General features: G+C 55.3%; 49 protein-coding genes and 2 pseudogenes (2 of these 51 running past the window's edge). 29 read left to right on the top strand and 22 right to left on the bottom strand.

The window, feature by feature from the left end; translation table 11 throughout:
* The 4 genes in view from ACR0MI_RS10320 to ACR0MI_RS10305 are tightly spaced (each overlapping or abutting the next) and all read right to left on the bottom strand, a layout consistent with a single transcriptional unit that may run on beyond the window.
* Window positions 1–313, bottom strand: partial view of a cysteine hydrolase family protein gene (locus ACR0MI_RS10320; protein WP_170676243.1) — the 5' portion only. 308 nt of this gene lie to the left of the window's left edge; only the first 313 of its 621 coding nucleotides appear in the window; its start codon is at window positions 311–313; its stop codon lies off the left edge, out of view.
* Complete coding sequence (locus tag ACR0MI_RS10315; protein WP_170676245.1) at window positions 314–2,374, bottom strand: hydantoinase/oxoprolinase family protein; 2,061 nt, start codon at window positions 2,372–2,374, stop codon at window positions 314–316.
* The gene (locus tag ACR0MI_RS10310; RefSeq protein ID WP_170676247.1) at window positions 2,371–4,065 is read right to left on the bottom strand and encodes a hydantoinase B/oxoprolinase family protein; all 1,695 of its coding nucleotides are present in this window, start codon (window positions 4,063–4,065) and stop codon (window positions 2,371–2,373) included. The genes ACR0MI_RS10315 and ACR0MI_RS10310 overlap by 4 nt, the downstream gene beginning before the upstream one ends.
* Window positions 4,052–4,627: a tautomerase family protein gene (locus ACR0MI_RS10305; protein ID WP_170816679.1), complete on the bottom strand. Its 576-nt coding sequence runs from the start codon at window positions 4,625–4,627 to the stop codon at window positions 4,052–4,054. The genes ACR0MI_RS10310 and ACR0MI_RS10305 overlap by 14 nt, the downstream gene beginning before the upstream one ends.
* Window positions 4,628–4,773: 146 nt before the next feature.
* Here ACR0MI_RS10305 and ACR0MI_RS10300 point away from each other — a divergent pair, with 146 nt between their 5' ends.
* The 6 genes from ACR0MI_RS10300 to ACR0MI_RS10275 all read left to right on the top strand — a co-directional run bounded on the left by ACR0MI_RS10300 (window position 4,774) and on the right by ACR0MI_RS10275 (window position 10,568).
* Window positions 4,774–5,577: a GntR family transcriptional regulator gene (locus ACR0MI_RS10300; protein ID WP_170676250.1), complete on the top strand. Its 804-nt coding sequence runs from the start codon at window positions 4,774–4,776 to the stop codon at window positions 5,575–5,577.
* Entirely contained in the window at window positions 5,574–6,980 is a 1,407-nt protein-coding gene (gene leuC, locus ACR0MI_RS10295) for a 3-isopropylmalate dehydratase large subunit (protein ID WP_170816680.1), read from the top strand. The genes ACR0MI_RS10300 and leuC overlap by 4 nt, the downstream gene beginning before the upstream one ends.
* Window positions 6,980–7,591, top strand: a complete 612-nt coding sequence (gene leuD / locus ACR0MI_RS10290; protein WP_170816681.1) for a 3-isopropylmalate dehydratase small subunit — start codon at window positions 6,980–6,982, stop codon at window positions 7,589–7,591. The genes leuC and leuD overlap by 1 nt, the downstream gene beginning before the upstream one ends.
* A 93-nt stretch (window positions 7,592–7,684) precedes the next feature.
* Complete coding sequence (gene dctP, locus ACR0MI_RS10285) at window positions 7,685–8,698, top strand: TRAP transporter substrate-binding protein DctP (RefSeq protein WP_170676256.1); 1,014 nt, start codon at window positions 7,685–7,687, stop codon at window positions 8,696–8,698.
* A 65-nt stretch (window positions 8,699–8,763) separates the two neighbouring features.
* A complete protein-coding gene (locus ACR0MI_RS10280) occupies window positions 8,764–9,261 on the top strand; it encodes a TRAP transporter small permease (RefSeq protein WP_171238378.1) in 498 nt (165 codons plus the stop codon).
* Entirely contained in the window at window positions 9,261–10,568 is a 1,308-nt protein-coding gene (locus ACR0MI_RS10275) for a TRAP transporter large permease (protein WP_170422451.1), read from the top strand. Before ACR0MI_RS10280 ends, ACR0MI_RS10275 begins: the two co-directional genes overlap by 1 nt.
* A 212-nt stretch (window positions 10,569–10,780) precedes the next feature.
* Here the strand turns inward: ACR0MI_RS10275 and ACR0MI_RS10270 are convergent, their stop codons facing one another.
* Together ACR0MI_RS10270 and ACR0MI_RS10265 are read right to left on the bottom strand one after the other, a co-directional pair.
* Window positions 10,781–11,350: a peroxidase-related enzyme gene (locus ACR0MI_RS10270; RefSeq protein WP_170681967.1), complete on the bottom strand. Its 570-nt coding sequence runs from the start codon at window positions 11,348–11,350 to the stop codon at window positions 10,781–10,783.
* A 448-nt stretch (window positions 11,351–11,798) separates the two neighbouring features.
* Window positions 11,799–12,461 (bottom strand): hypothetical protein, encoded by a 663-nt coding sequence (locus tag ACR0MI_RS10265; protein WP_480441301.1) that lies wholly within the window; start codon window positions 12,459–12,461, stop codon window positions 11,799–11,801.
* Between the two features lie 83 nt (window positions 12,462–12,544).
* On the opposite strand from ACR0MI_RS10265, the gene ACR0MI_RS10260 reads away from it, so the two are divergent.
* Window positions 12,545–12,778 carry a hypothetical protein gene (locus tag ACR0MI_RS10260; protein ID WP_170477481.1) on the top strand — a complete coding sequence of 78 codons (234 nt, stop codon included), beginning with the start codon at window positions 12,545–12,547 and terminating at the stop codon, window positions 12,776–12,778.
* A gap of 1,065 nt (window positions 12,779–13,843) precedes the next feature.
* Here ACR0MI_RS10260 and ACR0MI_RS10255 read toward each other — a convergent pair.
* The 8 genes from ACR0MI_RS10255 to ACR0MI_RS10220 form a co-directional block, all read right to left on the bottom strand.
* The gene (locus ACR0MI_RS10255; RefSeq protein WP_170816682.1) at window positions 13,844–14,269 is read right to left on the bottom strand and encodes a hypothetical protein; all 426 of its coding nucleotides are present in this window, start codon (window positions 14,267–14,269) and stop codon (window positions 13,844–13,846) included.
* A gap of 220 nt (window positions 14,270–14,489) precedes the next feature.
* Window positions 14,490–18,311, bottom strand: a complete 3,822-nt coding sequence (locus ACR0MI_RS10250) for a non-ribosomal peptide synthetase (RefSeq protein ID WP_480441299.1) — start codon at window positions 18,309–18,311, stop codon at window positions 14,490–14,492.
* Window position 18,312: 1 nt separating this feature from the next.
* On the bottom strand, window positions 18,313–22,524 hold the full coding sequence (locus ACR0MI_RS10245; protein WP_480441298.1) for an amino acid adenylation domain-containing protein: 4,212 nt from the start codon (window positions 22,522–22,524) through the stop codon (window positions 18,313–18,315).
* A complete protein-coding gene (locus ACR0MI_RS10240) occupies window positions 22,430–22,684 on the bottom strand; it encodes an acyl carrier protein (RefSeq protein WP_170816685.1) in 255 nt (84 codons plus the stop codon). The genes ACR0MI_RS10245 and ACR0MI_RS10240 overlap by 95 nt, the downstream gene beginning before the upstream one ends.
* A complete protein-coding gene (locus tag ACR0MI_RS10235; RefSeq protein ID WP_480854280.1) occupies window positions 22,674–24,176 on the bottom strand; it encodes an amino acid adenylation domain-containing protein in 1,503 nt (500 codons plus the stop codon). The genes ACR0MI_RS10240 and ACR0MI_RS10235 overlap by 11 nt, the downstream gene beginning before the upstream one ends.
* 11 nt (window positions 24,177–24,187) lie before the next feature.
* Entirely contained in the window at window positions 24,188–25,483 is a 1,296-nt protein-coding gene (locus ACR0MI_RS10230; protein WP_170816687.1) for a HupE/UreJ family protein, read from the bottom strand.
* The gene (locus ACR0MI_RS10225) at window positions 25,446–26,600 is read right to left on the bottom strand and encodes an acyl-CoA dehydrogenase family protein (protein WP_170816688.1); all 1,155 of its coding nucleotides are present in this window, start codon (window positions 26,598–26,600) and stop codon (window positions 25,446–25,448) included. Before ACR0MI_RS10225 ends, ACR0MI_RS10230 begins: the two co-directional genes overlap by 38 nt.
* Before the next feature lie 214 nt (window positions 26,601–26,814).
* The gene (locus ACR0MI_RS10220; RefSeq protein ID WP_170816689.1) at window positions 26,815–28,125 is read right to left on the bottom strand and encodes a glycosyltransferase; all 1,311 of its coding nucleotides are present in this window, start codon (window positions 28,123–28,125) and stop codon (window positions 26,815–26,817) included.
* A gap of 374 nt (window positions 28,126–28,499) precedes the next feature.
* Between ACR0MI_RS10220 and ACR0MI_RS10215 the strand changes: the two genes are divergently transcribed.
* Window positions 28,500–29,300 (top strand): hypothetical protein, encoded by an 801-nt coding sequence (locus tag ACR0MI_RS10215; protein WP_170816690.1) that lies wholly within the window; start codon window positions 28,500–28,502, stop codon window positions 29,298–29,300.
* A 31-nt stretch (window positions 29,301–29,331) separates the two neighbouring features.
* A pseudogene (locus ACR0MI_RS10210) lies at window positions 29,332–30,037 on the top strand (IS6 family transposase).
* A 63-nt stretch (window positions 30,038–30,100) separates the two neighbouring features.
* Here ACR0MI_RS10210 and ACR0MI_RS10205 read toward each other — a convergent pair.
* Window positions 30,101–30,820: a glutathione S-transferase N-terminal domain-containing protein gene (locus ACR0MI_RS10205; protein WP_170680619.1), complete on the bottom strand. Its 720-nt coding sequence runs from the start codon at window positions 30,818–30,820 to the stop codon at window positions 30,101–30,103.
* Window positions 30,807–31,415, bottom strand: a complete 609-nt coding sequence (locus ACR0MI_RS10200) for an NAD(P)H-dependent oxidoreductase (protein ID WP_170816691.1) — start codon at window positions 31,413–31,415, stop codon at window positions 30,807–30,809. Before ACR0MI_RS10200 ends, ACR0MI_RS10205 begins: the two co-directional genes overlap by 14 nt.
* A gap of 130 nt (window positions 31,416–31,545) precedes the next feature.
* On the opposite strand from ACR0MI_RS10200, the gene ACR0MI_RS10195 reads away from it, so the two are divergent.
* From ACR0MI_RS10195 to ACR0MI_RS10110, 18 genes and pseudogenes are all read left to right on the top strand, one after another.
* Window positions 31,546–31,920 carry a winged helix-turn-helix transcriptional regulator gene (locus ACR0MI_RS10195; protein ID WP_170816692.1) on the top strand — a complete coding sequence of 125 codons (375 nt, stop codon included), beginning with the start codon at window positions 31,546–31,548 and terminating at the stop codon, window positions 31,918–31,920.
* Between the two features lie 20 nt (window positions 31,921–31,940).
* A complete protein-coding gene (gene gloA2 / locus ACR0MI_RS10190) occupies window positions 31,941–32,348 on the top strand; it encodes an SMU1112c/YaeR family gloxylase I-like metalloprotein (RefSeq protein WP_480441292.1) in 408 nt (135 codons plus the stop codon).
* A 43-nt stretch (window positions 32,349–32,391) separates the two neighbouring features.
* On the top strand, window positions 32,392–33,216 hold the full coding sequence (locus tag ACR0MI_RS10185) for a TauD/TfdA family dioxygenase (RefSeq protein ID WP_170816693.1): 825 nt from the start codon (window positions 32,392–32,394) through the stop codon (window positions 33,214–33,216).
* A gap of 218 nt (window positions 33,217–33,434) precedes the next feature.
* On the top strand, window positions 33,435–34,436 hold the full coding sequence (locus ACR0MI_RS10180; RefSeq protein ID WP_170816694.1) for a Gfo/Idh/MocA family protein: 1,002 nt from the start codon (window positions 33,435–33,437) through the stop codon (window positions 34,434–34,436).
* Window positions 34,436–36,007 (top strand): CoA-transferase, encoded by a 1,572-nt coding sequence (locus ACR0MI_RS10175; RefSeq protein ID WP_170680592.1) that lies wholly within the window; start codon window positions 34,436–34,438, stop codon window positions 36,005–36,007. The genes ACR0MI_RS10180 and ACR0MI_RS10175 overlap by 1 nt, the downstream gene beginning before the upstream one ends.
* Window positions 36,004–36,771 carry an enoyl-CoA hydratase/isomerase family protein gene (locus tag ACR0MI_RS10170; protein WP_170680589.1) on the top strand — a complete coding sequence of 256 codons (768 nt, stop codon included), beginning with the start codon at window positions 36,004–36,006 and terminating at the stop codon, window positions 36,769–36,771. The genes ACR0MI_RS10175 and ACR0MI_RS10170 overlap by 4 nt, the downstream gene beginning before the upstream one ends.
* Before the next feature lie 4 nt (window positions 36,772–36,775).
* Window positions 36,776–38,299 (top strand): aldehyde dehydrogenase family protein, encoded by a 1,524-nt coding sequence (locus ACR0MI_RS10165; protein WP_170680586.1) that lies wholly within the window; start codon window positions 36,776–36,778, stop codon window positions 38,297–38,299.
* 56 nt (window positions 38,300–38,355) lie between these two features.
* The gene (locus ACR0MI_RS10160; RefSeq protein WP_170614504.1) at window positions 38,356–39,606 is read left to right on the top strand and encodes an ABC transporter substrate-binding protein; all 1,251 of its coding nucleotides are present in this window, start codon (window positions 38,356–38,358) and stop codon (window positions 39,604–39,606) included.
* 101 nt (window positions 39,607–39,707) lie between these two features.
* Complete coding sequence (locus ACR0MI_RS10155) at window positions 39,708–40,601, top strand: carbohydrate ABC transporter permease (RefSeq protein ID WP_170496900.1); 894 nt, start codon at window positions 39,708–39,710, stop codon at window positions 40,599–40,601.
* Window positions 40,601–41,482: a carbohydrate ABC transporter permease gene (locus ACR0MI_RS10150; protein ID WP_068340098.1), complete on the top strand. Its 882-nt coding sequence runs from the start codon at window positions 40,601–40,603 to the stop codon at window positions 41,480–41,482. Before ACR0MI_RS10155 ends, ACR0MI_RS10150 begins: the two co-directional genes overlap by 1 nt.
* A gap of 6 nt (window positions 41,483–41,488) precedes the next feature.
* On the top strand, window positions 41,489–42,601 hold the full coding sequence (locus tag ACR0MI_RS10145; protein ID WP_170816696.1) for a sn-glycerol-3-phosphate ABC transporter ATP-binding protein UgpC: 1,113 nt from the start codon (window positions 41,489–41,491) through the stop codon (window positions 42,599–42,601).
* Window positions 42,598–44,088, top strand: coding sequence for a GMC family oxidoreductase (locus ACR0MI_RS10140; protein WP_170614508.1), 1,491 nt, complete (start codon window positions 42,598–42,600; stop codon window positions 44,086–44,088). Before ACR0MI_RS10145 ends, ACR0MI_RS10140 begins: the two co-directional genes overlap by 4 nt.
* Window positions 44,085–44,843, top strand: coding sequence for a 3-ketoacyl-ACP reductase (locus ACR0MI_RS10135; protein WP_170614509.1), 759 nt, complete (start codon window positions 44,085–44,087; stop codon window positions 44,841–44,843). The genes ACR0MI_RS10140 and ACR0MI_RS10135 overlap by 4 nt, the downstream gene beginning before the upstream one ends.
* A gap of 16 nt (window positions 44,844–44,859) precedes the next feature.
* The gene (locus tag ACR0MI_RS10130; protein WP_170614510.1) at window positions 44,860–46,446 is read left to right on the top strand and encodes a GMC family oxidoreductase N-terminal domain-containing protein; all 1,587 of its coding nucleotides are present in this window, start codon (window positions 44,860–44,862) and stop codon (window positions 46,444–46,446) included.
* A gap of 2 nt (window positions 46,447–46,448) precedes the next feature.
* Window positions 46,449–46,757: a Dabb family protein gene (locus tag ACR0MI_RS10125; protein ID WP_170614511.1), complete on the top strand. Its 309-nt coding sequence runs from the start codon at window positions 46,449–46,451 to the stop codon at window positions 46,755–46,757.
* Window positions 46,758–46,761: 4 nt separating this feature from the next.
* On the top strand, window positions 46,762–47,931 hold the full coding sequence (locus tag ACR0MI_RS10120; RefSeq protein ID WP_170614512.1) for a dihydrodipicolinate synthase family protein: 1,170 nt from the start codon (window positions 46,762–46,764) through the stop codon (window positions 47,929–47,931).
* A 5-nt stretch (window positions 47,932–47,936) separates the two neighbouring features.
* A complete protein-coding gene (locus tag ACR0MI_RS10115) occupies window positions 47,937–48,944 on the top strand; it encodes a LacI family DNA-binding transcriptional regulator (protein ID WP_480854272.1) in 1,008 nt (335 codons plus the stop codon).
* Between the two features lie 94 nt (window positions 48,945–49,038).
* Window positions 49,039–49,744: pseudogene (locus tag ACR0MI_RS10110) on the top strand (IS6 family transposase).
* Window positions 49,745–50,037: 293 nt separating this feature from the next.
* Here the strand turns inward: ACR0MI_RS10110 and ACR0MI_RS10105 are convergent.
* Genes ACR0MI_RS10105 through ACR0MI_RS10085 form a run of 5 tightly spaced genes read right to left on the bottom strand, consistent with a single transcriptional unit; the run spans window position 50,038 to window position 54,837 of the window.
* Entirely contained in the window at window positions 50,038–51,516 is a 1,479-nt protein-coding gene (locus tag ACR0MI_RS10105) for an aldehyde dehydrogenase (RefSeq protein WP_170614514.1), read from the bottom strand.
* A 9-nt stretch (window positions 51,517–51,525) separates the two neighbouring features.
* Window positions 51,526–52,560, bottom strand: coding sequence for an LLM class flavin-dependent oxidoreductase (locus tag ACR0MI_RS10100; protein WP_170614671.1), 1,035 nt, complete (start codon window positions 52,558–52,560; stop codon window positions 51,526–51,528).
* A 3-nt stretch (window positions 52,561–52,563) separates the two neighbouring features.
* Window positions 52,564–53,481: a flavin reductase family protein gene (locus ACR0MI_RS10095; RefSeq protein WP_170614515.1), complete on the bottom strand. Its 918-nt coding sequence runs from the start codon at window positions 53,479–53,481 to the stop codon at window positions 52,564–52,566.
* Window positions 53,478–54,266: an alpha/beta fold hydrolase gene (locus ACR0MI_RS10090; protein WP_170816698.1), complete on the bottom strand. Its 789-nt coding sequence runs from the start codon at window positions 54,264–54,266 to the stop codon at window positions 53,478–53,480. The genes ACR0MI_RS10095 and ACR0MI_RS10090 overlap by 4 nt, the downstream gene beginning before the upstream one ends.
* The gene (locus ACR0MI_RS10085) at window positions 54,238–54,837 is read right to left on the bottom strand and encodes an amino acid synthesis family protein (protein WP_170816699.1); all 600 of its coding nucleotides are present in this window, start codon (window positions 54,835–54,837) and stop codon (window positions 54,238–54,240) included. Before ACR0MI_RS10085 ends, ACR0MI_RS10090 begins: the two co-directional genes overlap by 29 nt.
* Before the next feature lie 106 nt (window positions 54,838–54,943).
* Here ACR0MI_RS10085 and ACR0MI_RS10080 point away from each other — a divergent pair, with 106 nt between their 5' ends.
* The gene (locus ACR0MI_RS10080; protein ID WP_170614518.1) at window positions 54,944–55,786 is read left to right on the top strand and encodes a LysR family transcriptional regulator; all 843 of its coding nucleotides are present in this window, start codon (window positions 54,944–54,946) and stop codon (window positions 55,784–55,786) included.
* A 33-nt stretch (window positions 55,787–55,819) separates the two neighbouring features.
* On the opposite strand, the gene ACR0MI_RS10075 is transcribed toward ACR0MI_RS10080, so the two are convergent.
* Entirely contained in the window at window positions 55,820–57,004 is a 1,185-nt protein-coding gene (locus tag ACR0MI_RS10075; protein ID WP_170614519.1) for a M24 family metallopeptidase, read from the bottom strand.
* 192 nt (window positions 57,005–57,196) lie between these two features.
* Between ACR0MI_RS10075 and ACR0MI_RS10070 the strand changes: the two genes are divergently transcribed.
* A protein-coding gene (locus ACR0MI_RS10070) for a M24 family metallopeptidase (protein WP_170614520.1) crosses the window boundary here: on the top strand, window positions 57,197–57,671 show its start. 671 nt of this gene lie beyond the right edge of the window; only the first 475 of its 1,146 coding nucleotides appear in the window; it begins with the start codon at window positions 57,197–57,199; the stop codon falls past the right edge of the window.

The raw sequence follows: 57,671 nt of genomic DNA, 5'->3' as shown, positions 1-57,671 counted from the left end.
CGACCAAACTGTGACCAAACCCGCCCGGCGCAAAGTCGCCCTTGGTCAGGAACGGGCGCAATTTCTTCAGGTGTGGCGCAATCAATGGCTCGCCGTTGCGGTCGGGTACAAGTGTGAACTGCGCCGAAAAATAGCGTCCGCCCGCGGCTTGCAACATTCGCGCCAAGGGCGCGATGCGTTCGGGAAGAGCCGCGATTTCTTGCGCCGACTGGCCAGCCCGGCCATAGGCTCCCTCAGGATGAATAAAGTCGTTCTGAAGATCGATAGTCAGCAGCGCCGTCTTGCGCGGGTCCCAGGTTTCTGGTTCGCTCATTCAGTCCTCCTCCCGTGGTTCGATAATCGTGTTGCCAAAGGAGTCCACGCGCCCTTGAAAATCCGGTTCGATCAGGACGGTCGTGTCCGGTTGCGTCAGAATGGCTGGACCTTTGACTAACGTGCCAACCGGAAGCGACAAGCGATCATAGATGGTTGTGTCATGCCAAGCATCTCCGAAGTGAACTTTCCGTGTCGACGAGGGCGTAGCACTGCCTTCTCTTGTGGGCGCAAGGGAAGAAAGATCGAATTTCGGTCGCTTGCCCGTTACAGAGCTACGTAGATTCAATATGCGCCGCACGCCGTTTTTCAGCAGTCTTCCATAGGTGGCTTGATAGGCCGTGTCGAAGGCCTCTTCGATGTCGGCTTTGCTTGGTGTTGTAACCTTGCCATCTGTCATCGTAACAGTCAGCGGCACCGGAACGGTATGCGTTTGACCCACATAGGCCATGTCCAGCTCGAATGAGATCTCACGCTTGTCGAATGTGGTCCGCGATGCGTCAAGAAGCGCCATACCTTGGTCCGCGTGCTCTTGCATGAATGTGCCTAAAGCAGCCTTGTCCAACTGCGTGACCAGAGTGTTGACCGTCTGTACAAAATCTTGCCGCATGTCGGCGATCACACAGCCTAGTGCCGAGGTGACACCGGGATAACGCGGAACGATTGCGCGGGCGATCCCCACTTCGGCCAGCATTGCCCCTGCGTGCAAAGCTCCGCCACCGCCGAACGGCATAAAGGCAAATCGTTTGGGGTCGAAGCCGCGCTCGATACTTACAAGACGGATGGCTCCGGCCATACGGGAATTGGCGACGCGCAGGATAGCCTCGGCGGCTTCAAGCCTGGACAAACCTAGCGGTTCGCCGACGTGGATATCGATCGCTTTACCAGCGGCCTCCACATCCAGCCTTTCCAGTTTGCCTCCGATTGGGTTGTCCGGATCGATGCGACCCAACACGACATTGGCATCCGTAACCGTGGGGCGATCATTTCCCGAACCGTAGGCAACAGGACCGGGATTTGATCCTGCGCTTTCAGGGCCGATATTTAACAATCCGCCCTTATCGACCCAGGCGATTGACCCTCCGCCTGCTCCGATGGTTGTTATTTCGATCATTGGACTGCGCACAACCATCCCAAAATCGATGGAGGTCTGGGCCGACAACATCGTCTGCCCCTGTGATATCAGCGAAACATCAAAACTGGTGCCGCCCATATCCCCCGTGATCACATTGTCGAATCCAGCAGATTGCGCAATGTAACCTGCAGCAATCACCCCCGCCGCCGGACCAGACAGGGCCGTACGCACCGGAAGGCGGGACGCGGTGTTGACCCCCATTACCCCGCCATTGGACTGCACGATCATGAACTCGCCATCAAACCCGCCGGATTGCAAAGCGTTTTCCAGGCGGGTCAGATAGCCTGAGACTTCGGGTTGCAGATAGGCATTCAGCGCCGTGGTAGAGAACCGTTCGAATTCACGGATTTCCGGTAGGATTTCTGACGAGGCTGACACATGCGGGTTCGGCCAAATCTCGCGTACGGCGGCGACAGCGGCGGCTTCGTTTTCAGGGTTGGCATAGGCATTGGCGAACAGGATTGCGATGGCTTCGCATCCTTGCTCTCGCAAGTGCTCGGCTGCTTTGCGCACGGCAATCAGATCGACAGGTGTGCGAATGGTGCCATCCGCCAGTGTACGTTCCGGCACCTCCAGACGGTCGCGGCGATCCACAACGGGTTCGAAATCCCCGCGCAATCCCCAGGTGCGCGGTCGGTCTCTTCGGCGCATCTCCAAGACGTCCCGCAGACCTGCAGTACAGATCACTCCTGTCTTGGCCCCTTTGCGTTCCAGCAGAGCATTTGTGCCCGCCGTGGTGCCGTGTACCACTACTGAGATCTCGGACGGATCATCGACCTCGCGCCCGATCCCGTCCAGGAATCCACCTGATTGATCCGGGCGTGTGGTTGGAACCTTTGCGACGGTTGCGCTCCCGTCTGCTTCGTTCAGAACAAAAACATCCGTGAACGTGCCCCCCACATCCACGCCGATCATACGTCCGGTCATGGCGCAACCTCCCGCCATGTGGTGCCGTAGACCTGATCCGCTTGTTCGGCACTCACAAGACCCCGAGCCACATCTTTGGCGATCGCTGCAGGAGCGCGGTGGCCCGCAGCGCCATAGCCGCCACCGCCGGGTGTTTCAAGGCGAACCGCTTGTCCTTGTTTCAATTCGATCCCTCTCATTTTTGAAACCAGTGGCGGTGCCTTCCACCCATCGTCTTGTTCATACGTGAAGACATTCATGGCCCCGTCGCCACCGTCGGCGATACCCTTCGGTGCGAACTTGCCGCGTTCGCCGAACAGAAACGCCTGAGCGCCGTTTTCCTCCAGAACTTCAATTTCATAGACAGCCCCAAGCCCCCCGCGATGCGCACCCGTACCTGCGCTGTCGGGGCGCAGAGCCCACTGGCGGAACATGACCGGATAGGCGGCTTCAAGAATTTCCATCGGCGGGATCGTCGCCGTCGAGATCGGAGCGTTACCGTGGTTCAGCCCGTCGCTCTCGACCGAGCCGCCGTGCCCCCCACCATAAAAGCTGAACATTACCCATGGCTGTCCGTTTGAGCGTTTTCCGGCGATAGAAAGCGCATTGATTGTCCCATAAGCGTTGGCGACAACCCGATCCGGTGCGGCGTTTGCGAAGGCAGAGAATACAACATCGATCATTCGCAGAATGGTTTCTGTGTATCCACCTGTCGGGGCGGGGAACTCAGCCGCCAATAGACTGTCTTCGGGCACGATAACTTCGATGGGACGCATCACGCCGGCGTTGGCAGGCAGCGCCGGAAAAACGTGTTTAACAGCCACATAGGCGGTTGCAACGGTCGTGGGGAGGGCGATGTTCACAGGCCCGGCGCATTGCGGAGACGAACCCGTGAAATCAAGCACCATTTGATCGCGTTTGATCTCAAGAGCCAGTTTGATGCGAAGCGGATCGTCTGTGATACCGTCATTGTCCAGGAAGTCTTCGGCCTCCCACCGACCGTCCGGCAAGTCCTGCAACTCAGATCGCATAAGCACCTCGGCCCGATCGCTGAGCGCCTCAAGAGCGGCTGAGACTGTTTCGGCATCATATTCGTCCAGCAGCTCGTCCATCCTACGGACCCCAAGATCCAGTGCACCAAGTTGTCCGTTCAAATCCCCCATCGCTGATTGAGGTAGGCGGGTGTTACGCAGCAGAATGTCAATAATGTCCTGGCTAACCTCTCCTTTGCGCGCCAGTTTTACCGGCGGCAGAACAAAGGCTTCCTGGAAAACTTCGGTCGCAGCGGGGTTGTAGTTTCCCGGCACCGCACCGCCTACGTCATGCCAGTGCCCAACCGACGCGAGATAGCAGAACAACTTGCCATCACGGAAATAGGGACGCACCAAACGCATATCAGACAAATGTGTTCCGCCGATATGTGCATCGTTGAAGATATAGATGTCGCCGTCTTCCAGATCCCCGTCAGCCGCGGCCTTTTCAATCACCGCTTTCACGGCAAAAGACATCACACCCACGAAGATCGGCAGCCCGGACTTACCCTGAACAAGAGTGTCGCCCGTTGTTGCAGAATACAGACCATGGCTGGCGTCATGCGCCTCGGCAATGATCGGATTAAAGGCCGCTCGAAATAGGGTTGCGTCCATTTCGTCAGCGATCTGTTCCATGCGGCCTGCAAGTACAGAAAGGGTAATTGGGTCAATCTCGCTCATGCCTGCGCCTTGTTTCTGCAATGTCATTCCAGACATCCTGACGTGTGATCAGATCGTTCTGAAACTCGAACCGGTCGATGAAGCGAATGCCTTCGAATGCTGAACCATCGGTCCATTCACCGGACAACGTTCCCCGGCAGTAATCGATCGCAGCGTCGCCATCGCTTTGCATTGCGTCGAACCCCTCGTAGGTTTTCGCGATACGGCGATACCGGTTTGCCGCCCAACTCCTGAGGTCCTCAAGATCTCGCATGGGCGCGGCTCCGGGAAACTGCATCACGAAGTCCGAGCTGAGCCTTTTCCGGGCGCTTTCAAACGCGCGATCACTCGTTTCGTCCAGGAAGACGCGCACGATGTGCTCGGGGTCTTGTTTGGCCCGAGCAGGATGTCTGCTCTTGCCGCCGCGATAGTAGTTCTGGTCTGAAATGTCGTGGATCACGACGGTCACAAGCTCTGTCGCAGCAGGCACTACGAATCGCACAGCATTGGTCAGCGCCACGCCAAGTCGTTGTTTTTCTTGCGCGCTATAGCCCTCGATCACATGCAATTCGACGATCGGCATGCAAAAGCTCCTCCGATTATTGTATTATCTGTAATACAGGTTGTTAAATTATTGTAAGACTATTTTGGGAGAAGCAATAATACTAAAGCTTGATTTTCCAAGTTCCGGTTTTACGATTGAGGGTGCTGTGAAGGGGGAATCAACGGGTGAACAGGATCAACGCGGCCAATCTACCGGACGGGACCAAGGCGCAACGCGTCTACCTGCATCTGCACGATCAAATCACCGAAGGACAGCTTTCGGCGGGGGAAACCCTGCCCGGTGAGCAGCGGCTGGCCAAGAAATTCAGTGTATCTCGAGTGACAATACGACGGGCGCTGGACGCGCTTTCACGCAATGGCCTGATCGAGCGTCAGGCGGGTAGTGGTACCCGGGTTTCAGGCCAGTCCACCCTCGGTGCACCCGCAGCGATGGATTTCAATACGCTCATGCCGCAGCTGGTCGAAATGGGGCAGAGCACAACCGCGCGGCTATTGTCCTTTTCTTACGGCAAAGCTCCAGAGGTGGTGGCGAAGGCCATGGGGCTTCCGAGCGACCATCAGGTGCAGATCGCAACGCGGGTGCGTCTGACTGATGACGTCCCGTTTTCGCATCTGACGACCTATGTGCCGGCTGTGATTGCGCAGAACTACTCGGAAAGCGACCTCGCCACGACACCGCTGTTCAAACTTCTGGAACGCAGTGGCGTGCAGATTGAGCAGGCGCATCAGACCGTTTCCGCAACGTTGGCGGGGCCCGACGTGGCTGAGGCATTGGGCGTTGCTGTCGGCTCAGCTCTGCTATCGCTTAAGCGCATCGTTCGCGATGTCGACGGAAATGGGGTCGAGTATCTTTCTGGCCTCTATCGTTCTGACATGTTTCGGCTCGAGATGCCTTTGGCGCGTGTGGGAACCGGTTCATCCCGGCATTGGGAGCCCGCGATCGGACGCAGCGAGGAGACCGGGAAATGAGCGCACCGCGCACCATGCTCGACAAACTCTGGGCCTCGCACGAGGTTCTGAGGCGCGAGGATGGTGTGTCGCTGCTTTGGGTTGACCGCCACTTAGTGCATGAAGGGTCGCATCATGCCTTTGCCAAGCTGGCAGAGCGCGGCTTATCCGTGGCTGAACCTGCTCTCACCTTTGCGGTTGCAGATCATTACGCGCCCACGAGAAACCGAGACCGGATTGCCGATCCAAAGATCGCCCGGATGATCGAAACCTTGCGGAACAACGCGTCGGACCACAACATCAGACTTTTCGATCTCAGCGACCCGTCGCAAGGCATCGTTCACGTAATCGGGCCCGAGTTGGGTCTGACATTGCCCGGGCTGCTTATCAATTGCGGGGACAGCCACACATCCACTCACGGGGCATTTGGCGCATTGGCTTTCGGGATCGGGGCTACAGAGGTTGCGCATGTGTTGGCGACGCAGACGGTCTGGCAGCGAAAACCCAAGGCCATGCGAATAAGCGTCGAAGGTCGCTTGGGATTCGGCGTCACTGCCAAGGACATCGCCCTGAACTGGATAGCGCAATTGGGCAGCGGCGGTGCGCAGGGCCACGCGATTGAGTATGCAGGACAGACAATTCGGGATCTGTCGATGGAGGGGCGCATGACACTGTGCAACCTCTCAATCGAAGGCGGGGCGCGGTTTGGCATGGTTGCGCCGGATGAGGTCACGTTTGCCTATCTTGAAGGACGCGAATACGCGCCTTCGGGCGCAGATCTGCAAAGAGCGCAACAGGCGTGGCGCGGCCTGATCACGGACGAGGGGGCCGTTTTCGAACGCGAGGTTAAGCTGAGCGCAGCTGACATCGCACCAACCGTGACGTGGGGCACCAGCCCGGAACAGGCCCTGCCCATAACAGCCAACATCCCCAGTCCAGACGCCACTGATCCAGCAAAGTCAAATTCAGCACAAGAAGCTTTGGAGTACATGGCGTTGAGGCCGGGGCAGCCTTTGGACGGTATCACGGTGGATCAGGTGTTTATCGGCTCCTGCACGAATGGGCGGATTGAAGATCTTCGCGAGGCCGCTTTGGTGTTGTCTGGGCGCCAGGCGCGTGTGCCGGGGCTTGTCGCGCCCGGTTCAGCGCGGGTAAAGGCGCAGGCCGAAGCCGAAGGGTTGGACAGGATATTCCAAGATGCCGGGTTGGAGTGGGCCGCGTCAGGTTGCTCTATGTGCGTTGGCATGAATGGCGACGTTGTGGCCGAGGGCAAGCGCTGCGCATCCTCAACCAACCGCAATTTCCGCGGACGTCAGGGGCGCGGCGCGCGAACGCATTTGATGTCCCCGGCGATGGTCGCCGCAGCGGCCGTAACGGGTACAATTACGGATGTAAGGCCGCTTTTGCAGGGCAGGGCGGCGTGATGGCGGGGTGGAGCACTCAACAGGGGCAGGCCCTGGCACTGGCGTTCGATAACATCGACACGGACCAGCTGATCCCGGCGCGTTTCATGTCAGTCCCGCGCAGTGAGGGGTATGGCCGCTATCTGCTGCACGACATGCGGCGCGACGACAATGAACAGCTTTCTGCGGATTTTCCGCTGAACCGCCACGAGGGGATCAGCATTCTGGTCGCCGGGCATAACTTTGGCAGCGGCTCGTCGCGCGAGGCAGCAGTTTATGCGCTGGTCGACGCAGGCATTCGCGCGGTCATCGCACCCAGTTTCGGCGACATCTTCGCCAACAACGCCATCAACAACGGCCTGCTGCCTGCTCGTGTCGACGCTGAGAAGGTGGCGCAACTGCAGCAGGCGCTGAAAGATGCCCCATACCTTGCGTCGATTGATCTGACCGAGAACCGCCTGACCCTCGGGGACATAACAGCGACCTTTGAGCTGGACGAAGGATGGCGTGTGAAGCTGATCAACGGCTGGGACGACATCAATCTGACCCAGCAACATACGCAGGCGATCAATGCTCATAGGGATAACCGCAACAAGACCGCCCCTTGGGCCTGGCCGAACAAACCGGATTAGGACAAGTCGCGCAAAGACGACGCAATACGGGTCAAGAGACCTGAAATTAGGGGAAACCAGGAAAATGCCCCTGAAACACGTGGAGGAATAACTATGAAGATGAACGCATTGGCTGGCCTTTTGGCAGGGGCCGTGATCGTCGCCGGAACGGCCAAAGCCGAAGAAACGATCTCGGCGGTTCACGCCTTTCCCGAAACGCTGATCTATACCCAAAGCTTTCTGGACTTTGTCGACAAGGTAAACGAAGCGGGCAAAGGGGTCATTCAGATCGACGTACGGGGCGGGCCGGAAGCAATTGGCATGTTCCAACAGCCCGATGCGGTGCGCGACGGGATCGTTGACATGGTTTACACGCCGGGCTCGTTCTACGGTGGCGCCCTGCCCGAGAAAGATGCGATGGTCGCGTCGAACCTGACCGCGATCGAAACCCGCGAAAATGGCGGAACGGAACTGATCGACCAGATCCATCAGGACAAAATGGGCCTGAAATACCTCGGCTGGTTCGACAGCGGCGTCTGCTACAACCTTTGGACCCGTAACGAGCCCAGTTTCGATGCTGACGGCAATCTTGAAGTCGAAGGGTTGAAGCTGCGCGGCAACAACGTCTACAACGCTTTCTTCACCAATTACCTTGGTGCGCAAGTAATCGACCTGCCCACGGGCGAGGTCTACTCGGCCCTGCAGCGTGGCGTCGTTGATGCGACAGGCTGGACCCAGATCGGCTTGATCGACCTGAAGTGGAACGAATTCCTGAACTATCGCATCGAACCGTGCTTCTTCTCGACTGATCTCGGCGTCATCGTGAATCTCGACCGCTGGAACTCGCTGTCTGACGAGGCGCGCACGATCCTGCAAGACGTTGCGATCCAACACGAAAAGGACAGTGTTGAAGCCCTGCGCAGCAAACGCGACGAAGACTTTGCGGCCCTGGACGCTGCAGGCATGACGGTTGTCACGCTGGAAGGGGAGGCAAAGGCAAACTACCTTGCCGCGGCCCGCGAAAAGACATGGGAGCGTATGAAGGGCCTGATGGCCGAGCAGCCCGGCGGCACCGATAACTATGATCGCCTGATCGAGCTGTTCTACGATCTCGACGCTGCGAACTAAGACCACCGACAGGCCCGTTCCAGACGGACGGGCCTTTCACTACCAGGGGCAGAGCAGGCGGGATGATGAAAAGGATCTATGACGCAGTCCTGTTTGGCATGGCCATTATCGCTGGTCTATTGCTGGTTTGGCTGATGCTATCCGTCATCACGTCAGTTCTGATGCGCAATGCCGGGCTGCAACCCTTTGCGTGGCTGTTTACTTCTGCAGAATACGGGCTTTTGTACATGACCATGCTGGGCGCGCCTTGGCTGGTACGGGAAAAGGGCCATGTCCACATCGAACTGGTGACGGCCGCGCTGCCTGTTGGTTTGCGCCGGATTGTCAGCCGTACGGTGGCAGCCGCTTGCGTGCTGGTCTGCCTGATCCTCGGCTGGCAAGGGGCTGATCTGGTCCTAACGAATATCGAGCGCGGGGACTACGACACTCGCGCTTACTATTTCCCCCGATGGATGCTGACTATCGCCTTTCCACTATCGTTTGGAATGATGGCGATAGAATTTTCGCGCTTTGTCTTCGGGCCCGAGCTGATGCACAGCGGAGAAGCAGGGATACACGAGTAATGGAGTGGTACGAAGCGCTTGCCCTGCTGCTTGGGTCGATAGTGTTCCTGATGGCCATCGGAATGCCTGTAGCACTGGCTTTTCTTGCAGCCAACATTCTGGGCGCCTGGGTCTTTATGGGGGGGGAGCGCGGCGTCACGCAACTCCTCAACAATGGGCTGGGTGCATTGACCAAATACGCGTTGATGCCAATCCCGCTGTTCTTGTTGATGGGTGAGATATTCTTCCACACCGGGTTGGGTGGGCGTATGTTCAGCGCGATAGATAAGCTGCTTGGCCGACTGCCGGGACGGCTGAGTTATGTGACGGTTCTTGGCGGTACCGCGTTTTCAACGTTGTCGGGGTCGTCGATGGGCTCAACCGCGCTTTTGGGATCGCTCATGGTACCCGAAATGAACCGCCGCGGGTACAAATCATACATGAGCATTGGACCAATTTTGGGTACCGGTGGCTTAGCGATCATCATCCCGCCCTCGGCGCTTGCCGTTCTATTGGCCACGCTCGCGCAGATAGACGTCGCAGCCTTGTTGATAGCCGGAGTCATTCCCGGTCTGATACTCGCCTTGTTCTACATCGGTACGATCTGGCTCCAAACTCGGTTGGATCCCGAGGCGGCTCCTGCGTACGACGTCGAGCCTATGTCGTTGGCGTACCGCCTGAAACTGCTCATGACTGAGGTCGTGCCGATGGTTGGTGTCATGGTCGTGATTATTGTCTTGATGATCCGCGGCTTTGTCACCCCATCCGAGGCAGCAGCGTTTGGCGCATTGGGCGTATTGATCCTGGCCGCGATTTTTCGCTGCCTTTCGTGGGAGGCGATCAAAAAGTCGGTCATCGGTGCACTCAAGGTTACGCTGATGGCTTATTTGATCGTCTTCGGCTCGGCCACGTTCAGCCAGCTTTTGGCATTTTCCGGAGCATCGCGGGGACTGGTGAACTGGGCCATCGCGTTTGAACTTGCTCCATTGGCCATGCTGACGGTGATGTTCGCTGTTTTGTTGTTACTTGGCATGTTCATGGAGCAGATTTCGATCATGTTGCTGACCGTGCCAATCTTCTTTCCACTGGCGCAGACACTTGGGTTTGACCCGATCTGGTTCGGTCTGATAATGTTGCTCTCGCTCGAGATCAGCTTCACCACACCACCATTTGGGTTGCTGCTGTTTGTGATGAAAGGTGTCGCACCGCCTGGCACAACGATGCGCGAAATCTATACGTCCGCCTTCCCGTTTATTTTCTGCTCGATCCTGCTGGTTGTTCTATTGATCGTTTTCCCAAACCTGGCTTTGTTCCTGCCGTCCTTGTAAGGCTGTTCTTTTGTGGAAGATGGATGAATGCCCTTGCGAAGGCCACTGATCGACAGTGCGGACGTTTTTTGCGACGGCGCACAGGCAAGTCTCAGTAAGCAATCCGCGCTGAACTCGCTTTGAATAAATTCAAACGGCACCTTTGTCCGCAGAGCAGTCGTTCAATGAATTGGCCTAACGACCGCACTGAGCCAGCGGTCGCCAAACGATGATCACTCAAATAGGCCGCTAGATTTCCCCAAATCAACATAACACGTTTTGCTGCGAAGATTATCCAGAACGTCTTCTTCGACCATTTGGGGATCGGAATGATAATCAGTGATGCCGGTCCCTTCCAGCATGCGGTTCATTAAATTGAAAAGCCCGCAGACCTGTATCGCATCAAAAAGTGCCTTCTCAGTCCAGCCAGCTTCAAAAACAGCTTTTGCGTCGGCTTCGGTCATGCGCGATGGGGTGGTCGTAAGCTTGCCAGTATAGGACAGCACTGGCTTTAGCCGGTCGCCAATGTCGGCATTTTCAAGGTCATTCATCATCGCCTCGATGGTGCTGATTTCAACGCCAAAAGCCTTGGCGTGTACCTTATGCGCCCCAAAACAAAACGCGCATGCATTCAAACCCGAAACATACGCAGCAATGATCTCGCGTTCAGCAATGCTGAGTTCGCTCTCACCTCTCATGACCCTGTTTTGGTACTCGGACAGTGGCCCAAGTTTTTCGGGAAAAGCGCTGTAAATATGGCTAAGACTCGCACCGTCGGGCAGGGATGGAAACAGGCGTTTCATATCAAATCCTCACAAAATCATCTGATTGTACCGTAGTGGAAATCTGCGTTTTGGCGAACAAGCGATCCTCCAAAGGGTTGCTCTGATGTGTGTGGGCGTGAAACCTGATATTGGTGCAAGCACATCGAACGGCCGTTTCGTCCGCATTGCAGTCGTTCAATGAATTTGGCTGAGCGGCCGCATCGAGCCCATACCGGAAGTGCTCAGGTCTGAACCCTCGCAGGTGCAGCAATATCACCGATCTCAGACATCATCTGCGTCGCAGAGAGAAAAGCGGCCATTCGTTCACTGAACGAAGAAATTTGGGATTTTGATATCTGAGTCGCGGACTTTGCCCTCATCTAACGCTCCAAAACCGATGACTGTTGTTCTGAAAGCTCTTAGATCGAATAAAATTCAAGCATGATGGTTGAGCGCTTCGATTCCACTATTGATGTTCCCTGACAGGCTAACGCAATGCCCGTCGGCTCTTCAGCGGTTCCTTGGCCACTGCAGCGCGTTGCAGAAAGAGCAGCTCGCCCAACATATCGCGGACCGCTGCTTTTGAAGGGGTAGGTTCCAGAAAGTCAAATAGACGCAACAAATTTGCCGGGTGTTTTACGACCAATGCTGCCAAAAGCTCTTTCGCGGCATCGACCTCATAGGCCGCAATCATTTGCGCCGCGGCTTGCGTTGGGGTCAGCAGAGCATAATCTTGTGGCCGCATAGATGTTTCTCGCAGCGCGTCAAACGGCGATGCACCAAGCGCACGGAATTTCGGCATATGAACGCGTATGTCAGCAGCGCGGTTCTCAATCACCGAACCGGATCGCTGAAAATATTCGAAAGGAGCGAGTTTTTTCAATGCGCGCCTTCGCATCGGGGCGGACAACATATCAAGATCTGCACGATCGTAGTGCAAATCGTCAAAGACGGAGATCAGCCGCAGTCCCGCATCGGCTACCATCAAGTAGGGATCGGCGTTCAGTGCCGCGACCATGTCGGCAGAGTTTGCATGCTGCTGCGCGGCTTCATAAGGTACAAACGCGTAAGTCTTCCGGTCAAAAAGACGTTTAAGTTGATCTATCATCAAGTCGAATCCTTCATTCGCTTCGACGCGACGATCCTCCACTAGTAGTCGCAGGCAAACAGATAGGCTTTACGAGGCGCAAAAGAACCCTAATTCCTTGGTAGGAGTTCTCAGGTAAAACGATAATGCTGCAAGACAAGAAATCAGAAACCGATGCCGAGCGGCGAAAGGCGCTGCTGCGGCGCTTGTTATCTGACCTGAGCCGGTCCAATCCCGAACTCTACTATCAGTCGACGAGCCAGATTTCTCGGTTGCTGAAAGATCATATTTCTGATGGCAAATCGCTAAACGGAGAAGATCGCAAACTTATGGAACCGCTCACCTGCCGCGACCTCGAAGTCCTCCTTAGTCTACACTAGCGACAGAAGTCCCAGTCTTTCATTTTGATGCGCAAATAATCACAAACGCGGAAAAGGTATTTAAAGAGCGGTTTCATCTAATTTTGTTTCCATTTGAGAAGCTACTTAAAATGATTGTTTGCGGAACGTGGGCCTTTTGTTTTCACGGGAAGATTTAGGAAGTTCCACTTCCGATGCCCCCATCGGTAGCGCGTTTTCTTCTGTTTCAGTGGATCTAAGTTTTGGCTTACTAACGCAGACATCCCGTGTTGCCTCGTCCCCTCCAGAACTGGCAGCGCATGTTTTTTGGTCCAGCGGAGCGATGTGTACGTACTTTAATTACTACCAAACACGGACGACCGGCGTTTCGCCTTTTAGTTTTGCCAAATGGCGGAGCGATTAGTCAGTTTATTTTGTCGGGTCCGGGGGTTTGGGTTCAGTTAGATCTGGGAGAAAAACCATGGATAGTAGTTTCAACATAAAAACGGCATGGGCTTCGGTAATGGATGAAACCAAAAACCCACTTAGGAACCAATCTCTGTCCACTGCCCATTTGTTGATGCAAATGTTGGCGTGGATGTGGAGTGCGATTTTCTCGCTTATAGTTGGAAGCTACTTCGTATTCGGCGTTACCGCGGCGGCTCACATGTTGCTAATTGGTGGGCTATTTGTGACGTTGATAATATTCCGAAAGGCCGAAGCGTCAGACTTAGACGACTAGAAGGTTCGTGGCTACTAAAGGCGACCGTTTGCACCTCCGAGTTCCGTTCGGCGTTTTTGATAAGAATATAACTGCGACGGAACTAACCCAACGCCTTGCGTCACAGCCAGTGTTTGGGATCGGAAAACCAAAATTTGGCGCTCGTCTTCAAGCGACTGGTAGTGCATTTTTCTCGCGCGAGCCAGTCAGCACTTTATCTAGCCTGCGGCCTCAATATTGTTGCTACGATTGTATCTGCTAGGTCCGCAGAACCGACGGTCACGCCGAGTGCGAAGAATGTACGCTGCGAACCCAGAGCAGCCGGTTGCGCAAGTCTAAGATACCGCAATCATTGCGTCACCTAAACTTCAAATGGTTGGCTTCGATCAATTCCGCTTACCTTTGTACGCGCCGTCCTGTGGCTTCCAAAGAGCCGCCTTCTCTTTGGCCTTTTTGAGCTGAGCTTCCGTCAATTTGTGTCTGGACTTGATTTCTGGCGACATGCGGTAGATTGGCGTATCGTCCTCTAAGATGTAGCTTGGTCGTCTTTGCTTCTTAGGCTTGCCCGCAGTTTTGGACTTAACGGTGTGGTTCGAACTAGCTTTAACTTTTTGTCTCAGTTCACCGGCCATCTTTTCGACGGCTTCTAGGACGTCTTCAGCCACATCATGGAACTTTGCATTCTGTGCTTTTTCAACGAACTCTTCGAACCTAGGCTTGATATCATTCATCAAGGCGTCAACCTCTCCTTTCGCTTTAGTCCGCGCCTCTTCGAAAATCTCTGACCAGTCTCGTTCATCACTCTGTGCCATCAGTTCCTCCAAATAGTCAGTTAAGGAATGTTAAGATGCGAGCTCTCTTCGATCAACGGCAACTAGGCCGCAAAGTACCCGAGCAATACAGAAGAAAAATGACGCCAAGCAGCGTTACGGCGTTTTGGGTTAACGCTGTTTTGCGTCAGAAGCCATCATCCGTTTGAATAGAAGGTCAATGATGCAGCAACAATCAAGTGGACTCTTCGGATGAGGTTATTCAAGTACCGCGGCATGCGCATTCTGAAATCACTGAAGCGATAGTTGAAAAAACGTCTGGCCGACTCATGAGCTCCACATGTTTCAAATCTAGTCGGTAAAGGTGTTTGTCGCGCAAGTGCGTATCCAACACATCGCCACTAGTCAGTGAGGGATTGCCACGCGACAAAAACACATGTGCAGGCGGGTCAAAGCGGGGCACGCGAAAACTGCTTATTGCCAATGCGTGGGCAATTTTGACTCCCCGGATCCTTGCTTCTTCGGCTTCAGGCTGCTCAGCTAGAATGCGTTTGATTTCAGGAACAACTCGCCTTGCTTTGAACTGACGCTTCCACCCTCTGATAATGTAGCGCAGCCTTTTGTAGGTTCGAAAGTACAAGGGTTGCAGACCAGGTTCCGCGCCAACCATTTTGAATGGAGGGTCCAAAAGGATCATGCCAAGAGTATTTTCCTGCCCCAATTGCCTCGCCATTTCCATGGCAATCGGACATCCGGCAGAGTACCCGCACAGTACAAATGGACCGCTACTATTACTTTTTTTCAAATGTAAAATGGCCTCGGATGCAAGTTCACTAATAGACCGGTCTAACGGGACAGCAGCGCCTTTTGTCCGATGGCTTGGGATATGCACAACGGAATGATCCGAGCCCAGGCTTCGAGCTATATACTGGCTGAATTGTACAGAGCAGTGTACAATTAGGACTGTCGATTTGGTTTGCCCAAGGCTGGAAATTTGAATGACGCTTTCGTTCTCGGAAAAGACTTCGCCCGCACGCCTTTCGGCTACTCTTTTGGCCAGTTTGGCAACGGTGGGACAGCTAAAAACATCGGTCGGTTCGAAGTGAATTCCCCTTTCGCAACCGAGTGCAAAGGCAGAAAGCGTGGCTAAGCTGTCACCGCCCAAATCAAAGAAATTGCCGTTTCTCGTCCGACATGGCGTATTCAGCGTTTCGGAAAAAATTGCGGCTATTTGCTCCTCAAGCTCTGTCTTCGGGGGGGCGCCAACGTTGGATTGCAGGTGCTCGGTGACTATGGCCTTAAGTGCGTTTTGATCCAGCTTTCCGTTCGGAAGGATAGGAAACACTTCAACACCAACAACCGAACTTGGATGGAACGGTTCTGGAAGACTGGCCTCAATGTGACGTGCGGTGGCCTCACAAATCGGGTCGCTGGGATCGCATTCTATCACCATGAAAATGCTATTTGAGCCCGCAAGCGCCAATGAAACGGCAGCAATACGGCGTTGATCCGTAACAACTTGAGCAGCACCCTCAATTTCCGAAAGCTCGACGCGATGTCCGCGTATTTTGACTTGTTTGTCCCGACGGCCCAAAAAAGTGATGCATCCCGTGGCGTCAGCAACCCCAAGATCGCCTGTTCTATACGCCCGGATGCCTTCACCGCCAAATTCAAAGAACCGATTTTTTGTTTTTTCTGTATCGTTTAGATAGCCATTAGCGACTGTGTGGCCAGCAACAATGATTTCACCGGTCATCCCCGGTTCAGCGGGGCAATCATCGTTGTCGAAGACGCCCACCCAGGTTCCGGGAATTGCCTTCCCAATTGGAACAATCGGGCCCTCTTCAAAAGCGGTAGCATCAAACGAAGTGCACCAAACTGTACCCTCCGTCGGCCCATACTCATTCATCAATACGCAATTGGGCAGCAACTCTTTTAATTCTTGAGGCAGGCTGTCGTAGAGTGCCTCTCCTGCAGCGATTAGAACCTGTAGGCTTTGCAAATCACTTTGCGGTACAGACATCAGAAGCGCGCGAGCCAGACTCGGCAGGCACAGAGTATGGGTCACCTTGTGTCGGGAGATCAACTCTCCTAACTGGTTCGGATTTTGCTCGGCGCGTTTCTCGGCGACGACCAAATGCCCACCATTGCAAAGGGTCCAGTAAATTCCGGCAACAGAGCTGTCAAACGCCAAAGAGGACAACAGTAAGTAGACTTCGGGCGCAGCACCGTAAACCTCATCTCGCGCGGCCGTTGATACGGTCAGCGCTGAGTGAGAGATCTCAACACCTTTGGGTTTGTTTTCTGACCCGGACGTGAACATGACATAGGCACGCGCACCGAGCTTAACTTCGTCCGGGTGGATCGCTTGATCGAGCACGTCAATTAGAACCGGATGAGCAGATTTGGTGGGCAGGTCATTTTTTGAGGCTCGTGACGTCACAATGAACCGTGGCTTGACCGTTTCCATCATCTGCGAGAGACGAATTTCCGGATAACTCAGATCCAGCGGAACATATGCTGCACCTGACATCATCACGCCCAAAAAGGCTGCAATTGCATCCACGCCGCGCGGCAAAGCTACAGGAACTATATCGTCTTCAGTCACGCCTGCTTTTCGTAATGAAAATGCAAGTTGCCGGGCGCGTTTCGACAGTTCGGAATAAGTTACCGTTTGGTGGTTGTCAGATATTGCGACTGCATTTGGCGAAGCGTCAGCGTGTTGCAGGAAGCGTTGAATGACAGTTTCAGCTTTTGGCGCGGGTGAGATGTAAATCGGGTTGGCACCGTCTTTCATCAAATTGCATATTGGCGTTCTAGGATCATTAGCAATTGCAAACAGGACGCGTTTGTAGCTTTCAATGCACGACTGAATGGCTTCGGCGGAAATACGTTCTGGGTCGAAATAGACTTCAACATCCAAATCTTTCTGCGGCGTCACAAGAAGCGCTAAGGGATAATTGCTGAACTGCGCTGTCTTAAGACCAGTGATCTCAATGTCGTCAAAGACGAAATCTTGTTTCTGAACGCCTTCATTCACAAACAGCGTATCGAACACGGGGGTTCCACTGGCGAACGGGGCGCAGCTTTGAACGTCTGCGAGCGAGGCGTGCTCATGTTTAAGTCGTTTCAACTCGTTGCTAGCGTGGTCTTGTAGGAGCTCGCCCACTGATTGGGACGGATCGATTTTGAAACGTACTGGAAGTGTGCTTATGAATGCACCAACGGCTTGAGAAATATTGGGGATTTCAGGTGGACGTCCTGCAGTCGTGGTACCAAACACGATGTCGTTTTGCCCGAGATACCTGCGCAAGACCGATGCCCAAGCCACAGACAAAACCGTATTTGGTGTTACCTTCAATTCTGCCGAAGCCCGATTTACGCTCTCCATCAAGTCGCTGCCTAATCGCTCGGCGTACGAGACCTGGGTCGGAGACTGATTTCGGCTGTCCAGTTCAGGAAGCAAGCAGGGCGCTTCCAAGCCCACAAAGTAATCGGTCCAAAACGCAGTGTCCGTCAGTGGACCCTGTTTTTTGAGCCAGGTCAGATAGGTTTTGAAACTTGGCGCAATCGAACCGGCAGGGCTTTTTCCATGGTAAAGGTCGAAGAGATCTCTGATCGAAACGCCGGTCGACCACCCATCACTGATAAGATGATGAATTGTCCACACAAACCGGTAGCAGTCTTGCGCTTCCTTGATCAGTGTAACAGCCATCAAGGGGGGGCTCTTCAAATCAAACTGCCGTAGCTGCTCAAGTTTCAGAAGGTCGTTGAACCGCCGTTCAAAATCTGAATGCTCAGTCCAATCCAATTCGGTCCACGGCAGGCTAACCTGTTCCTGGATGACCTGAACGGGTTGCTTCACACCCTTCCAAATGAAACCGGTTCGGAATACGTCGCGCGCTTTTACAAGAGACTCCATCGCAACTTTAAGCTGCATTGGGTCCAGAGGGCCCCGCAATGTGCAACTGACTACAGCTACATATTGTCCGTGTAGCTGCGCCTCGCCATTGACATGAAACAATATCCCGCGTTGGGCGGAAGACAGCGGAAGAATGTCGGCTACACCTTGCGGATATCCCATGTCAGCCCAGCGCCTCCGAGATGCTTGAAAGATCATCATCGTCCAGATCGAGCAGAGTTTCTTCCGGGCCTTCCCTAAAGCTGACTGACGACAAACTGTCTGCATGTGCAGCCAGAGCTCGAACGGTTCGGTATTCAAACAGCGAGGTCGCAGGCAGGGAAAAACCCTGTTCATTGGCCTTCATAGCAATCTCTATCGCGGCAAGGCTGTCGACGCCGAGATCGAAAAAGTCATCGGTCGCACCGATCTGGAGTTCACTCATCACCGCTGACAGTATGTCGACCAACTTTTGTTCTGTTTCTGTCTCAGGTGGAACCAAACCCGAGCGCTGCACGCCCCGCCTGCTTCCATTGGGCAGACGGGATGCATCAACCTTTCCATTGGGGCTAAGCGGCATATCCTTCAGTAAAACCACTTCGTCAGGCAACAAGCCTCTTGGAAAATGGGCCTCTAGTGTCTGCCAAACATCTTGTTCCGCGATATCGCGACCGGCCACGTAAACGGATAGCTTTTGTTGGTTGACGGGCTCGTCAAATCCGATCTCTTCCAGGATCGCCTCGACGCGCTGCGTATCGATGTCGTCATTAAGCTCTTCTAATGCCTGTTCGCGGGTTTTGTGGCCTAAGCGCACATCCCAGGAATAGGGCAGTGCGTAGTTGTGGTACCCCTCGCGTGACTTATGCAAGTGGATCCCGGTGTCATTGATCAGGCAATTGGTCGACCTACCAGTGTCCGATGGGCGTTGCCATGCAGTTTCCTTATCAAGAAACTCGTAAATCTCAGCTACGGGCACGTCGATGTAGCGGTAAATGTCGAGCACCTTGATCTGATCCAGAAAGCGTCCATCTTTCAGGTCATCCGTTTCCAAAAGTTTAGAAAGCGCGTCGTCTTTTGCGTGATAGGCTTTACGCGCTTTGGTAACCATATCGTCCAGCTGAGAGCACGAAGGGGCTGCGTTGCGGAACAGGTCAGGGGTCAACCGTGTTTCAAAGAACTGCCCTCTGGACAATCCTGTCACCACCATAGGCGCGCCTTCGGCCAAAGCCGTGCGGAACGCCAAAGTGTATAGCGCCTTGAAACAACCCTGACACACGTTGGAGTGTGTTTTAAGGCTGTCGACGAATATCTGGTTCATCCTGTCAGTGCTGAGATAGCGATGATCCCAACCAAGATCGTCTGCTACCCTTTGAATATTCGTCTTCGACTTTTCAGAGATATAGCCATTGTCCAAAGTCACGGCGAGCACCCGCGACGTGTAATCAGCAAGCCGGTAGGCGGCGTACGTGCTGTCCTTGCCACCGCTCAGCATCATGACCGCGTCGTATTTCCCGGTGCTCGCTTCGGCTGCACGCGCTATTTCGCGTTGTAGCGCGGGTTCATCCTTAAAGTAGGCCTGCGCCCTGGCTTTATAGTTGTCGAATTCTGCGCAAATTTGGCACAGATCGTTTTCAACAAAATCTACCCCGGGCACGGAATCCGTGAGGCCACATGTTTTACACTGCTTGTTTCTGCCAGTAGACGGCACTGATCCGAACGAGACATGAACGGCATTCACATTCGGCAATTGTCGCAAAACGCGGTCAATCTCTGCGACTTCGAAACGCACACCGCCGATTTTTATTTGTTGATCCGCCCGGCCAAGGTAATCAAATCGTCCGTTTCGATTGATACGACCCAAATCACCAGTTCGGTAAACCTTGCCCTGAATTGCCTTTGGATCCTCCAAGAATTTCCCTTGAGTTTCGGAGGGTGCGCCAAGATATCCCTCGGCCAAGCGGCCGCCGATAACGATTTCTCCGGTTACACCAATAGGGCACAGGTTCATGCCTTTATCCCTGACACTGACCGAAACACCGGCTGCGGGAGACCCTATTTGGATCGAGAGCTCGGTATCAGTTTCGGGGTCATATGTGTGGTGCATGGCGCCGACGACGGCTTCGGTTGGGCCGTATTCATTTATCAGTGTCAAAGATGGTGATAGATCTTGGGTCGCTTTACGGCAGAGTTGGGATGTCAGGTTCTCACCACCCAGAACAAGCGTCTGAATACGCTCGACAACATGACCCTGTTTGCAAGCCAAAGCGAGGTGAGAGGGGGTCAACTTCACGACATCCACCGCGTCTTCGGTAAACACGTCCAGCACTGCAAGGTCAGGGTCGGAGTGCTCCGGGTAGATACGGATCGACCCACCGGTAGCCAAAGGCGCGAACAAGGATGTCAGCGTCAGATCGAATGATATTGAAGAAAAGAATGCGTAGTGCGCAGGGCGGTTGCCTGTGAAAGTCATTGCAGCCCAGTGAATGTAGCGTGACAGGTTTGTGTGATTAACCTCAACGCCTTTTGGTACACCTGTCGAACCAGATGTAAACAGAACATAGGCAAGGTCACCGCCAGATGGCCTCTCGAAAGTACGTGGTGTATCTGCATTGACCAGTGTGATGTTCAAGCTGCGACAAGAAAAAGCGCGGTTATCGTCAGAAGGCACGAATACTGCCGCGGCACCTGATATTTTGACAATCTGTTCTGCACGCGCGCTTGGTGTATTTGAAGCTATGGGCACAAAGCTGCAACTGGCTTTCAACACACCCAACATGACCAAAATGAAATCCATGGATCGCGGCAGATTGATCGCTACGGGAGACCCACGCGGGATTCCGAGGCCAATGAGGTAAGCCGCGATCTGATCGCTGCGCCGGTCAAGTTGTCGGAAAGTTATCTGATCGTCGGTACACGACAGTGCAATTGAATCCGGGGATTTGATAACTTGTGCCGAGAACGCGTCCAAAACTGTTTCGGGCGCACCCGCAAAGTTTTGTCTTCCCAATACAATCGCCCGATCTTTTTCATCTGCAGCTATGTCCAGTTCTGCTATACGCGTATCCGGAACCTCGACCGTAGCTTTCAGAACACGCAGGAAATGGTTCTGCACGGCCCCAGCCAGTACGTTATTTAAGATTTCCTCATGTACATCCAGGAACAGCTCTGGCTTGCCGTTCCCGTGAAAGTCCATGATATGGAGACGAATGGCATGGCCCGCGTCATGCGCACCGCTATGGAGCCATTTCACCGTTGCCGGCTTCCCGGCGAAGCTTCCAAACTCGGCTTGAATGTAGTTGCAAACGGCGCTTATGCCCGACGTGTCGATGTTCGCAACCGCGCCGGGTTTCGCCCGCCTCAAAAACGTGCCCAGCCCGGTTTTGACCTTTACATGTACATCCAACAGCGTGTCTTCAGCGTCTAATTCCACAGTTAACGGCAAAACTTCGACAAATGGACCCAGCGTTCTTTTGTCTTGGCCCGACAAGCGGTTATGGGATGGCAATCCAAGGGTGATCTGGTCGTCGCCTGTGACCCGATGCAAATACCCAAAATAGGCCGTCAGGTAGATTGCAAGCTTCGACAAGTCTGGCGTGAACAGGCGGAATTCCGATTGGGTTACAGCGTGCTCAAGCGTGTGCTGTATATCCTGCGAAATCTCCACAGCAATACGTTTGGAAAAACCTGCTCGCTTGGCGTTACTACCGTATGGTGGGGACGATGGGTGGAAAGGCGAAGGCGCCGAAAGTACGTCGGCGATGTTGAGAAGTGGCGGGCTTTCAAAAAAGCTTGGCAGCGGCTCGGCAGTGAAAACACCGTCGTGTTCGATAGCCGAATAGCGTTGCGACACTTGATCAAACAATAGAGCACCGGACTGTGCATCACACACGATGTGATGTTGACATACGGCCCAAACCCAATGGTCGTCCGCCAACTTGATCAGTTGGCTGCGCAGTGTTTCACGCCTTAGATCAAACGGAATTTGAACCCACGCATTGAGCTCACGCTCCAATTCAGTTGCCGCACCAGGCGACTGACTGGCGTCCTTACACTCCAGAAGCCCTTCAACTGCATCTTTGACAACTTGAATGAGCGCATCAGTCCCTTCTCGAAAAACCGTGCGCAGAATTTCATTGTCCTGAACCGTTTCGAAAAGCGCCCGTCGAAACACCTCTGGGTCTACCTCGAAATTCAGGTCAAATCGCCAAGCCATATTGTAAGCTGGCAGATCCGGTTGCAGGAGATGGCCTTTCCAGAACCTCAGTTGGCTTTCAGACAATGGATGCGACATGTTGGCCACCTCAGGAAACTGCGAAGCGCCGATTTTCGGCATAAACGGAAATTGCAGTGATAGAACTGAGGTTTTCCAGCGTGACGTCCTCCAAAGGGATTTCAATGCTGTAGGTCTGTTCGACGAACGAAACCAAAGACATGACGCCCAACGAGTCGATCATTCCGCTTAGCAACAGTTCTTCGTCGTCTGTCACTCTTAGGCCGCCCAACAGCGTGACGCGAACGTAATCGCGCAAAGCCTGTATTTGTTCTTCAGGCTGCATGCTGTGTATCTTTCTGCCCGGCGAGCTTGGCACGGTCTATCTTGCCCGTCGAAGTGCGGGGCATTTCTTCAAGCCATTCGATGTGATGAGGCACGGCATAGCGCGGCAAAACAGCTTCTACTTTGGACCGAACGTTTGACAGATCTTCTTTTGAACCGCCGGTGACATACGCATGGATTTCATCGCCGCATACTGTCGCGACCGCCTCGGTAACCAGTGGCGTGTTGACCAAAGCAAGTTCGACTTCATCCAGTTCGATGCGAAAACCCCTGAGTTTTACTTGGCGGTCTTTGCGTCCGATCAAGAAAATATCGTCGCTTTCCGCTCTTCGAACGATGTCGCCGGTACGGTAGAATCTACGCACACTTCCGTCGGTGTCTGGAAGATCGCAAAACGCGGCTTCAGTCAGCCCGGAATCGCGCCAGTACTCCAACATGACCTGTTCAGAAGCGATCAGGAGTTCTCCGGTTTCCTCATCTTCAGGTCCGATCCCGATACGAGCGGTCACTCCAATATCCGGACGTCCAATAGGCAACGAGCTGGTTCCGTCCAACTCTGCATGCGTCATCACGGCTGTCGTGCAATGGTTCGTTTCGGTCGGACCGTAGGCATTCAGGAATTTTGCGTTTGGGGTATGTTTGGACAGCGCCTTCAAAGCAGCCGGAGGCATTTTTTCTCCGGCAAACATGACGATCCGCAGCGCTTCCAGGTTTCGATCCTCCAGCACGCCGCGTTCTACCATTTGGATCAGGGCATATGGGACAGAGTACCAAACAGTGATCCTCTCCTTCTCCGTCAACTCCGAAAGGCTTGCAGGTAGTTTTGCATGCATTTCGGGAACAACTACGGTGCAAGCTCCGGCCTGGGCGGTGCTGAAGATATCAAAAATCGACATGTCGAAATGAATAGGGGTGTGGTGGCTCACTCGATCTGACGCGCGTAACGCGCACAGTTTCGCCGCCATCTTTGCGTAGGCCAACCCGCTTTTATGGGTATGGACTATGCCCTTTGGTGCGCCGGTGGTCCCGGATGTCATGAGGATGTAAGCAGGATCCTCGGCACGCCTATCCGGACCACAAACGACTTTTGGACTGCCCGAAATTTCATCCAGCGGTTGCGAAATGTCAAACAGCTGGCTTTCGGAAAAAGCGCTCGAAAACTTAGTTTTGCGCGCTGTGTCGGCGATGACCATTCTGGCCGAAACGATCGATACTTGCGCCTCAATGCGCTCGGCCGGTGCTGCGGGATCAATCGGTACATAAACGCCTCCGATGCGGAGGATGGCGTAAATCGCCGCGATGGTTTCAGCGCCTTTGACCGAGCAGACAGCCACTCTATCACCGCGTTCTACGCCCAAAGTGATTAGTGCTTTTGCAATCTTGTCGACTTTGGAATTTAGCGCAGCGTAAGTGGTAATTTCCCCCAGCGTGCTGACCGCCGCAGCTTCGGGCGTTACTTGCGCGTACCGCCTGAGTGCGTCGTCCAGAAACAAGCCCGTTTCGATCATTGGGTCACCATTACAACGGCGTCACCGAACTGCGGGAACCAGCCGATCGTTCGTTCGTAGAACCAGAACATTGCAATTGCGATCAGGGCGGCGGAACCAAATTGCAGAAACACAACGCGGTAGGCCGTCAGGCGCCGCAAAGCAAAGAAGATTGGGAACAAAACGACTACGATGGCGAGTTGCCCGACCTCAACTCCAATATTAAATGTAGCCAGCCCAAGCGCCTTGCGTGTGGGGTCGAGGCCAAGTGGCTCGAGCACATTTGCGAAGCCGAAGCCATGGAATATCCCGAACAGAAAGACGACCTTCCAAGAACTTGCGTGAAAACGAGGTACAAGGTTGCCGACGGCGACGGCAGCAATCGAGAAAGCGATAACCGCCTCCACCAGCGTCACGGGCAGGGTTATGACTTCGAAGGTTGCGAGACAAAGTGTGATAGTATGGGCGATCGTGAACACCGTTACGATCTTGACAGTTTCCAACAGGCTTTCGCGGATGTTCTCGGATGGAACCCAATGCCGGTTCTCGATCCGCATGACCGCTCCCAACAGCAGGGTCACCAAAAACAGAACGTGATCAAACCCAAGCCAGATGTGCCAAACGCCGTGCACAAAGAACGTTCGCGCAATATCGCCTGCCGGTTCATCGTTCAGATAAAGGGCCTTTGTGCCATCGCCCGGCGCGAAAATCAGCGAGATGTAGGCCTCGTTCTCGTCCATCCCGTTTCGGGTATTGCTTCCAATAAGTGCATAACCTCGGTGGGTTGGGTCGACGTCAGAGAACAGGCCGTCATAGGCCATCTCGATAGTTGTCGGGGTTTGCTCGATGTCTAAAACAGTAAAATGCAGTTGAGCGAACGTATCGACCGACGAATCAAAAAATGTGATGTCGTCAAATTCAACCTGAAGGGCTTGCCCATCCGACAAAAGTTTCATGCGATTTTCGAAATATTCGAAGAAGAACTCTTGTGATTGCCGGACTTCGTCCTCAGTCAGCGACGTCGAAACCTCCGGCGCCCCTAGCTGAATTCGGGTTAGATCCGTCAACGTTGCTTCAATCCTGCCACTCAGGGTGTCATCGGTGACGTCAAAATAAACGTAGCTCTCGTTGAACTTGTGGGCTTGAACCGGCGTTGCGAAGGCTATCAGAATTAAGCCGCCTACCCACAGAAAGAGCGCAGCCAACGATCCACTAAACGAATTTGTCCAATTCGCGGCGCGGGTAGTGGATTCGCGATCAGCGTTTTGCATTGGTTTAGTCTCCCCCGTTTTTCGGTTGGGAACTTTTTCCAAGTTCCATCCTTGCAATTATTTCGCGTTGAATGTCCGAGGTACCCGAGTAGATGACACCGCCGAGGGCGTCATTCACATCGGTTCCTGAATTTGAACTTTGCAGATACCCACGACCACCAAACGTTCGCATTGCATCCACGCTGGAATTTAGAAACGCCTCTGAAATGTGAAGGTTTGCCATCGCCGCAAACTGCGTCAGGGGTTGTCCGGTATCGTACAGCTGTGCCGCCCGGGCCAACATAAGTTCGCAGGTTTCCAGACGTACGCGCATGTCTGCCAAGCGGTTGGAAACGGATTGGAATTCCGAGATCGACCTGCCAAATTGCTTACGAGATACGGCATGCTCAGTGCACTCGTTCAATTGGCGGCGCATCGCGCCTACTTGCGCTGTTAGGATAAAGCACCTCTCCCAGTCGAGCGTGGCTTGTAAAATCGTAGCTCCGGCGCCTTCTCGTCCAATTCTGCGGGCCTCCGGAACCCAGCAGTCACGGAACTCAAGCTGTCCCATGGGGACGGAGTTCAATCCAACTTTGTCCTGCCTATCAGCTCTCAAAAACCCTTCATCGTCGGCGCGCACAACGAAGGCCGACAAACCCCAACGACCTTTCTCGGGCGCGGTTTGTGCGAAAACGATCGCGAAATCGCAAACAGGCCCCATGCCGACAAACGCCTTTTGACCATTTAGGATGTATCCCGCCCGATTGTGTTCAGCAGTCGTTTGCAGCGACAACGCGTCGGATCCCGCCGTAGGTTCGGTAAGTGCAAATGCGCCAATCAATTCGCCGGACAAGAGCCCGGATAAGTAGCTGTCTTGTAGCTCTTGAGAAGCAAATCGAATAAGGGGGCTTTGAACTGTCCAAATCTGTGAAATTATGGCCATCGCCAAGCCGCTGTCTGCGCACAACTCACCAAACAGCAACATTTCTTCAACGAACTCACTGGCACTGTTAATTGAACCACCAAGGTCTTGGGGTAAAACGAACTTAAAAGCGCCACATCCGCCAGCGGCTTTCCAAACCGCGCGTAAGTTCCCATCGGAAACTGCAGGGCTTGCTTTTGCAAAGTCCAGTCTAGCGCATCTGGTTTCGCGGTCTATATGGCGCGTAGCTTCGTTCACTGTCGGATTCTATTAGCTGTACTAAATCTAGTACGCACGTCGAAGCCGGCCGGATCATCCCATTCAGAAATTGAAATTTAGATGTTTGGACGGAAATATGGTGCAGAAAGCGCATTACTGTTCTTCATCAAACGGTAGACGGCAGTCTTGGGCACCCTTTGAGTCGATTGATAAATGCCCTAATTATCTATTTTACTTGAAATTTATTGTTACTTTAGTTGGTGACAATTTGCAAAAAATCAGCCAGCCCTCCATCAACCTTCTCCTGCTGGCAAGCAGCCTGCATTGCCTTGCAATTCTTTTTGTATTTTGGGTCGGTCAGCAGTTCTTGAATATCAGTTTCGATCTTTTCGACAGTATCCGTGTGGCGCCCTGCACGACCAATTCCATGAAAGACGGCTCTGGCTGCGCTGCCCTGCTGATCGTTGATATGTGGATACAAGAGAACAGGTGTTGCAGCCTCAACGGCTTCGATAAAACCGCCTGTGCCTCCGTGCATTATTGCAAGGTGAGTATGCTTTAGAATCTGGTGTTGGGGGACCCAAGCCACAACATCAACATTGGGTGGGTAGTCACAACTGCTACCATCCTCCCAATTCTGACCTGCAGCAAATAGGAACCGCCACTCTGGATGCTTGCTTGCGACTTCCCAAAGGTTGGCAAGTAAATCAAACTTGGGTTTCATAACTGTGCCGAAGCCGATGAAAATGCGCTTCTCCGCGCCTCGCGCCGAACAAAATCTGCACACTAGTTCGCTGTCATAAGGTTTTTCTGGCCGATCTTGTAATACCATCGCCCCAAAGTACTCAAAATCCGGGTAAAGATGTGTCGGCAAGTCAACCGATTGCGGGAGAAACAACACGGTCGGAATCTTGTAAGTCCAAGGCATTTGCCAACAAATCAGCCGTACTTTTCTTGCTATAGGAACGTTGTAACGTCGGGCGAGTTCGAGCAGCGCCGTCAAGAAATCTGCGCCGTCGTGCTTGGACTTGAGTCTCAGGGCTTTTTTGAACTTCCAAAGCAGGAAGTTTATCCAAATAATCGAGACGCCAATTCGACTTCCGCGTACTCCGACACCTGGACACGTTCGTTTGTTCAAGGGAGGAGCCCGGGGTCCGGGCGGCGACAAGAACATGTTGCTAAACTGGATGATTGGCAGTCCCAAAGACAAGCCAACAATGATATGTGCATGGAGTTCACAGTCGACAAAGATGACATCCGGTTGAAAAGCAGCGATTGAGGCGGCGAAATCATTTACGCCAAGGGCATTTATTGCAGCATTCAAGCGATCTTCGGCAGTTAAAGCTCGGCGCTGTTCCGGCGAAAGTAGTGGTGCAAAAGCGTCGACTCGCGGCGTGGGAATCTCGTAATGCTCCAAGTCGAAATGCGAAATTAACTCAGAGGACGATTTTGGTGCAAACAAGCAGACGTCGCAACCAATAGATCTTGCTTCGTTTGCAAACTGCACAGCACCATTAAGCGGGCCAGTCAAACCACTTGATATTATCGCCAATCGCTTGCTCATCGGCCTATGAAAGTGATCCGGTTGAATTTCCAGTCAAGACCACTTCGTTGTTTAGGTCAAAATTTGATAACCGATTTCGACTTTTCTCGATCCTTGGAGCCGGATGTCCGCCCTTGCATAGAAGGAATCAAACACCTTTCATTGACTTAATCTCAATTTCTAAGTCTAGCGGGGTCCCTTTAGCTGAGAATTCACCAGTACTCTAATGGGTGCCATGCTGCAACGAATGGCAGCATTGTCCGCATAGCGGTCGCTCGCGATACTCAGGCGAACGGCTGCACCGAGACCGAAGCGGACGGCGTTGTATTGCTTCTCCGCCCGTTTCGCGTGAAAGACTTAGCGATTTGACATGCTTGGGTTAGACTAACTGGCGCATGTCGGAAACCAATCGAGAAAGAGCACTATTACGCAGCGGCGCGGGTTTCGCTGAGGAAGAACGCCAAGGCATGATGCTCGCCGCAAAGGTCCGAACCATTTCTCTTTCGCTTGTTCTCCTGTGGCAGGCCATTGACAGCCCGGAGACTGGACTATCGCATTTTTTTGTTCTTCTTGAAATCTTCGCTTTTGTTTTGCTTGGCGGTTTGCAGTACATCGCGGCTTACTCGCGTCTTGGCGGACGCAGCATTCAGTACGTGTTCGTTACGTTAGATTGCCTATTTCTAGCGGTAATTTTCAGCCTCAGTGTGCCGTTTTCCGGCGCTTCGTTGCCGCCGGCTATTTCGATGGATACCGCGCGTTTTCTTTATTTTTTGATGTTTCTTATGCAGGCATCGTTTAGTTTTCGACCTTTCCTGGTTGTCTGGTGTGGAATCAGTATAATCATTGCTCGCGCCGGCATGTGGGTATGGTTTTTGAGCCTGCCAGGTGCATACAGTAATTTAGATCTGCCGGAACAGACAGTCGAAGCCTGGCTTGCCGCAGGCGCTGACCTCAACTTTCTGTTTCTCGGATATGCCGCCACAGAATTACTGGTCGTGGTGATATTGTCTGCGGGGCTTGCTGTTGTTGTTGCGCGATCTCGGCGGCTCGTTAGCAATCTCCTATCGACTGAGAGAAAGCGGGCCAGTCTGGCAAGATATTTTTCACCAAATGTCGTAGACCAATTAAGCAGATCAGGTGTTGGTCTCTCAGCCGGTAGGCACCAAAAAGGGTCTTGTCAGAAGAACTTTGCTTGAGCGGGGCAGGGCGGTTGCGTAGCTTTTGCCCATGACCAGACCTGCCTCTTTCAAGTACTTCAAAACCAGCCCAGAGATCATCCGCCTTGCGGTGATGCTTTACATCCGATTCCCGCTCTCGCTTCGGAATGTCGAAGATCTGCTGCACGAGCGAGGCATCGACGTGAGCCACGAAACCGTCCGATATTGGTGGAACAGGTTTGGCCCGATGTTTGCTGCTGAGATCAGACGTAAGCGTGTTCAGCAGCTGCGCGCATACTCCAAATGGAAGTGGCACGTGGACGAGGTTTTCGTGAAGGTCAATGGTAAGCGTCATTATCTTTGGCGGGCCGTTGATCACGAAGGCGAGGTGCTGGAAGCAATCGCTACCAGACGTCGAAACAAGCAGGCGGCATTGAAATTCCTCAAGAAATTGATGAAGCGACACGGCAAAGCGGAAACCGTCGTCACGGATCGCTTCGCCTCATACAGAGTCGCGCTCAGAGAGCTCGGCGCTACCGAAAAACAAAGGACGGGCAGGTGGCTCAACAACCGCGTCGAGAATTCGCACCTGCCGTTTCGACGACGCGAACGCGCGATGCAGCGTTTCAGGCGCATGCGAAGCTTACAGAAATGCGCCTCCGTCCATTCCTCCGTCTAAAACCACTTCAACCGGGCAAGATCGCTGACCAGCCGTGACACCTTCAAGCTGACACACCGCCGCTCTCGCTGAGTGGCGCGAACCTGGCGCAGTGTAAAGAGCAGTTCTACTGACCCAGCTGAGACTGGTTCGAAATTGTCTGACAACGTCTCTTACCGGTTCAGGTTCCTTTCACATCACTGGAGAACCGCGCCGCGTTTTCCTTTGCAAAGGCGCTGGCATCCGCGTCGGCATCCCAGAACTGCGGGTTTGCCTTGGGTATCGTCAGCGCGCGCTGCACGGCGGGCCGGGCATCAATACGGTGGAACCACGAATTCAGATGCGGCAAGTCCGACACTCCTACCCGCGCCCAGACATAAGCGCGTGCCCATGGGTACAGCATCATGTCAGCGATGGTGTATTCGTCCGCGGCGATCCATTCACGCCCATCCAGGCGCGTGTTCATCACCTCCATCAAGCGGCGGCTTTCGTCCACGTAGCGGCGGATTGAGAACGGCTCTTCGTGGCCGTTTGGTGCGGCGATGTGCTGGAAGTACATCGCCTGTCCCATCATTGGGCCTATATGGCCGACCTGAAAGAACATCCACTGCATGACCTCTGACCGTTTGACCGGATCCCAAGGCAGGAATTTTCCGTATTTTTCGGCGAGATGCCACAGGATCGCACCGGATTCGAAGATGGCGCGCCTCTCCGAACGATCCTCAATTGTCGGGATCTTTCCATTTGGGTTCAGCGCCAGATAATCCGGCGCCTTCTGTTCCTGCTTGGAAAAATTGATATGTGTCAGGTCGTAGGGGACGCCTGCCTCCTCCAGGAAGATAACCGGCTTGTACCCGTTCATCGTTCCAGCGGTGTAGAGATGGATATCAGGCTGGGACATGTTCAAGCTCGGCAAATGTGGTTTTTAGATGCGCGTCAAATCGAGCGAAATCGGCCTCGATTTCCGGGTCCTTCATAACATCGAATGCAGCAAAAGTCGGAAGGGGTTGCATGGCAAAGAACTTTGCGTTCAGGTGCATCGGCGCTAACAGGTCGTCGACGCTGGAGCCCGCAAAGAAAGGCTCGGACGCATCATCGAACGCTTCTTTTGGGGCGTTGAACGTAACCGACAGCATGTATTTCTTACCGTTTAGTGTGCCCCCGGTACCGTAATTGGCTTTGGGCGCGTCGGTCGTTCGACCGTCACCTGCGCACATGCGGCCATCCATGCCAGCCGTATATACCTCATCCATGTATTTTTTGAATATCCACGGTACCCCCATCCAGTTCACCGGGAACTGAATGATGACTGTATCGGCCCACAGATGCGTCTCGACCTCAGCATTTGCATCATAGCCGTCGGAGACGGTGGTCACACGCACGTCGTGACCCATTGTGGTCAGCGTGTCACGTGCGCGTTTGGCGAGGCTGGCGTTCAACTGTCCGGGGGCGAATTCGTAGGGCTGGGTGCCGTTGACGATCAGGATTTTGCTCATGTCTATATCCTATAGGTACTATCTCTGAACCCTTGACTTTCAGCGGGTTCAGAGAGCATTTGATTGCGAAGGTGTGATAAATCAACTAGTATACTTTTGGTAACCTAGGTGTCTGAGCGAAGGGACGACGATGCGGGCGCGAATTGATGAGGATGCCAAAGGGCGCCGAAAGGTCTCCGAGGCCTGTCAGGAACCATGTGCAATCGAACGCGGTATGCGGATTATTGGCGGAAAGTGGACGGGGTCGATCTTGTGGCACCTTAGAGATGGCCCAGTGCGCTTCAACGATCTGTCGCGCATGATCGGCGGTGCCAGCAAGAAGATGATCACTGAAAGACTACGTCAACTTGAGGGGCAGGGTCTGGTTCGCCGGCAGGTAATGGATACCGCTCCTGTTTCCGTGCAATATTCGGTTACCGAATTTGGCCAGACAGCTCTTGGTTTTCTTGAAGAGCTTCGAAAGTGGAGCGAAGAATTACCTCAGGAGTTGGATCGAACCATCTGATAATATGAGGGAATGAGTCTTTGGGTAGTTTGAAAGCAATCCACCATGCTGCGGTCATTTGTTCGGACTATGAGCAGTCCAAGGCATTTTATTCAGAAACGCTTGGGTTGGAGATAGTTGCGGAAAATTTCCGGGCCGAACGGCAATCTTGGAAGCTGGACTTGGCTTTGCCGGATGGTACTCAGATTGAGTTGTTTTCCTTTCCCGACCCGCCCAAACGCACGTCCCGCCCCGAGGCGCTGGGTCTGCGGCATCTTGCGTTTGTTGTAGACGATATCGAGAAGTTGAAAGACAGATTGGAACAGAAGGGTGTTCCCGTCGAAGACATCCGTGTCGATGAATATACCGGACGCCGTTTTACCTTTTTCAGTGATCCGGACGATCTTCCTTTGGAATTGTATGAAGCCGCGCCGACTGCGTTGAAGTGATGTTTCCCGTTCTTTAGGCTGAGCGAAGCAGGGGGGAATGCGCATGGAAGAAAAACCTCTCACCGGTGGATTGGGTGCTGAAATCGTCGGGGCGGACATCCGGCATGAAGATCAATTCGACGCGATTAAGTCAGCCTTCACAAAGTATTCCGTAGTCGTACTGAGGGGCCAAAACGTTAGACCGCAAGAGCATCTGTCCTTTGCGCGAAGGTTCGGCCCGATTAACGTGAACCGCTTTTTCAAACCTGTCGACGGCTATCCCGAGATCGCCACAGTTTTGAAAGAGAAAGATCAGAAAGAGGCTGTGGGAGAGGGCTGGCATACCGACCACTCCTATGATCAGGAACCGGCCATGGGCTCAATTCTGCACGCTTTGGAAGTCCCGCCGCAAGGCGGCGACACGCTGTTTGTGTCAATGGCTGCTGCCTATGAGGCTCTGTCGCCCACGATGCGTGGTTTTCTGAATGGCCTGTGGGCGGTGCATTCCTCTCGCCATGTCTTTGGCTCCAGCAACATGGAATCAGAGGCCGCAAAAAGCGGAAGGCTGGGTAATGCCGAAGCTGCCACGCAAGACGCCTTGCACCCCGTTGTCATCACGCATCCGCTTAGTGGCAGGCGTGGGCTGTTCGTCAATCCTGTGTTCACCACCGAAATCAAGGGGTTGAGCGCAGATGAGTCTGCGGCCGTGCTTGGGATGCTCTATGATCATTGCAAGCAGCCCGAATTCCAATGCCGCCTCCGTTGGCAGGCAGGGGATATCGCCATTTGGGATAACCGAGCCACGTGGCACAAGGCAATCAACGACTACCACGGTTTTCGACGCCTTATGCACCGGGTGACGGTTGAAGGGATTGCCTTGAAGCCGTGAGGCAAGTGGCACAAGGCGGACCTCTGCGACTCAGTTTGGGCGCGACGACGCTGTGACACCCCCCCCCTCGATTCCCGGTGCACTAATTAAAAAAAGGGCGATCGGTGTCGAAATTTCTTTTTATTTTCTCGTGCATATAATGCCTGTCGAATTTTCTCTTGTCACAATTGGAACGTTCCATTAATGATTTTGGAACGTTCCAATTGCGGAGTAAGAGGATGAATTGGGCATTTGTCGGAGCGAGCACAATAGCTTCGCAATACATGTTGGACGCGGTGCGCCGGCAGGCAGGCAACAACGTGACCTGGGTCGTCAGTCATTCTCCAGATCGGGTTCAGACCTGGGCCAAGGAACACGGAATTCCCAACGCAACGACGGACGTGGACGCTGCGCTTTCTGACGAGAACATTCAGGCTGTTTATGTTTCCTCGACCAATGAGAAGCACCACGGTCAGGCCATGGCAGCCATTTTGGCTGGTAAGCATGTTCTATGTGAAAAGCCGCTTGGGATGACTCAGGAGGAAGGTGTCGAAATGGTGCGCGCAGCCGAAACGGCTGGCGTGACTTTTGGTACAAATCACCACCTGCGATGCTCTGGCAGCCATCGTGCCATTCGCGACCTCATTGCAGACGGGCGCGTCGGCGACGTTCTTTCGCTGCGTATACATCATGCGGTACATTTGCCGGGGAACCTACAGGGGTGGCGCATCAACTCAGCAGATGCTGGCGGCGGCGTGATCCCCGACATCGTCGTTCATGATGCGGATGTCACGCGGTTCCTGCTCAATGAGGACCCGATTTCTGTCGTCGCGCAAATGGCCAGCTCTGGGATGGGGCAGGGGGTCGAAGACTCGTGCATGTCCGTCTGGACGATGCCTTCAGGCGCGATGGTCATGACACATGAAAGTTTTACGCACCCATTTGCAGGTTCGGGCCTGCAAGTGCACGGGACCAAGGGTTCGATTTTTGCGGATGGCGTCATGACGCAGCGCCCAGTTGGGGCAATAAAACTGGTGACAGAAGCCGGAAGCGAAGAAATCCCGTTTTCGGAGCATTCGCTCTACATTCAGGGCGTTTCCGAATTTGTCGCCGCAACAGCGGGTCAGGGCCGTCCAGCTGCGGATGGAACTGATGGAGTGAAATCGCTGTCCGTCGCGCTGAGCGTTCGTGAGGCCGCGGCGTCAGGTAAGCGCATCAACGTAGACTATGGTGGCTTCTGATGACCAAGCTCGTTTCCGTTTCCGAGGCCGTTTCTCGCATTCCTGACAATGCGGTGGTAACCGTTTCGTCGTCCTCGGCATTGGGGTGCCCTGACCTTGTGCTGAAGGCACTTGGAGAGCGGTTTTGCGCGGAGGGGCATCCGCGCAACATTACAACGCTGCACCCTATCGCCGCCGGGGATATGTATGGCGTGAAGGGCATGGATTATCTGGCGCAGGATGGATTGCTAAACCGCGTTCTCGCCGGATCATACCCGTCGGGCCCTTCCAGCCTTGAGATGCCGGAAATCTGGAAAATGATCGTCGAGGATCGGGTCGCCGCATATAACGTGCCTTCGGGAATTCTGTTCGACATGCATCGCGAGGCCGCAGCGCATCGGCCCGGTGTTCTGACGCAGGTCGGGCTTGAGACTTTCGTGGATCCGGTGCGCCAGGGGTGCGCGATGAACGCGCGTGGCGCGGCTGCGCCTATCGTGAACCGGAGAGAGTTCGACGGTCAGACCTGGCTGCACTTTCCGAACATCAACCCGAACGTATGTGTTTTGCGCGCAACAACGGCGGATGAGTTCGGCAACCTGACCTATGAACACGAAGGTGCTTATCTGGGCGGGCTGGAGCAAGCGATCTGTGTACGCAACCACGGTGGGATCGTGATCGCACAGGTTCAACGTGTGACTGCCGCCGGAAGCTTGCGCCCCCATGACGTGCGCGTGCCGGGGCATCTGGTCGATCTGATCGTTGAAGACCCGAAGCAGATGCAAACGACGGAAACGTCGTACGACCCTGCGATCTCTGGCCAGATTATGCGCCCTTGGGACAGCTTTTCGCTGGCCGAGCATGGCGTCGAAAAGGTCATCGCCCGCCGCGCCGCGCAAGAGCTGCGCACAGGCATGAGCGCCAATCTGGGCTTTGGAATCAGCGCCATGGTCCCGCGTGTCTTGTTGGAAGAGGGGCATCCTCAGGCTGTGACATGGGCGATCGAGCAAGGGGCCGTTGGAGGCGTCCCATTGACCGGCTTTGCCTTTGGCTGCGCGTCCAATGCACATGCTTTCGTGCCGTCCCCACAGCAATTCATCTATTTCCAGGGCGGCGGCTTCGACATGTCGTTCCTTTCTTTCCTTGAGGTCGATGTCGAAGGCAATGTGAACGTCTCCAAACTTGGTAAGAAGCCCTATCTGACTGCAGGGTGCGGTGGCTTTGTCGATATTACCGCGCGCGCCAAGAAGATCGTGTTCTCGGGCTGGTTCGAAGCCGGCGCCAAGATTGATCTGGCGGATGACGGTATCCGTGTGAAGGCCCCCGGAAAATTCACCAAGATGGTGGATCAGGTCGAGCATGTCACATTCTCCGGCCGCCGTGCCCGGGAAACCGGTCAGGACGTGCTGTATGTAACCGAGCGCTGCGTTATTCGCCTGTCAGATCAAGGTCTGGTTGCGACGGAAATCATGCCCGGAATTGAGGCGCAACGCGACATTGTCGAAGCTTCGGGCGGTCGCGTCAAAGTCGCGGAGAACGCGGTTCAGATGTCCAAATCTCTGTTCGCAGTTGGCCCGATGGGGATGACGCTGTGAGCAAGCTTGGGTTTCATATCGAGGGTGCGACCGCTGTGCTGACATTGGACAACGTGTCCAAGCTCAATGCTCTGACGGTGGACATGCTGAATGCGCTGGAGGCTCGTCTGCAAGAGGTCGAGCGTGACGCATCCATTCGTGCGCTTGTTCTGACCGGTGCAGGGGAAAAAGCGTTCTGTTGCGGGGCCGATATTGGCGCATGGGGTGGTCTGAGTCCCGCCGAATTCGCGCGCCATTGGGTCCGTGACGGCCATCGGATCTTTGACCGTCTGGCACGGATCGGCAAACCGACGATTGCTGCGATCAATGGCCACGCCTTTGGCGGCGGGCTGGAGCTGGCCAGTTGTTGTGATCTGCGTCTGATGACCCCGCGCGCCACGCTGGCCTTGCCCGAAGCCAAGGTTGGAATCGTGCCGGGCTGGTCCGGGACGCAACGGTTGACCCGGCTGATCCCCGAGGCTGCGGTGAAGGAGATGGCACTCTTCGGGCGCCGTATTGGTGCCGACCGTGCGCTGGCTTTAGGCTATGCGACCGAGGTGATTGACGAGGTTCTGGCGCGCGCGCTTGAGATCACCGCCGATCTTAGCGACCTGTCGCCCCGCGCCACCGAAATCTCGAAAAACATGATCCACGCTGCGGTCGGTGAGGACAGCCATGCTGCGGTCGAAGCCCTCGGCAGTGCAGCAATTGCCGCCTCGGCGGACCGCGAAGAAGGCGTCGCGGCGTTCATGGAAAAACGAAACCCAACATTTTCGGGCCTTTGAAATTATGAAAGACATCGCAATCAACCCTGCCATCCCGTTCGAGCTGCCGCCTCTGTTTGAAGGCCGGCACCTCATCAATGGCATATGGCAGGACAGCGCCTCGGGTGAGACGTTCGAGCGCCGCTCTCCTTCGCACGGCCACATCGTCAGCCGTTCGGCCATGGGGGGAGAGGTTGAGACCCAGGCCGCGATCCAGGCGGCGCGCAAGGCGTTCGACAGCGGTGCCTGGAGCCGTGCTTCGGGCAAGGAACGCGCCTCCGTCTTGCTGAAAGTCGCCGATTTGATCGAGCAGAACGTTGACCGGATTGCCCTGATCGAAACACTGGAAAGCGGCAAGCCGATCAGTCAATCCAAGGGCGAAGTTGGCGGTGCCGCAGATCTGTGGCGCTATGCGGCCTCATTGGCACGCAGCACCCACGGCGACAGTCACAATACTCTTGGCATGGACATGATGGGTGTCGTGTTGAAAGAACCCATCGGTGTCGTGTCGATCATCACACCTTGGAACTTTCCGTTCTGGATCCTCAGCCAGAAACTGCCATTTGCACTGGCCGCAGGCTGTACTGTCGTCGTGAAGCCATCCGAGATGACGCCGTCGACGACCTTGATGCTCGGCGAGTTGCTGGTCGAAGCAGGATTGCCCGCCGGTGTCTGCAATATCGTGCTTGGTTATGGCGTTCCCGTCGGGAGCTTGATGTCCGGTCACAAGAGCGTGGATATGGTCAGCTTTACCGGCTCGACAGCCGTGGGCAAGACGATCAGCGCAGTTGCGTCTGGTACGCTCAAAAAGGTCGCGCTCGAGCTTGGGGGCAAAAACCCGCAGGTCATCTTTCCCGATGCCGATCTGGATGCAGCGGCGGATGCCGTTGTGTTTGGCATCTATTTCAATGTCGGCCAGTGCTGCAATTCAAGCAGTCGCATCATTGTGCACGAAGACATCGCCGACGATTTCCGAGGGCGTGTCGTTGCCTTGTCGCGCAAGGTCAAATTTGGCGATCCATTGGACCCGACGACGCAAGTCGGAGCTATCGTAACGCCCGAGCACAACTCAAAGATAGACGCTTATGTCAAACAAGCGAAAGCGTGCGGCGCGACTATAGACTTGGGTGGTAAGCCGCTAGAGGTCGATGGTCTGGGTGATCAGTTCTACCAGCCGACAGTGATTTCTGGCGTCTCGCCAGAAATGCCCATCGCCCGCGATGAGGTATTTGGACCGGTTCTGTCCGTTTTGACCTTCAAAACACTGGACGAAGCAATCGCGCTAACCAATGATAGCGCTTACGGTCTGTCGGCAGGGGTCTGGAGCCAAAACGTTCACACCTGCCTTGAGTTCGCCCGTCGTGCAGAAACGGGAACGGTCTGGACCAACACCTGGATGGACGGATTCCCGGAGGTCGCCTTCGGTGGGTTCAAACAATCCGGGCAGGGGCGGGAAATCGGACGTTACGGGTTCGAGGAATTCTTCGAAGTGAAATCAGTAGTCATGCGCATCGGCAACAGCCGAGCGCCATGGGTTCCGCAAGATTAAGACCGGGCACCGGATTGGTCCCGAATAAGAAGAACGCATTAAGGGAGGAAACAAGAATGCGTAAACTGCTGAAGACAAAATCGCTGTTTGTGGCCGGTCTGCTCTGCACGACCAGCCTTGCGCACGCGGAAGACGTGGAAGTTCTGCACTGGTGGACTTCAGGTGGCGAGGCCGCAGCGTTGAATGTTCTCAAGGAAGACCTGTCCGGGCAGGGAATCGGTTGGACCGATATGCCCGTTGCGGGTGGTGGAGGCGAACAGGCGATGACCGTTCTGAGGGCTCGTGTGACTGCCGGTAACGCGCCGACTGCTGTTCAGGCTTTGGGCTTCGACATTCTGGACTGGGCCAATCAGGGCGCGCTGGCTGATCTGAATGAGGTCGCAGCGAAAGAAGGATGGGATGATGTCGTCCCGGATGCTTTGAAGGCCTTTGCCAAGCATGACGGCAAATGGGTCTCGGCACCAGTCAATGTGCACTCGACCAACTGGGTCTGGGCGAACAAAGCGGTGCTGGACGCTAACGGTATTGCACAGCCCACCAACTGGGACGAATTCGTCGCGGCGGTTGAGGCGTTGAAAGCTGCCGGTGTCACACCGATCGCGCATGGTGGTCAGGCCTGGCAGGATGCGACCATCTTCGATGCTGTGGCGATGTCGACACTTGGGCCCGATGGCTACAAAGCAGCCTTCGTTGACCTGGACGAGGAAACACTTGGTGGCGACGCCATGAAGGAAGCGTTCGACCGTATGGCGTTCATTCGCGACAACGTGGATGAGAATTTCTCGGGCCGCGACTGGAACCTGGCGACAGCAATGGTCATCAACGGTGAAGCCGGTTTCCAGATGATGGGTGACTGGGCCAAAGGCGAATTCCTGAACGCGGGCAAAGTGCCGGGTGAGGACTTTTTGTGCTTCCGATTCCCGGGTACTCAGGATCAGGTCACATTCAATGCTGACCAGTTCATGATGTTCGATCAGGGCGGTTCGGTGTCGGCTGAACAGGCCGCGCTGGCCAGCGCGATCCTTTCACCATCCTTCCAGATTGCTTTCAACAAGGTGAAGGGCTCTGTCCCGGCTCGTACTGACGTGGATGGCAGTGATCTGGATGCTTGCGGCCAACAGGGCATGAAGGATCTGGCAGCAGCGGCTTCGTCGGGCAACTTGTTTGGTTCGATGGCGCACGGCCATGCCGCGCCGGCATCAGTGAAGAATGCGGTCTATGACGTCGTCACAGCCCATTTCAACGGCGAGTATGACAGCGAGACTGCTGTGGTTGAACTGGTCGACGCAGTTTCGATCGCCAAGTGATCTTATCGTGATCCTCCCGATGGGGCGGCGGGTTGGCCGCCCTGTCACCAAGCGGGCGCTAACGCTCCGACCTACAACTACCCGAACGAGGAGGGCGCGCCATGGCTGGTTCAGCCGACGCGGATTTCAAGACACGCCTTCAGAACTGGATTCCCAAGCTGGTCCTGTCCCCATCGATCGCGATGATGACGGTCTTTGTCTACGGTTTCATTCTGTTTTCGGTCTACCTGTCCTTTACTGACAGCCGCATTCTGCCGACCTTTGGTTGGGTCGGGTGGGAAAACTACGATAAGCTGTGGCGGCTCAGCCACTGGGAAACATCGCTGATCAATATGGGCATCTACGCCAGCCTGTATATCGTGATCTGCACCTGCCTCGGGCTGGGTTTGGCAATCTTCCTTGATCAGAAAATCCGCGGCGAGGGGCTGTTGCGCCCGATCTACCTGTATCCGATGGCGCTAAGTTTCATTGTCACGGGTACCGCCTGGAAATGGTTTCTTGACCCGGGTATAGGCCTTGAGAATGTGATGCACACCTGGGGTTGGACCAGCTTCGAGTTCGACTGGATCAAGAACCGGGATTACGCAATCTACACGGTTGTTCTGGCGGCCGTATGGCAGACCAGCGGTTTCGTGATGGCGATGTTTCTGGCCGGCCTGCGTGGGATCGACAATGAAATCCTTCGGGCCGCGCAGATGGATGGGGCCTCGAACTGGAACCTCTATCGCCGGATCATCATCCCGCAACTGCGCCCTGCATTCCTGTCAGCCTTCGTGATCCTCAGCCACCTGGCGATCAAGACCTTTGACCTTGTGATTGCGTTGACGGGAGGCGGACCGGGCCGTGCGACCGAACTGCCCGCGACCTTTATGTATTCCTACACCTTTACGCGGAACCAGATGGGGATCGGCGCGGCCTCGGCCACGATCATGCTGATGACCATCGCGGCGATCATGATCCCCTATCTTTATGCCGAATTGCGGGAGAAACGCTGATGTCCCAAGCAACTCAGGATACCGCAATCCGCACTGGCCGCGTCACGCGCACGTTGATCTATCTGGTGCTGCTGCTGTTCGGTCTGTTCTACCTGCTGCCGCTTTACGTCATGCTGGTAAACTCGGTGAAACCGCTAGAGGAGATCACCGGCGGTGGCATGATGAACCTGCCACAGGTGTTCACGATTGAGCCCTGGCTAAAGGCGTGGTCGTCGGCGCAGATCGGCGTCGATCCTACAGGGTTGAAACCCTACTTCTGGAATTCGATCAAGATGGTGGTTCCGGCGGTGATCGTCTCGACCATCCTCGGCGCGCTGAACGGCTATGTGCTGACCAAATGGCGCTTCAAGTATGACACCATTCTATTCGGGTTGATGCTGTTCGCCTGCTTCATCCCGTTCCAGATCGTGCTGATCCCGATGGCGCGGATGCTGGGTATCATCGGGCTGGCGGGCACGACTTGGGGTCTGGCACTGGTGCACGTGGTCTATGGGATTGGCTTCACCACGCTGTATTTCCGCAACTACTACGCCGTGTTCCCGACCGAGCTTATCCGGGCTGCCCAGATTGATGGGGCCGGGTTCTTCCAGATCTTCTGGCGCATCCTTCTGCCCAGTTCCGGGCCGATCGCAGTGGTGTCGATCATCTGGCAGTTCACCAACATCTGGAATGACTTCCTGTTCGGTGCATCCTTTGCCGATGCCAACAGCCAACCGATGACCGTTGCGCTGAACAACCTCGTGCAGTCTTCCACCGGTGTTAAGGAATACAACGTTCATTTTGCAGGCGCCATTCTGGCCGCCATGCCAACTCTGCTCGTCTACATCGTGGCCGGACGGTACTTCGTCCGCGGCCTGATGGCGGGTTCCGTGAAAGGATAAGGCCTCATGGGTTTTCTGGACATAGACAACGCGACCAAATCCTACGGAGCGGTCGAGGTTCTGCACAAAGTCGATATCTCGGTGCAGGAGGGTGAGTTCCTGGTGCTGGTCGGCCCGTCGGGCTGTGGCAAGTCGACCTTGCTGAACATGATCGCGGGGCTGGAAGAGATCACCAGCGGCGAAATCCGCATCAAAGATCAAGTTATGAACGGGGTGCACCCGTCGAACCGCAACATCGCCATGGTTTTCCAAAGCTATGCGCTTTACCCCAACATGACCGTGGGGCAGAACATCACATTCGGGCTTGAGATGCACGGGGTGCCCAAGCCTGAACGCGAAAAAGCGATGCAGGAAGTCTCAAAGCTGTTGCAGATTGAGCAATTGCTGGATCGTAAGCCCGGGCAGTTGTCGGGTGGTCAGCGTCAGCGGGTTGCAATGGGTCGCGCGCTGGTGCGAAACCCTGATGTCTTCCTGTTCGATGAGCCGCTCTCGAACCTTGATGCCAAGCTTCGGGTCGACATGCGAACCGAGATCAAGAAGCTGCATCAGAACCTCGGGACCACCATCGTCTACGTGACCCACGACCAGATCGAGGCGATGACGCTTTCAAGCCGCATCGCTGTGATGAACGGCGGCTACGTGCAGCAACTGGGCACGCCGCAGGAAATCTATGACACGCCCGCGAATATCTTCGTCGCGACGTTCATGGGCTCGCCCGCAATGAACGTGATGCCGGCCAAAGTATCAGTATTGAATGGTCGCCCTCATGCCGAGGTCGCCGTTCACGATGGATCTATGGCGCAACTTCAATTCAGTCAGGACAATCTGGCCGCTTGGGACGGTCGTGATATCCTGCTGGGCATCCGGCCTGAGACGATCACTGACATGGATGGTGCGGACAGAAAGTCGTCGAACATCGCGCAGATGACCAACCGTATCGTGGTGACGGAGCCTGCCGGATCGGACACCTTCGTCTCGATGCAATTGGGCGGCCGAGATGTGATCGCGCGTATGCGCTCGGATGCCGAGGTTGCACCGGGACAGGATTTCAACTTTGCGGTGAACATGGAAAAGGCAGTGGCCTTTGATCCGGAAAGCGAGATGCGGATCCTTCCATGAAAAGGGCTGACGTTATAATCATTGGGTCGGGTATCGGGGGGGCAACGCTGGCTGCGGCGTTGGCTCCGTCTGGCCGTCGTATTCTGATCCTTGAAAGGGGAGAGCGGTTGCAGCCCTCACCTCAGGATCGAGACCCAAGGGCGATCTTTGCCAATGGGCACTTCCGCCCCGATGAAACATGGCTGGATGGAGCAGGCAAGCCTTTCAACCCCGGAAACTACTACTGCGTTGGTGGCAATTCCAAGTTCTACGGCGCAGCTTTGATCCGCTATCGGAAAGAGGATTTTGCGCCGCGTCAGCACATGGGGGGTCATTCGCTCGGCTGGCCCATTTCCTACGAAGTGCTGGAGACGGATTACTCCACCGCAGAACAGCTTTACGACGCGCGTGGCACCACTAAAGAAGACCCCACCGAACCGCCGCACAGTAGGGGTTACCCGCACCCACCTGTGCCGGATGAGGTTGATATTGCAGACCTGAGAAACCGGCTAAGCCACGCAGGCCTGACGCCATCCTCAGTACCGTTGGGCGTGGATATCGATACCTGGTTGCAGGCCGGGCAAACGACTTGGGATGCGTTTCCCAATACATGCAGTGGCAAAATGGATGCCGAAACCTGTGCGATCGCCAAGGCAATGAAGCACGGGAATGTCGAACTGTTGACTGGTGCGCGTGTCCGAAAACTAACGGTTGGTGACGATGGTCGCGTTACGAGTGTCGAGGTTGACGGCCACGGTACCCTGCGCGCGCCGGTCATCGCGCTTGCAGCAGGCGCGGTTCAGTCCTCGGTCCTGTTGCTGCAGTCCGCGAATGACAATTGCCCAACCGGTCTTGCCAATCGGTCCGATCAAGTCGGGCGGAATTTTATGAACCACAATTGTTCGGCGGTGCTGGCCCTTCATCCGTTGCGTCGAAACAGAGCAGTCTATCAGAAAACGTTGATGTTTAACGATTATTACAACAGCGACGGGCAGGGTGGTTTGCCATTGGGCAATATTCAGATGCTGGGAAAGATCACCGGGCCGATCCTTTCGTCGCAATCTCACCTACCGGGGCCGATTGCAGCGCTAATCGCCGATCGCAGTTTTGATTTCTATGCCATGTCCGAGGACCTGCCGAACCCGGACAGCCGGGTTACGGTCGAAGGAGACCAGATCACACTGGACTGGAAACGCTCGAATTGGGCAGCGCACGAGGCCCTTGTCGCACGGTTAAAGGCGCATCTGAAACAGGCAGGGTTTCCTGTGATACTTTCTCGACCATTTGATCGGCGCACACCGTCGCATCAATGCGGCACGGCCCGGATGGGCAACGACCCGGACAGCAGTGTCGTCGACACGTTTTGCCGAAGCCACGACCACAAGAACCTATTCATTGTCGACGCTTCTGTCCTTCCGACGTCTGCTGCGGTTAACCCGGCCCTTACGATAGCCGCGCTGGCGCTCAGGGCGGGTCGTCACATTATTGAAACGGAGTTTTCCGTATGACCGGAACAGCATTGGTGACCGGAGGACAGCAGGGTATTGGCCTTGGGGTGGCCCGCGCTTTGATTGCGGCGGGGTACAGGGTCGCGGTGGCCTCTAGATCGGCACCTGAAAAACCGGCTGTGCAGGCGGCTTTGGCCGAGCTTGGCCCAAACGCGATTTATGTGCAGCACGACGTGTCTGACATTGATCACGTACCGGTGTTGCTGGACCAGATCGAAGCCGAGTTGGGGCCGATCACAGCCCTGATCAACAATGCTGGTGTCGGGGCACCGGTACGTGGCGACATGCTGGATCTGACGCCTGAAAACTGGGACTTCGTGCAAAATATCAACCTGCGCGGCGCGTTCTTTCTGGCGCAGGATGTGGCCCGGCGCATGTTGGAGCAGCCGCAAGCCACCTATCGTTCGATAACCTTTGTAACCTCAGTCAGTGCCACGATGGTGTCGATTGAACGGGCCGAGTACTGCGTGTCCAAAGCGGCCGCGGCGATGATGGCCCAGCTATTCGCGGTGCGCATGGCCCCCCATGGCATCGGCGTTTTTGAACTGCGACCGGGCATCATCGCGACTGAGATGACGGCGGGCGTGCGCGACAAGTACACCGACCGTATCGAAGGCGGTCTTGTTCCCGCAGCACGCTGGGGTAAGCCCGAGGACATCGGGGCCGTCGTTGTCCCGCTGGTTCAGGGGCAGATGCATTTTGCCAACGGCGCCGCCATCCCGGTGGACGGCGGTCTGTCGATCTCACGTCTTTAACGCAGGGCACATCAGAATGTCTGAAGGATTTGATTTCATTGTTGCCGGAGGCGGCTCGGCAGGTTCGGTTATCGCCGCGCGCCTTTCCGAAGAACCGTCGGCGAAAGTGCTGTTGTTAGAGGCCGGCTCAACCGACCGCCACCCGTTCTTTCACCTGCCCGCCGGGTTTGCAAAAATGACCAAGGGCATCGGCAGCTGGGGTTGGTCCACGGTTCCGCAAAAGCATATGCAGAACAAGGTTTTCACCTACACGCAGGCCAAGGTGATTGGCGGCGGGTCGGCAATTAACGCGCAGATCTACACACGAGGCGCGGCGCAGGACTACGATGACTGGCGACAGATGGGGTGCGAGGGGTGGAGCTATGCTGACGTGCTGCCCTATTTCAAAAAGTCCGAAGACAATGACACTTATGAAGACGAATTCCACGGCAAGGGCGGACCGCTGGGCGTGTCCATGCCCGCAGCACCTCTGCCAATCTGCGACGCCTATATTAAGGCCGCCGGGGAATTGGGGATTCCTGAAACACGCGATGTGAATGGCGCGAAACAGGATGGCGCGGGGTACTATCAGTTGACCCAGCGCAACGCGCGGCGCTCATCTACCGCGATGGCGTTTATTGCGCCCAACCGCAGCCGCCCGAACCTGACGGTGCGCACCGGCGCACAAGTCCGCCGCATCATTGTGGACAAGGGCAGGGCGACTGGAGTCGAGATGGTGAACGGGGACAAGATCTCCGCCGCGAAAGAAGTCATTCTTTCCTCGGGTGCCATCGGTTCACCGCGCTTGTTGCAACTATCGGGCATTGGGCCAGCGGATCATTTGGACAGTCTTGGTATCGACGCGGTTTATCATCAACCTCAGGTCGGCGCGAACCTGCAAGACCATTTGGACTTGTACTCGATCTGCGAAGTGACCGGCCCGCACACCTACGACCGTTACGCTAAGCTGCACCTTTCAGCCTTCGCAGGCCTGCAATATCTTTTCACCCGCAAGGGACCGGTCGCGTCCAGTCTGTTTGAAACGGGTGGGTTCTGGTACGCCGATCCGGATGCGCGCTCACCTGACCTTCAAATGCATCTGGGGCTTGGCACCGGAATCGAGGCAGGGGTCGAGGCGATGCCCAATGGTGGAGTTACCCTGAACGCCTGTTTCCTGCGCCCAAGGTCACGCGGAACCGTCCGGTTGCAAAGCTCAGACCCCGCGGTCATGCCGCTGATCGATCCCAACTATCTGGCGGATTCTTATGATCGCGAGATGTCCATTCGGGGTCTAAAGCTGGTGCAGAACATCCTCGCACAGGATGCGCTGAAGCCGTACATCTTGGCCGAACGCTTGCCGGGTCCGGATGTGAAGACCAAGCAGGAGTATTTCGACTTTATCTGCGTACATTCCAAAACCTCGCACCACTGCGCTGGAACCTGCCGAATGGGCAGTGATGCCGAAGCGGTGCTGGATCCGCGTCTGCGCTTCAACGGGATCGAAAGGCTGCGCGTCGCGGACGCGTCGATCATGCCGACGGTCAATTCATCGAATACCAACGCACCGACAATTATGATCGGCGAAAAGGCTGCTGACATGATCAAAAAAGATCAAGGCTTCTGAAAATGATCCGCCACATCGTACTGACCAAATTTCGCCCCGACGTGACCGAAAAGACCATCGGAGTCATCTACAAGGGCCTCGCAGCAGTATCTGAGGCCCTTCCCGGCGCCAGCGGGTTCACCGGGGGGCGCAGTAAAAGTCCCGAGCAGATCGAACGCGGATACATGCATGGGTTCGTAATCGATTTCGACGATTGGGCGGCGCTGGAGACGTATCAGAACAACGAAAAACACAAGGCGTTGGGCGCGCAACTTGTCGAGAACGCCGTAGGCGGTATCGACGGTATTCTGGTTCTGGATTTGGAGGTTTGAAACAATGAAACTGATTTTGCCAAATCCCGAAGGGAAGCTTGAACCCTATGCGCTGACTGGGACGCCATTGGTGCCGCGTGCGCCGCAAGTGCCTCTGACGCGGACGGCCTTTGCAGCAGCGCATGTGGTTTCAGACCCGCTGGCAGAACGTAGCCCTTGGGATGGACGCCCGGCCGTTGACTGGGACGCGACCTTGAGTTTTCGTCAGGGGCTTTGGGATCAGGGGTTGGGCCTGGCCGAGGCGATGGATACCGCGCAACGGGGTATGGGGGTCGATTGGGAGACCGCGTTGGAATTGATCCAACGCACGATGAAGGCTGCGCAGGCACACCCGTTGTCGCCTCGGGTGGCTTGTGGGGCAGGGACCGATCACTTGCCGCTGAGCGCGTTGAACACAGCGGGTGAAATCCTGTCAGCCTACGAGCATCAGGCCGAGGCGATTGAAGCCGTCGGAGGGCAATTGATCCTTATGGCGTCACGCGCCTTCCCAGCTATCGATGCGGGTCCGGACACCTACCATGATGTTTATCGCACGCTGATCGATGGGGCTGCGGTACCCATAATTCTCCATTGGTTGGGGGACATGTTCGATCCTGCGCTCAAGGGCTATTGGGGCAGTGCGGATGTTGATACGGCCAGTGATTTTGTGCTGTCCTTGATCAAGGAAAACCCTGCCAAAGTTGACGGAATCAAGATCTCTTTGCTGGACCAAGCGCACGAAGAAGCCTTCCGCGCTCGGCTGCCGGAAGGTGTACGCCTTTATACCGGGGACGATTTTAACTATGCGGACCTAATTGTCGGGGATGGAACACATTTTTCCCATGCTCTTCTTGGGATTTTCGCTGCTATCGCTCCAGCCGCCAGCCAAGCGCTTGAGGCGCTTGCGATGAATGACATGGATCGCTACAGTGCTCTGTTCGCGCCGACGGTGCCACTCAGCCGTGAGATTTTCCGCGCACCAACCCGGTTCTACAAGGCCGGTATTACGTACTTGGCGTGGCTGAACGGGTCGCAGTCCCATTTCATCATGCCGGGTGGCTTCCAATCCAGCCGCGACATCTGCCACTACGCGCAGGTCTTCAGGCTGGCGGATCAGGCCGGTTTGCTCTCGGACCCGGAACTGGCTAAAGCACGGATGACCACGCTTCTCAACCTGCATGGAGTTGAACAATAGCCTAAATGCGCAGACCCACGATCATAGATGTCGCCAACTCGGCGGGCGTTTCCAAGTCGACGGTCAGCCTTGTTTTGCAGGGCAGTCAGCAGGTGAAGCCAGAGACACGCAAGCTGGTTCATGCCGCCATGAAAGAGATTGGGTATGTCTACAACCGGTCGGCGGCAAATCTGCGATCCACGGGAACGGCGCTCATAGGCTTGGTTATCAACGACCTGAACAACCCATTTTTTACTGAGTTTGCGACTTCCTTGCAGATGGCACTGGGGTCCCGAGGCTATGCGGTTGTTGTGGCTAATACAAACGAAGACCCCGAGCTTCAGGATCAGGTGGTGGGCGCGATGCTGGAGCATGGGGTTTCCGCCTTGATCCTATCGCCTGCTTATGGCGATGTCTCAAACACCCTGTCCGCGGTCGAGCGAGCTGGCATCCCTTTGATGCAAGTCTTGCGACAGGTTGAAAGCGAAACGGGCAGATTTCCCTTTATCGCCCCTGACTACGCAGAAGGAGGACGCGCGGCAACGCAGTACCTGATCGAAACGGGCGCGCGGAACATCGCCTTCATCGGTGGTCTGGATGGCGCCGAAGTCACTCAGGAAAGACTGTCCGGCTATATCAGAGCAATGAAAGACAACCACTTGCAGCCTGTTGTTAAAACAGGGGAATCCAGCCGATCATTTGGACATAAGGCAACAGTCAGCCTCTTCAAGGAGCAACCGGCGTGCGATGCCGCAGTTTGTTTCAATGATCTTGTTGCTTTTGGGATGATTAATGCCTGCCATGAAGCTCAGGTAAAGATTGGCACGGAGTTTCAGATTGTCGGTTTCGACGACATCAAGGAAGCATCAGAATGCTGGCCAGCTTTGTCTACAGTACGTTGCGGCGTATCCGAGTTTGGAGAAAAAGTCGCGGACACTGTTTTGCTGTGGCTGCAGGATGGAGTCGCGCCAGCGCGGCACACACGCACTTCAACGCGCTTGGTTTTGCGGCAAACCACGAAAGACACAGTATAGCATAAGGTTATACCGGCCCTTGTCGAGAAGCTCCTAGCGTCTTGTCAGAATAACTTGGGTTGAGGCGGGCAGGGTGCTTTCGTAGCTTTCGCGCATGATTAAACAGTCGCCATTCAATTACTTCAAGACGAGCCCAGAGGTCATTCGTTTGGCTGTAATGCTATACGTTCGGTTCTCATTGCCGCTTCAAAACGTGAAAGATCTAGTGCGTGTACAGGGAATTGAGGTAAGCCACGAAACCGTCCGATTTTAGTGGAACAAGTTCGGCCCGATGTTTGCCTCCGAGACCAGGCAAGAGCGAGCCCAGCAACTGCTCGCATTCTCGAAACCGAAGCAGCACATGGATGAGGTTTTTTTGAAGGTGAATGGCAAGAGACACAACCTTTGGCGGGCCGTTTATCACGAAGGCAAGGTGCTGAAAGCCGCTGTCACCAAACGCCGAAACAAAGCTGCAGCATTGAAAGTCCTCAAGAAGTTATTGAAGCGCCATAGTTGTGTCGATGAGATCGTGACCGACTGTTTTGCACCCTGTAAGGCCGCGCTCAGAAAATTGGGTGCTCTCAAAAACAAAGGACGGCAGGTGGCCCAACAACTGCGTCGAGAAATCACTTCTCCCGTTTCAACGACGCGAACGCGCCATGCAACGTTTCAGGCGCATGCGAAGCTTACAGAAATGCGCCTCCGTCCACTCCTGCATCTATAACCACTTCAACCCGGAAAAATCGCTAGCCAGCCGTGACACCTTCATGCTGACGCGCGCCGCCGCTCTGGCCGAGTGGCGCGAAATTGGCGCGAGATAAAAGACAGTGTCACCGGCTTATCAGAGACACGTTCGAATTCGTCTGACAGCTCCGCCACCAGAACAGGTTATAACTCGGAACTGCTCTGCGAATCCTTCTTATTGTTTTGTTTGCTCTGGGGGTGGGGTCTTTCTTAGCCTCTATCGATGATTTGGAAGTCACCATTCATGTGCCTCAACGCCGGTCCCAAGATCGTTCGGCTTCGCGTCATATCAAACGGCCCTCTGAGTACTCGGTGCGCAGGAAAAGCAAAAAGAAGGATCCCTTCGACCAAAACGTGAAGCAGAGTCTGGTCAGCGCATGACAAATGGGTCCGACATTGGCTGGTCTGACGTATTCAGCCAGACAGTTTTGGTCCGGGTATAGTCGTGAATAGCCTCGACGCCCGCCTCCCTGCCATAACCGGATTGATTATAGCCACCGAAGGGCGCGATTGGGGATACGGCGCGGTAGGTGTTGATCCAGCAGATTCCCGATTTCAATCGCGATGACACACGATGGGCACGGGCGACATTTTCGGTGAAAACGCCGGACCCAAGCCCAAACTGCGAGTCGTTGGCCAATGCGATGGCTTCATCTTCCGTTTCGAAAGGCAAAAGGGACATCACAGGACCGAACATTTCGACCTTCAGGGTCTCTGTCTCGGCGCTTGTGCATTCAACCAGCGTCGGGGCCATGTAGTTTCCTGGCCGGTCCAGTGGCGTACCACCAAAACGGATGCGCGCGCCTTGTTCTGTGGCCTTTGCCAAAGTCGCCTGAATTCTGGCAATCTGGGCGTCGGTACAAAGCGGGCCGATATGGGTGGCTTGTTCCAAAGGATCCCCGATAACGACGCCCTTCATCTTCTCTTCGATCTTTTCGGCCAGGGTATCCAGCACCGGACGATGTATCAGCCCGCGTGACCCAGCCACGCAGCTTTGGCCTGAGGCACCAAAGTTTCCTGCAATCAGGCCGTTTGCAGCGCCATCCAGGTTGGCATCATCAAAAACTATGATCGGAGACTTGCCGCCCAATTCCAACGTGGTTACCGCAAAGTTTTCAGCCGAGTTGCGCACCACGTGGCGTGCTGTCTGCGGTCCGCCAGTGAACGCGATCCGGTCGACCTCGGGATGCCGGGTGAGGGGAATCGAACAATTCTCGGCATCGCCTGTTATGACGGAAACAACACCGGGCGGAAAACCCGCGTCATCGATCAGCCGCGCAAACTCCAGCATCGGAGCGGGTGCAATTTCTGATGCTTTCAGAACGACCGAACACCCTGCCGCAAGAGCCGGTCCAAGCTTGGTTGCGGTAAGGAACATCTGTGCATTCCAGGGCACGATCGCGACCACTACGCCAATGGGTTCGCGCCTGGTAAAGACATGCATATCCGGTTTGTCGATCGGCAGGACCGCACCTTCGATCTTGTCTGCGAGCCCTGCATAGTATCGATAATAATCACCGACATAGGCTGTCTGGCTTGCGGTTTCGGCCAGTAGCTTTCCGCTGTCCTTTGTCTCGAGCTCGCCCAGGAGTTTGGCGTTCTGTTCGATCAGGTCCGCAAGCCTGTACAGGAGTTTGCCGCGTGCGGTTTGCGTCATGTCGCGCCACGTCGGGTCATCAAGGGACCGGCGCGCCGCAGAAACGGCGCGGCCCACGTCATCTTCAGAAGCGCAGGCGAAACTGGACCATTCCTCACCCGTCGCGGGGTTTTGCGAACTCATCACCTGTCCGCGCGATCCTTCGGTCCATTCGCCGTCAATATAGAGTTGAAAGTGTGGTTTCTGGTTCATGATCGAGCCTCACTGAAACTTTGGCATTACGTCGTCGATGAAACGCGCCAGCGACGCGCGCTTGCGCTCGAAGCTCATGCCGCTGTCGATCCAGTACGAATACTCATCATAGCCAAGGTCTTCGTAGCGTTTCAGACGGTCCGTGACCCCATCCGCAGTACCGACGGTCAGATCACGAGCCAGGTTTTCCGGGGCCATCATAGCATTGGCCGCCATCTCTTCGTCCGTCAATTCCTGGATCAAGCCCTGTTGGACTGGCCGCTTGTTTTGGAACCAGGCCCCGAAGTAATTGTAGAAGCGGGATAAATCCTTTGCGGCCTGACCCAGGTCAGCATCATCGCGGCCAACATAGGTGTGGTGCAACAGCATGATTTTGGGGCGCGGGCCTTCGTAATTTGTGCAGGCGTCTTCAAAGCGACCCATCAGCGTTTCTATTTCCTCCATGCCCTGCCACAGCGGCGTAACCTGGATGTTAAAGCCGTTCTGTACGCCGAACTCATGGCTGTTTGGATCCCGCGCCGCGATCCAGATGGGCGGCCCGCCGGGTTGTACGGGCTTGGGGGCCGAGGTGGTGGCCGGGAATTGAAAGAACACTCCGTCATGCGCACAGTCACCGTCCCAAAGCTTGGGCAGGAGGGGGGCGATTTCGCGCATACGCTGGCCGGCTTCCCACGCATCCATGCCGGGCATCATCCGTTCATACTCGTAGGAATAGGCACCGCGCGCGATGCCCAGCTCAATTCGACCGCCCGTCATAAGGTCGGCCGCTGCCGCTTCGCCGGCCAGCTTGATCGGATGCCAGAATGGCGCAATCACTGTACCGGTGCCAAGCCGCACGTTTTTGGTGTGATGTGCAATATCCACCAGTGACATCAGCGGGTTGGGCGCGATGGTGAAGTCCATGCCATGGTGCTCGCCAGTCCAGACAGCGCGCATTCCGGCCTCATCGGCCATCTTGCACAGCTCAATGAATTCTTCATACAGCTTCTCATGGGGCTGATCGGGGCTCAGCCGCTCCATGTGTGCAAATAGAGAAAACTCCATCATTCAGGTCCTTTCCGAGAGGCTGTGCGTGTCGCCCTGCTGCGCGTTGCCCAGATAAAGTGAGAAGTCGCGGGTTCGGCTTTCCAGTGCATAACGAGACATCATGGTGGCGATTGGAGGCGTCGCGTAAGAAAGGGTCGCCAAATCCTTGATTGCGACCGCCTCGAGATTGCCGTGCCGTGGAAGTTCCGCCGCATTGGCAAGTATGTAGACATGGTGCGTCGTGGCATCGTCATAGACCGAGTAGGCAACGCCCAGACGCGCGTCTATTCCACGAGCGTGCAGGTCTTGCCGAAGGCCGTTTCGCAATTGGCTCCGGTCTGAAAGCGTGACCTGGGGCGGTCTGAAACCAGCATCGTTTTTCTCCAGCAACATATGCCCTTCATGTTCGATGATTGCGCCGCAGACGACCTTTCGCCCTGTGGGTTCAAGCGCACCGCGTTCCAGACCGAGACTGAAATACCGTCCGTTCGCAAAGCCAAGCGCTGGGGTTTCGTTGTGGGAATACGCCTCGACCTGCCCGATCAAAACGCAATGGTCGCCTGCCTCGACCACCTGATGGGTCCGGCAGGAGAACGTCGCGACCGCGCCGTCGATCAGTGGAATGCCGCGCGCGTCGAGGGTGTGGCCAGCTTTGGCAAATCGATCACCTTTGAACCCGGCGAATGTGTTGGACACTTCTTCCTGCCCTTCGGCCAGAATATTCACCGCAAAATAGTTGCATGCTGAGAACTCGTCGTATGAAGACAGGCTTTTGCCGGGGCAGACCAAGATTAGCGGCGGGCCAAGCGAAACCGATGTGAAGGAATTTGCCGTGAAGCCCACGGCAGCGCCAGAGGCATTTCGTGTGGTAACGACTGTCACGCCGGTCATGAAGCTGCCAAAAGCGCGCCGGAGGTCACTGGGGTCGAGTTTGGTCATGGTTGCACCTCGCTCAGAAAGCTGGAAATGGCGGCGTTGACCTGAATTGCATGTGTCATCGGCATCATATGTGCCGCACCGTCAATGACCTGCGCCCGCCCGTTCGGTGTGGCATCTGCCATGTTTCGGGACATGTCGGGGGTGGAGTTCGGCTCCAGACTGCCGGTCAGAAAAAGCGCTGGGCAGGCAAGTTTCACCAACTCGTCGCGCCGCGGACTTTGGCTTTGGGCAAAAACCGTATAGGCCAACTTGTAGGCTGCTGGATCCATGGCCATCAGCCATTCACGACAGGCATCGCGTTCAGGTGAGGCGGCATCGCCGAACCACCGGCGCAACGTGCCCGTCGGATCGGCCTGTGTTTCGCCGTCCAGTTCCGAGGCCCGATCCTGTACCGCCTGCGCTGCTTTTGCACTGCGTTCAAAAATGGCATTCAATGCCACGACGCCACGGACCTGATCCGGTGCTTTGGCGGCAAGTTCCAGCGCGATCATGGCGCCCATCGAGTGGCCGACCAAAACGACCGGCCCATTCAGACAACCCAGAACACTCAATGCCGCATGGATGTAGTCCGACAGCTCGCCGCCTGAATCACCAAGCGGGCTTTCTCCGTGACCGGGCATGTCCGGAGCGGTCAGGCGGCTCGCAGAGGCAAGTGCGTCCAACTGAGCGCCCCAGGCTTCAGCCCGCAAGCCAACGCCATGCAGCAACAGAACGTCCGGTCCTGAGCCAGCTTGAATTGCGGCCAACCCGCCGATCTCAGACCGCGGCCGGGTTGTCCACGTCATGGCCCAAGTCCTTAAGGTCCTGATAACGGTCGCCGATGCGGTGATGCGGTCTGCCCGAGGTTGCCGCGCCCAGTACAACGACAATCTCGTCGTCGCGTGGCGCGTCCGGGATCGAGAATTGAATGGTCAGGTAGTGAGAACGCCGACCGGCATCGTTCTTGTCCATCAATGGCACCATGATCGGCGCATTCGCCGGGCCACGTGTGTTTGTAAACGCCAGATAGGATTTAGCGGCAACCGCCTGCCGGTAATGATTGCCGAACCGCAGAGTATGAATAAGGCCCGAAGCATTCTCGACCTCGCCATTCAGCCCGACGACGGCTGCCTTGCCATAAGCTTCGATTGCGTCACCACTCCCGGCCAATGCAATCATGCGGTCTGTCATCATCTTGCCAAGAACGGGGCCATAGGCCTGAATTTCAGGTTTAAGGTCTTCGACGTACCGACCGGCCCATGGATTGGTGACTATTGCGGCCACGGCAAACATGCGCCACGGGGTTTCCACGGGGCGAAACCCTTCGACAAGAACCTCCTCGTCGTAGGTTACAATCTTGCGTATCTCTGGCTGCATCTTAACCCTCCTGTCGCGCTGGCAGAGGTTAGAAATGGCCGTGGATTTTGACAAATGATTGAATTATGTGCTTTTACATTAAAAAGACTAATGGCCAGCTTGACCAATGGGGAAATCACTTCCGCCTCTGACCTGGTTCCGATCCTTTGAGGCTGCGGCTCGCACCCTGAGCTTTACGGCGGCGGCGGAAGAAATCGGGCTGACGCAATCGGCAGTTAGTCAGCAGGTAAAATCTCTTGAGATGCGATTGGGGACCGCACTTTTTGTCCGGCATCCGCGCAGTCTGGCCCTGACAGATGCCGGGCGAAAACTGTTGCCCGAAGTTGGCAGCGCGCTTGAAGTCCTGGCCGCTGCCGCCGGAAGGGCCGATGCCAGCGCACCAGGCGATGTTTTGACGGTGGCGACATCTGTCAGCATCGCACAATGGGTCATCGCCCCGCATCTTTCGGACTTCGCCACGCGCCATCCCGACATTAGCGTGCGGCTGTTAAGTGCAATCTGGCCTGACGATTTTCACGCGTCCCAGGCTGACGTTCAGGTCCGGTTTGGGTCAGAAAAACAAGTGGGGCAGGGGTCCGAGCGCTTAAGGCCGGACGGCCTGGTTGCATTCAAGGCGCCGACACTTGCCGGAGACCCGTTTGACCTTCCCCTGATTGAGGCAGTCGGTACGTCAAGCGGTTGGAATACATGGTTCGAAAAGCAGGACGTGCGGCGTCAGCCAACCGTTTTTGTCGATACATTCGGCATGGCGCTTCAACTGGCCGTTCATGGCAGCGGGGTCGCTCTGGTCAGCGAATTGCTGGCGAAACACGCGATTGCGTCCGGTTTGGTCGAACGCGCGCATAGCTGCTCTGTCGAATGCAACGAAGGATATTACCTTTCCGCCGATACCTCCAATCCCGCAGCCGTGTTGTTTCATGACTGGTTGCTTGAACAGATTAGCGATTGATCAGGCATCGACACTTAATAGTCCGTGCCGTTCTTAGGGTTTCACGAACATTTTTCGTGGTCGTTGGCACAAACACTCGGCTGGTCCGCTTTCCCCGATCAGGATCGACTCGGTAATCGCAAGACCCCAATCATCCATCCAAAGTCCCGGCATAAAATGAAACGTCATGCCAGCTTCGAGGATCGTATTGTCTTCGTCCCGCAGCGAAATCGTGCGTTCGCCCCAATCCGGAGGATAGCTGAGGCCGATGGGATAGCCGCAGCGAGCACCGCGTTCGATACCGGCGCGTTCGAGCGGTGCCGCCAGCGCCTTGGCGATGTCACTCGCGCGATTGCCGGGTCTTGCGGCCTCCAGACCCGCCTCCAGTCCTTCAACCAAAGCTTCCTCGGCTCTTTTGAGGTGATCAGGTGGCTGACCCAGAAATACCGATCGACAGAAAGGCGCGTGATAGCGGCGATAGCACCCTGAAAGCTCAAAGAACGTGCATTCACCCGACTTGAAAACATCACCATTCCAGGTCAGATGCGGCGCGGCGGCGTCAGATCCCGACGGCAGAAGTGGCACGATGGCGGCGTAGTCCCCCCAATCATCACCGACGCCGGTAATCGCATCATGATATATCTGCGCGACCAGTTCATTCTTGCGCAACCCGGGTTCAACGCGTTCAAGGACGCCGTCAGTAACAAACTCCGATATTCGGGCCGCCTTGCGCATCAGGGTGATTTCTTCGTCGGATTTCACGGCTCGTTGCCAGTTTACCAAAGCCGTTGCATCAATCACTGTTGCCTCAGGCAATTCGGACGTCAGCGCAATATGGGCTTTGGCCGAATAGTAGTAGTTGTCCAGTTCCACCCCAATTCGGCTAGCGCCATGCCCGCATTTGACAATCAGCTGCGCCAAATCCTGCATCGGATGCCGTGTGGTCGATTGCACGAAATGATCCGCGTATCCGAAAACCCGATCGTCCCCCATCCACACTGTGCGTAGCGCACCGTTTGTGTCCTGACGGCGTCCCCACCAGATCGGGTCCGCATCAAGAAAGATCAGGGCGCCCTGGTGAACGTAAAAAGACCAACCCTCGTACCCGGTGAGCCACCCGATGTTCGAGGGATCTTCGACAAACAGGCAGTCTATTCCTTTTGCGACCATCGCCTCTCGGGTCTTGGCAAGACGGCGATCATACTCGGCCTGACTGAAGGCTGGATCGGAATGGGTCATGGGCGTCTCCAGTTAGCAACAGACTTTGGTTGACAGAACCCTACCGATCGGCTCACGTCAACGAACCAAAATTGGGGGGGGCATGAAGACCGATATCAATCCACACCGATTGGACCGAAGAACTGCGCCAACTGTGCCGTATCGTTCCAACGTTTCGGCCTGCACGTGGGACACCAGCGCTGTGGTCGCCGAATGAGGGGGTTCGAGCCAACGGAATTCGCGAATCGTACCAAACGCGCGCAGGCGTTGATGGATGACGCAGGTTTGTCCGCGCTGTTGCTTACCACGGAAACCGACGTGCGGTACTTTACCGGATACCTGACCAGGTTCTGGGAAAGCCCGACCCGCCCCTGGTTCCTGATCTTGCCTGCGGCCGGTAAACCTGTCGCTGTTATTCCCTCCATCGGTGCTTCGCTGATGGGGCAGACTTGGATTGATGATATCCGAACGTGGAGTTCACCCGACCTGCAGGACGACGGCGTCTCGCTTCTGGCCGATGCCCTGAGGGAGTTGACGCCAGCCGACGGTCGTATCGGAATGCCCGATGGTCACGAGACCCACGCGCGTATGCCCATGTCGGATATTGAACGTCTGCGTATCAGTCTTGGCTCGCGCCGTGTCACAGGAGACCACGGTATTTTGCGCCAACTGCGCACGGTCAAATCCG

This window comes from Ruegeria sp. D4, assembly GCF_056534475.1.
Note: the sequence above shows the minus strand (reverse complement) of the source record. Positions and strands in the feature narration are given on the sequence as shown.

Excerpts from the sequence above, each read along its gene's own strand:
- ACR0MI_RS10315 (WP_170676245.1), bottom strand. The coding sequence starts at position 2,374 with ATGACCGGACGTATGATCGGCGTGGATGTGGGGGGCACGTTCACGGAT.
- ACR0MI_RS10310 (WP_170676247.1), bottom strand. The coding sequence starts at position 4,065 with ATGAGCGAGATTGACCCAATTACCCTTTCTGTACTTGCAGGCCGCATG.
- ACR0MI_RS10305 (WP_170816679.1), bottom strand. The coding sequence starts at position 4,627 with ATGCCGATCGTCGAATTGCATGTGATCGAGGGCTATAGCGCGCAAGAA.
- leuC (WP_170816680.1), top strand. The coding sequence starts at position 5,574 with ATGAGCGCACCGCGCACCATGCTCGACAAACTCTGGGCCTCGCACGAG.
- leuD (WP_170816681.1), top strand. The coding sequence starts at position 6,980 with ATGGCGGGGTGGAGCACTCAACAGGGGCAGGCCCTGGCACTGGCGTTC.
- dctP (WP_170676256.1), top strand. The coding sequence starts at position 7,685 with ATGAAGATGAACGCATTGGCTGGCCTTTTGGCAGGGGCCGTGATCGTC.
- ACR0MI_RS10280 (WP_171238378.1), top strand. The coding sequence starts at position 8,764 with ATGAAAAGGATCTATGACGCAGTCCTGTTTGGCATGGCCATTATCGCT.
- ACR0MI_RS10275 (WP_170422451.1), top strand. The coding sequence starts at position 9,261 with ATGGAGTGGTACGAAGCGCTTGCCCTGCTGCTTGGGTCGATAGTGTTC.
- ACR0MI_RS10270 (WP_170681967.1), bottom strand. The coding sequence starts at position 11,350 with ATGAAACGCCTGTTTCCATCCCTGCCCGACGGTGCGAGTCTTAGCCAT.
- ACR0MI_RS10260 (WP_170477481.1), top strand. The coding sequence starts at position 12,545 with ATGCTGCAAGACAAGAAATCAGAAACCGATGCCGAGCGGCGAAAGGCG.
- ACR0MI_RS10255 (WP_170816682.1), bottom strand. The coding sequence starts at position 14,269 with ATGGCACAGAGTGATGAACGAGACTGGTCAGAGATTTTCGAAGAGGCG.
- ACR0MI_RS10250 (WP_480441299.1), bottom strand. The coding sequence starts at position 18,311 with ATGGGATATCCGCAAGGTGTAGCCGACATTCTTCCGCTGTCTTCCGCC.
- ACR0MI_RS10240 (WP_170816685.1), bottom strand. The coding sequence starts at position 22,684 with ATGCAGCCTGAAGAACAAATACAGGCTTTGCGCGATTACGTTCGCGTC.
- ACR0MI_RS10220 (WP_170816689.1), bottom strand. The coding sequence starts at position 28,125 with ATGAGCAAGCGATTGGCGATAATATCAAGTGGTTTGACTGGCCCGCTT.
- ACR0MI_RS10215 (WP_170816690.1), top strand. The coding sequence starts at position 28,500 with ATGTCGGAAACCAATCGAGAAAGAGCACTATTACGCAGCGGCGCGGGT.
- ACR0MI_RS10205 (WP_170680619.1), bottom strand. The coding sequence starts at position 30,820 with ATGTCCCAGCCTGATATCCATCTCTACACCGCTGGAACGATGAACGGG.
- ACR0MI_RS10200 (WP_170816691.1), bottom strand. The coding sequence starts at position 31,415 with ATGAGCAAAATCCTGATCGTCAACGGCACCCAGCCCTACGAATTCGCC.
- ACR0MI_RS10195 (WP_170816692.1), top strand. The coding sequence starts at position 31,546 with ATGCGGGCGCGAATTGATGAGGATGCCAAAGGGCGCCGAAAGGTCTCC.
- ACR0MI_RS10185 (WP_170816693.1), top strand. The coding sequence starts at position 32,392 with ATGGAAGAAAAACCTCTCACCGGTGGATTGGGTGCTGAAATCGTCGGG.
- ACR0MI_RS10180 (WP_170816694.1), top strand. The coding sequence starts at position 33,435 with ATGAATTGGGCATTTGTCGGAGCGAGCACAATAGCTTCGCAATACATG.
- ACR0MI_RS10175 (WP_170680592.1), top strand. The coding sequence starts at position 34,436 with ATGACCAAGCTCGTTTCCGTTTCCGAGGCCGTTTCTCGCATTCCTGAC.
- ACR0MI_RS10165 (WP_170680586.1), top strand. The coding sequence starts at position 36,776 with ATGAAAGACATCGCAATCAACCCTGCCATCCCGTTCGAGCTGCCGCCT.
- ACR0MI_RS10160 (WP_170614504.1), top strand. The coding sequence starts at position 38,356 with ATGCGTAAACTGCTGAAGACAAAATCGCTGTTTGTGGCCGGTCTGCTC.
- ACR0MI_RS10155 (WP_170496900.1), top strand. The coding sequence starts at position 39,708 with ATGGCTGGTTCAGCCGACGCGGATTTCAAGACACGCCTTCAGAACTGG.
- ACR0MI_RS10150 (WP_068340098.1), top strand. The coding sequence starts at position 40,601 with ATGTCCCAAGCAACTCAGGATACCGCAATCCGCACTGGCCGCGTCACG.
- ACR0MI_RS10145 (WP_170816696.1), top strand. The coding sequence starts at position 41,489 with ATGGGTTTTCTGGACATAGACAACGCGACCAAATCCTACGGAGCGGTC.
- ACR0MI_RS10140 (WP_170614508.1), top strand. The coding sequence starts at position 42,598 with ATGAAAAGGGCTGACGTTATAATCATTGGGTCGGGTATCGGGGGGGCA.
- ACR0MI_RS10135 (WP_170614509.1), top strand. The coding sequence starts at position 44,085 with ATGACCGGAACAGCATTGGTGACCGGAGGACAGCAGGGTATTGGCCTT.
- ACR0MI_RS10130 (WP_170614510.1), top strand. The coding sequence starts at position 44,860 with ATGTCTGAAGGATTTGATTTCATTGTTGCCGGAGGCGGCTCGGCAGGT.
- ACR0MI_RS10125 (WP_170614511.1), top strand. The coding sequence starts at position 46,449 with ATGATCCGCCACATCGTACTGACCAAATTTCGCCCCGACGTGACCGAA.
- ACR0MI_RS10120 (WP_170614512.1), top strand. The coding sequence starts at position 46,762 with ATGAAACTGATTTTGCCAAATCCCGAAGGGAAGCTTGAACCCTATGCG.
- ACR0MI_RS10115 (WP_480854272.1), top strand. The coding sequence starts at position 47,937 with ATGCGCAGACCCACGATCATAGATGTCGCCAACTCGGCGGGCGTTTCC.
- ACR0MI_RS10105 (WP_170614514.1), bottom strand. The coding sequence starts at position 51,516 with ATGAACCAGAAACCACACTTTCAACTCTATATTGACGGCGAATGGACC.
- ACR0MI_RS10100 (WP_170614671.1), bottom strand. The coding sequence starts at position 52,560 with ATGGAGTTTTCTCTATTTGCACACATGGAGCGGCTGAGCCCCGATCAG.
- ACR0MI_RS10095 (WP_170614515.1), bottom strand. The coding sequence starts at position 53,481 with ATGACCAAACTCGACCCCAGTGACCTCCGGCGCGCTTTTGGCAGCTTC.
- ACR0MI_RS10090 (WP_170816698.1), bottom strand. The coding sequence starts at position 54,266 with ATGACGTGGACAACCCGGCCGCGGTCTGAGATCGGCGGGTTGGCCGCA.
- ACR0MI_RS10085 (WP_170816699.1), bottom strand. The coding sequence starts at position 54,837 with ATGCAGCCAGAGATACGCAAGATTGTAACCTACGACGAGGAGGTTCTT.
- ACR0MI_RS10080 (WP_170614518.1), top strand. The coding sequence starts at position 54,944 with ATGGGGAAATCACTTCCGCCTCTGACCTGGTTCCGATCCTTTGAGGCT.
- ACR0MI_RS10075 (WP_170614519.1), bottom strand. The coding sequence starts at position 57,004 with ATGACCCATTCCGATCCAGCCTTCAGTCAGGCCGAGTATGATCGCCGT.